Annotated in this window: 49 protein-coding genes and 4 pseudogenes (1 of these 53 only partly in view); 21 read left to right on the top strand and 32 right to left on the bottom strand. The window is 72.5% G+C overall.

Annotated elements, in window-relative coordinates; genetic code table 11:
* Window positions 1-157: 157 nt before the first annotated feature.
* Window positions 158-733, bottom strand: coding sequence for an SMI1/KNR4 family protein (locus tag AC067A_RS13435; protein ID WP_478618811.1), 576 nt, complete (start codon window positions 731-733; stop codon window positions 158-160).
* 129 nt (window positions 734-862) lie between these two features.
* The gene (locus tag AC067A_RS13440; RefSeq protein WP_478619602.1) at window positions 863-1084 is read right to left on the bottom strand and encodes a hypothetical protein; all 222 of its coding nucleotides are present in this window, start codon (window positions 1082-1084) and stop codon (window positions 863-865) included.
* Between the two features lie 97 nt (window positions 1085-1181).
* Here AC067A_RS13440 and AC067A_RS13445 point away from each other — a divergent pair.
* Window positions 1182-1914, top strand: a pseudogene (locus AC067A_RS13445) (transposase).
* 26 nt (window positions 1915-1940) lie between these two features.
* On the opposite strand, the gene AC067A_RS13450 reads toward AC067A_RS13445, so the two are convergent.
* Both AC067A_RS13450 and AC067A_RS13455 read right to left on the bottom strand, forming a co-directional pair.
* Entirely contained in the window at window positions 1941-2528 is a 588-nt protein-coding gene (locus AC067A_RS13450; protein ID WP_478618814.1) for an Imm21 family immunity protein, read from the bottom strand.
* Window positions 2529-2618: 90 nt separating this feature from the next.
* Window positions 2619-2885 (bottom strand): hypothetical protein, encoded by a 267-nt coding sequence (locus tag AC067A_RS13455; RefSeq protein ID WP_478618817.1) that lies wholly within the window; start codon window positions 2883-2885, stop codon window positions 2619-2621.
* Window positions 2886-3483: 598 nt separating this feature from the next.
* Between AC067A_RS13455 and AC067A_RS13460 the strand changes: the two genes are divergently transcribed.
* Window positions 3484-5880: a SpoIIE family protein phosphatase gene (locus AC067A_RS13460; protein WP_478619605.1), complete on the top strand. Its 2397-nt coding sequence runs from the start codon at window positions 3484-3486 to the stop codon at window positions 5878-5880.
* Between the two features lie 152 nt (window positions 5881-6032).
* Here the strand turns inward: AC067A_RS13460 and AC067A_RS13465 are convergent, their stop codons facing one another.
* Window positions 6033-7124 carry a PP2C family protein-serine/threonine phosphatase gene (locus AC067A_RS13465; RefSeq protein ID WP_478618819.1) on the bottom strand — a complete coding sequence of 364 codons (1092 nt, stop codon included), beginning with the start codon at window positions 7122-7124 and terminating at the stop codon, window positions 6033-6035.
* A gap of 526 nt (window positions 7125-7650) precedes the next feature.
* Here AC067A_RS13465 and AC067A_RS13470 point away from each other — a divergent pair.
* The 3 genes from AC067A_RS13470 (at window position 7651) to AC067A_RS13480 (ending at window position 9952) form a co-directional block, all read left to right on the top strand.
* On the top strand, window positions 7651-7812 hold the full coding sequence (locus AC067A_RS13470) for a hypothetical protein (protein WP_478618822.1): 162 nt from the start codon (window positions 7651-7653) through the stop codon (window positions 7810-7812).
* 144 nt (window positions 7813-7956) lie between these two features.
* Complete coding sequence (locus AC067A_RS13475) at window positions 7957-8622, top strand: DUF3800 domain-containing protein (RefSeq protein ID WP_478618825.1); 666 nt, start codon at window positions 7957-7959, stop codon at window positions 8620-8622.
* 514 nt (window positions 8623-9136) lie between these two features.
* The gene (locus tag AC067A_RS13480; protein ID WP_478618828.1) at window positions 9137-9952 is read left to right on the top strand and encodes a restriction endonuclease; all 816 of its coding nucleotides are present in this window, start codon (window positions 9137-9139) and stop codon (window positions 9950-9952) included.
* Window positions 9953-10352: 400 nt separating this feature from the next.
* Here the strand turns inward: AC067A_RS13480 and AC067A_RS13485 are convergent, their stop codons facing one another.
* The 6 genes and pseudogenes from AC067A_RS13485 to rhaI all read right to left on the bottom strand — a co-directional run bounded on the left by AC067A_RS13485 (window position 10353) and on the right by rhaI (window position 18152).
* A complete protein-coding gene (locus AC067A_RS13485; protein WP_478618831.1) occupies window positions 10353-10988 on the bottom strand; it encodes a LutC/YkgG family protein in 636 nt (211 codons plus the stop codon).
* The gene (locus AC067A_RS13490) at window positions 10985-12409 is read right to left on the bottom strand and encodes a LutB/LldF family L-lactate oxidation iron-sulfur protein (RefSeq protein ID WP_478618834.1); all 1425 of its coding nucleotides are present in this window, start codon (window positions 12407-12409) and stop codon (window positions 10985-10987) included. Before AC067A_RS13490 ends, AC067A_RS13485 begins: the two co-directional genes overlap by 4 nt.
* A complete protein-coding gene (locus tag AC067A_RS13495; protein WP_478618837.1) occupies window positions 12406-13161 on the bottom strand; it encodes a (Fe-S)-binding protein in 756 nt (251 codons plus the stop codon). The genes AC067A_RS13490 and AC067A_RS13495 overlap by 4 nt, the downstream gene beginning before the upstream one ends.
* Window positions 13161-14690: a rhamnulokinase gene (locus tag AC067A_RS13500; protein ID WP_478618839.1), complete on the bottom strand. Its 1530-nt coding sequence runs from the start codon at window positions 14688-14690 to the stop codon at window positions 13161-13163. Before AC067A_RS13500 ends, AC067A_RS13495 begins: the two co-directional genes overlap by 1 nt.
* Window positions 14691-14836: 146 nt before the next feature.
* A pseudogene (locus tag AC067A_RS13505) lies at window positions 14837-16891 on the bottom strand (bifunctional aldolase/short-chain dehydrogenase); the annotation flags it as partial.
* Between the two features lie 91 nt (window positions 16892-16982).
* Window positions 16983-18152, bottom strand: coding sequence for an L-rhamnose isomerase (gene rhaI, locus AC067A_RS13510; protein WP_478618842.1), 1170 nt, complete (start codon window positions 18150-18152; stop codon window positions 16983-16985).
* 190 nt (window positions 18153-18342) lie between these two features.
* Here rhaI and AC067A_RS13515 point away from each other — a divergent pair, with 190 nt between their 5' ends.
* The gene (locus AC067A_RS13515) at window positions 18343-18672 is read left to right on the top strand and encodes a substrate-binding domain-containing protein (RefSeq protein ID WP_478618844.1); all 330 of its coding nucleotides are present in this window, start codon (window positions 18343-18345) and stop codon (window positions 18670-18672) included.
* Window positions 18673-18901: 229 nt separating this feature from the next.
* On the opposite strand, the gene AC067A_RS13520 is transcribed toward AC067A_RS13515, so the two are convergent.
* Both AC067A_RS13520 and AC067A_RS13525 read right to left on the bottom strand, forming a co-directional pair.
* Window positions 18902-20491: an MFS transporter gene (locus tag AC067A_RS13520; protein WP_478618847.1), complete on the bottom strand. Its 1590-nt coding sequence runs from the start codon at window positions 20489-20491 to the stop codon at window positions 18902-18904.
* A gap of 152 nt (window positions 20492-20643) precedes the next feature.
* A pseudogene (locus AC067A_RS13525) lies at window positions 20644-20952 on the bottom strand (MarR family winged helix-turn-helix transcriptional regulator); the annotation flags it as partial.
* Between the two features lie 305 nt (window positions 20953-21257).
* On the opposite strand from AC067A_RS13525, the gene AC067A_RS13530 reads away from it, so the two are divergent.
* Window positions 21258-22142: an RNA repair domain-containing protein gene (locus tag AC067A_RS13530; RefSeq protein ID WP_478618849.1), complete on the top strand. Its 885-nt coding sequence runs from the start codon at window positions 21258-21260 to the stop codon at window positions 22140-22142.
* Between the two features lie 371 nt (window positions 22143-22513).
* On the opposite strand, the gene AC067A_RS13535 is transcribed toward AC067A_RS13530, so the two are convergent.
* The 5 genes and pseudogenes from AC067A_RS13535 to AC067A_RS13555 form a co-directional block, all read right to left on the bottom strand.
* Window positions 22514-23230 (bottom strand): flavodoxin family protein, encoded by a 717-nt coding sequence (locus tag AC067A_RS13535; RefSeq protein WP_478618850.1) that lies wholly within the window; start codon window positions 23228-23230, stop codon window positions 22514-22516.
* Between the two features lie 199 nt (window positions 23231-23429).
* A pseudogene (locus tag AC067A_RS13540) lies at window positions 23430-23738 on the bottom strand (flavodoxin family protein); the annotation flags it as partial.
* A 103-nt stretch (window positions 23739-23841) separates the two neighbouring features.
* Complete coding sequence (locus AC067A_RS13545) at window positions 23842-24105, bottom strand: DUF6296 family protein (RefSeq protein ID WP_478618851.1); 264 nt, start codon at window positions 24103-24105, stop codon at window positions 23842-23844.
* Between the two features lie 36 nt (window positions 24106-24141).
* Entirely contained in the window at window positions 24142-25539 is a 1398-nt protein-coding gene (locus tag AC067A_RS13550; RefSeq protein WP_478618853.1) for an eCIS core domain-containing protein, read from the bottom strand.
* A gap of 130 nt (window positions 25540-25669) precedes the next feature.
* The gene (locus AC067A_RS13555; protein ID WP_478618856.1) at window positions 25670-26461 is read right to left on the bottom strand and encodes an N-formylglutamate amidohydrolase; all 792 of its coding nucleotides are present in this window, start codon (window positions 26459-26461) and stop codon (window positions 25670-25672) included.
* A gap of 218 nt (window positions 26462-26679) precedes the next feature.
* Between AC067A_RS13555 and AC067A_RS13560 the strand changes: the two genes are divergently transcribed.
* Complete coding sequence (locus AC067A_RS13560) at window positions 26680-27249, top strand: HPP family protein (protein ID WP_478618857.1); 570 nt, start codon at window positions 26680-26682, stop codon at window positions 27247-27249.
* A gap of 254 nt (window positions 27250-27503) precedes the next feature.
* Entirely contained in the window at window positions 27504-28964 is a 1461-nt protein-coding gene (locus AC067A_RS13565) for a SulP family inorganic anion transporter (protein ID WP_478618860.1), read from the top strand.
* 114 nt (window positions 28965-29078) lie between these two features.
* On the opposite strand, the gene thpD is transcribed toward AC067A_RS13565, so the two are convergent.
* From thpD to AC067A_RS13595, 6 genes are all read right to left on the bottom strand, one after another.
* On the bottom strand, window positions 29079-29975 hold the full coding sequence (gene thpD / locus AC067A_RS13570) for an ectoine hydroxylase (RefSeq protein ID WP_478618862.1): 897 nt from the start codon (window positions 29973-29975) through the stop codon (window positions 29079-29081).
* Between the two features lie 54 nt (window positions 29976-30029).
* Window positions 30030-30434: an ectoine synthase gene (locus AC067A_RS13575; RefSeq protein WP_478618864.1), complete on the bottom strand. Its 405-nt coding sequence runs from the start codon at window positions 30432-30434 to the stop codon at window positions 30030-30032.
* A gap of 61 nt (window positions 30435-30495) precedes the next feature.
* A complete protein-coding gene (gene ectB / locus AC067A_RS13580; protein WP_478618866.1) occupies window positions 30496-31779 on the bottom strand; it encodes a diaminobutyrate--2-oxoglutarate transaminase in 1284 nt (427 codons plus the stop codon).
* A gap of 83 nt (window positions 31780-31862) precedes the next feature.
* The gene (gene ectA / locus AC067A_RS13585) at window positions 31863-32402 is read right to left on the bottom strand and encodes a diaminobutyrate acetyltransferase (RefSeq protein WP_478618869.1); all 540 of its coding nucleotides are present in this window, start codon (window positions 32400-32402) and stop codon (window positions 31863-31865) included.
* Between the two features lie 305 nt (window positions 32403-32707).
* Window positions 32708-33511, bottom strand: coding sequence for an endonuclease I family protein (locus AC067A_RS13590; protein WP_478618871.1), 804 nt, complete (start codon window positions 33509-33511; stop codon window positions 32708-32710).
* 187 nt (window positions 33512-33698) lie between these two features.
* The gene (locus AC067A_RS13595; protein ID WP_033211184.1) at window positions 33699-34163 is read right to left on the bottom strand and encodes an Lrp/AsnC family transcriptional regulator; all 465 of its coding nucleotides are present in this window, start codon (window positions 34161-34163) and stop codon (window positions 33699-33701) included.
* Window positions 34164-34282: 119 nt separating this feature from the next.
* On the opposite strand from AC067A_RS13595, the gene AC067A_RS13600 reads away from it, so the two are divergent.
* The 3 genes from AC067A_RS13600 to AC067A_RS13610 all read left to right on the top strand — a co-directional run bounded on the left by AC067A_RS13600 (window position 34283) and on the right by AC067A_RS13610 (window position 39162).
* Window positions 34283-35398, top strand: a complete 1116-nt coding sequence (locus AC067A_RS13600) for an asparaginase (RefSeq protein WP_478618874.1) — start codon at window positions 34283-34285, stop codon at window positions 35396-35398.
* Between the two features lie 439 nt (window positions 35399-35837).
* Window positions 35838-37271 carry an aspartate ammonia-lyase gene (locus AC067A_RS13605; RefSeq protein ID WP_478618876.1) on the top strand — a complete coding sequence of 478 codons (1434 nt, stop codon included), beginning with the start codon at window positions 35838-35840 and terminating at the stop codon, window positions 37269-37271.
* A gap of 241 nt (window positions 37272-37512) precedes the next feature.
* On the top strand, window positions 37513-39162 hold the full coding sequence (locus tag AC067A_RS13610; protein ID WP_478618879.1) for a GMC oxidoreductase: 1650 nt from the start codon (window positions 37513-37515) through the stop codon (window positions 39160-39162).
* 57 nt (window positions 39163-39219) lie between these two features.
* Here AC067A_RS13610 and AC067A_RS13615 read toward each other — a convergent pair whose 3' ends face one another.
* From AC067A_RS13615 to AC067A_RS13625, 3 genes are all read right to left on the bottom strand, one after another.
* Window positions 39220-39708, bottom strand: a complete 489-nt coding sequence (locus tag AC067A_RS13615) for a carboxymuconolactone decarboxylase family protein (protein WP_150273421.1) — start codon at window positions 39706-39708, stop codon at window positions 39220-39222.
* Window positions 39705-40784, bottom strand: coding sequence for an NAD(P)H-dependent amine dehydrogenase family protein (locus tag AC067A_RS13620; RefSeq protein ID WP_478618884.1), 1080 nt, complete (start codon window positions 40782-40784; stop codon window positions 39705-39707). Before AC067A_RS13620 ends, AC067A_RS13615 begins: the two co-directional genes overlap by 4 nt.
* Before the next feature lie 277 nt (window positions 40785-41061).
* Entirely contained in the window at window positions 41062-42474 is a 1413-nt protein-coding gene (locus tag AC067A_RS13625; RefSeq protein ID WP_478618887.1) for a pyridoxal phosphate-dependent decarboxylase family protein, read from the bottom strand.
* A gap of 232 nt (window positions 42475-42706) precedes the next feature.
* Between AC067A_RS13625 and AC067A_RS13630 the strand changes: the two genes are divergently transcribed.
* A complete protein-coding gene (locus AC067A_RS13630) occupies window positions 42707-43498 on the top strand; it encodes a hypothetical protein (protein ID WP_478618890.1) in 792 nt (263 codons plus the stop codon).
* Between the two features lie 24 nt (window positions 43499-43522).
* Here AC067A_RS13630 and AC067A_RS13635 read toward each other — a convergent pair whose 3' ends face one another.
* The 4 genes from AC067A_RS13635 to AC067A_RS13650 form a co-directional block, all read right to left on the bottom strand.
* Entirely contained in the window at window positions 43523-44902 is a 1380-nt protein-coding gene (locus AC067A_RS13635; protein WP_478618892.1) for an NAD(P)/FAD-dependent oxidoreductase, read from the bottom strand.
* 142 nt (window positions 44903-45044) lie between these two features.
* Complete coding sequence (locus tag AC067A_RS13640) at window positions 45045-46223, bottom strand: YncE family protein (RefSeq protein WP_478618894.1); 1179 nt, start codon at window positions 46221-46223, stop codon at window positions 45045-45047.
* 230 nt (window positions 46224-46453) lie between these two features.
* The gene (locus tag AC067A_RS13645) at window positions 46454-47035 is read right to left on the bottom strand and encodes a dienelactone hydrolase family protein (RefSeq protein WP_478618897.1); all 582 of its coding nucleotides are present in this window, start codon (window positions 47033-47035) and stop codon (window positions 46454-46456) included.
* A 205-nt stretch (window positions 47036-47240) separates the two neighbouring features.
* Window positions 47241-47633, bottom strand: a complete 393-nt coding sequence (locus tag AC067A_RS13650) for a hypothetical protein (protein WP_478618900.1) — start codon at window positions 47631-47633, stop codon at window positions 47241-47243.
* 202 nt (window positions 47634-47835) lie between these two features.
* On the opposite strand from AC067A_RS13650, the gene AC067A_RS13655 reads away from it, so the two are divergent.
* The 6 genes from AC067A_RS13655 (at window position 47836) to AC067A_RS13680 (ending at window position 54281) form a co-directional block, all read left to right on the top strand.
* Window positions 47836-49044: an RNA ligase gene (locus tag AC067A_RS13655; protein WP_478618903.1), complete on the top strand. Its 1209-nt coding sequence runs from the start codon at window positions 47836-47838 to the stop codon at window positions 49042-49044.
* Between the two features lie 2 nt (window positions 49045-49046).
* Window positions 49047-49964: a phosphatase domain-containing protein gene (locus AC067A_RS13660; RefSeq protein WP_478618906.1), complete on the top strand. Its 918-nt coding sequence runs from the start codon at window positions 49047-49049 to the stop codon at window positions 49962-49964.
* An 81-nt stretch (window positions 49965-50045) separates the two neighbouring features.
* On the top strand, window positions 50046-50768 hold the full coding sequence (locus AC067A_RS13665; RefSeq protein WP_478618909.1) for a ribonuclease H family protein: 723 nt from the start codon (window positions 50046-50048) through the stop codon (window positions 50766-50768).
* Window positions 50769-51056: 288 nt separating this feature from the next.
* Complete coding sequence (locus tag AC067A_RS13670) at window positions 51057-51740, top strand: GNAT family N-acetyltransferase (protein ID WP_478618911.1); 684 nt, start codon at window positions 51057-51059, stop codon at window positions 51738-51740.
* A gap of 526 nt (window positions 51741-52266) precedes the next feature.
* Window positions 52267-53361, top strand: coding sequence for an enoyl-CoA hydratase/isomerase family protein (locus AC067A_RS13675; RefSeq protein WP_478618914.1), 1095 nt, complete (start codon window positions 52267-52269; stop codon window positions 53359-53361).
* Window positions 53358-54281 (top strand): glutaminase, encoded by a 924-nt coding sequence (locus AC067A_RS13680; protein WP_478618916.1) that lies wholly within the window; start codon window positions 53358-53360, stop codon window positions 54279-54281. The genes AC067A_RS13675 and AC067A_RS13680 overlap by 4 nt, the downstream gene beginning before the upstream one ends.
* 42 nt (window positions 54282-54323) lie before the next feature.
* On the opposite strand, the gene AC067A_RS13685 is transcribed toward AC067A_RS13680, so the two are convergent.
* Window positions 54324-55007, bottom strand: coding sequence for a lysophospholipid acyltransferase family protein (locus AC067A_RS13685; RefSeq protein ID WP_478618919.1), 684 nt, complete (start codon window positions 55005-55007; stop codon window positions 54324-54326).
* Window positions 55008-55204: 197 nt separating this feature from the next.
* On the opposite strand from AC067A_RS13685, the gene AC067A_RS13690 reads away from it, so the two are divergent.
* Together AC067A_RS13690 and secD are read left to right on the top strand one after the other, a co-directional pair.
* Window positions 55205-55651 (top strand): hypothetical protein, encoded by a 447-nt coding sequence (locus AC067A_RS13690; protein WP_478618921.1) that lies wholly within the window; start codon window positions 55205-55207, stop codon window positions 55649-55651.
* Between the two features lie 143 nt (window positions 55652-55794).
* Window positions 55795-56745 carry the 5' end (the start) of a protein translocase subunit SecD gene (gene secD / locus AC067A_RS13695; RefSeq protein WP_478618924.1) on the top strand. It continues 1338 nt past the right edge of the window, so the window shows 951 of its 2289 coding nt (coding positions 1-951); it begins with the start codon at window positions 55795-55797; the stop codon falls past the right edge of the window.

Consider the following 56745-nt stretch of genomic DNA (forward strand, 5'->3'; position numbering starts at 1 on the left):
GCCTGGCGAGGCATCGCCACCCGCTACGACAAGGCGCCCGAAAGCTACCTCGCCGGCCTCCACCTCCGAGCCTCCATGATCTGGATCGACGATCTACTCAAGACCACCACGTGATCACGACATCACACAGGCCCTAGATCGGCCGGCCGAGCCGTGCTCAGCAGGGGGTGACTTCGGGATCGATCGGAGGCAATCCCCAGGGGTCCAGGGTGCCGTTGCAGTACTCGGCGAGGAACTGGACAGCGCCGCCGTCGTAGTGCCACCAGCCTCCGTTCCGGGAGGCGATGGTGACGAGCCACTGTTCGGGGTTGTCGCCCGTCGTGCTCCAAAGGAACTTGTCGCCTTCGTTCGACTCGGCCCATGGCAGGAGACCACCCGGTGCGGGATGCGGCCGCAAACCGATCGACATGTCCGCCTCCCAGTAGTGCTGGAGGACTCCTTCCAGATCATCACGGATACCGCGAAGGCGGTGATGCTCCTCGCCTGGGTCAGGGAGGCCCACGAGCAGAAAGTCCCCGATGGCGAAGGCCTCGTACCTCTCCGCGAGGCGTTTGAAATCGGCAGGCAGCGCAGTGCCCAGGTCGTCTTCGAGCACGGCCCACTTGATAACGGCACGCTCCGGCCGACGGTGATCAGTCAGCCCTGGAACCGCGCGCTCCAGTGCCTCGATCGCCTGCTCCGGATCCGTGATGCGCTGCACTGGTGTCTGCGTGCCGATCAGATCGTCAGTCATGGCAGCAGCGTGCCAGACCTGACGGGAGCCACGGCCGTGTCCCCCTTTGCCTCAGATGGGCCGCACGCCTGTGCCAGGCCCTCCGGGGTATCTCTGGCCCCCGGCGGGTGGGCCTGGATCGCCTCCCCTTCACTCGGGGATGACCAGACCTCGGTCACGCAGCTGCGGCATGCAAATCTCCAGGCATGCCTCCACCGAGGCCGCATCAGTACGCACGAGCAGGCCCTCATGGATGGGGGCACCGCTTGCGACGAAGGTCCACGGCCTGACTCCGTCACGCAGGCGTTCCGCATCTACCTTGAACAGCACCGTGACGCCCTGCTCGGCCAGCGCCTCCATCACGCGCATCACGTCGACCAACGTTCCACCCCGCCCGTTCGAATAGGCAGGTCACGCTACATGGGCTGAGGGCCCTCGACTTGACGGCATAGCAACGTGAGGTGTCTGGATAACCCCGTTCACTGGCGTGGCTCCGCGCCAGTTCGACCGGGCGGTACGTGCGCTGCGGCGCGGAGGAGCCGACACCGCTCGGCGAGGCCGGTCGTGGGGGATTCCGCTGGAAGACCGGTTGCTCCTGATAACTGCTTATTGGCGCACCAAACTGACACTGCGTCAGCTCGCTCTGCTCTCGGTGTCTCGAAGTCCGCAGTCGGCCGCATCATCAACCACCTCGGTCCCCTGCTCGAGCTCAAGCCCTACAGGTGGTTCCGCAAGGACGCCGTGCTCATCGTGGATGGCACTCTGGTCCCCACCCGCGACCACACGGTGGCGGAGCGGTCCAAGAACTACCGATACTCGACGAATCATCAGGTCGTCATCCACGCGGACACTCGACTGGTGGTCGTGGTCGGCCGACCGTTGCCGGGCAACCACGACGACTGCAAGGCATGGGAGCCATCCGGCGCCAAGGCCGCCGTCGGGAACACCGCAGTGATCGCCGAGGGAGGCTGTCGAGGCACCGGGCTCCTCATCCCGCACCGCCGCGACCCTGGGCAGAGCGAACTGCTGCCTGGAAGGAAGAGCACAACGCCTCTCACCGCTCGATCCGCGCTCGGATCGAGCATGCCTTCGCCCGGATGGAGACCTGGAAGATCCTGCGCGACTGCCGCCTCAAGGGCGATGGCGTGCACCACGCGATGCTCGGCATCGCCCATCTGCACAACCCCGCGCGCCGCGACTGACCGCACTTGACCGAACCGCTGACCGTTCAGGATGCGGCGGGCAGGAGCTGGACCAGGCCGACCCAGGTCTCCTCGTCCACCTTGGTGTGCGTGGCGCGGACCCTCCAGCGGCCGGCGGGCAGTGGGACCGATGCCTTGGCGGGCATCCCGCCGCCGGGGTACTCGATGCCCAAGTCGGAACCCGCTTCGGCGGAGTCCATGAGCACCGCCGGACCGTCCGAGACCCAGGTGCCGCACTCCTCCCACACCGTGGCCGGGTCTGCGAGGACAGTGTCCGCCGCGGCACTCAGTCCGGACTCGGAGCCGGCGGCGAGCCACCGCAGGAACGCTCGGCGCTCCGGCAGATAGCAACTGGTGGCCGGCTCGTCCGCCAGCACCAGTGCCTGCGCACCGTTCTCGCCCACAGGGATCACACCGGCCGGATCATCCACCGCACAGGCCCGGTCGTAGTCGTCTGGAGCGGTGGCGTCTCCCGCCATGACACCACTCTCCGTGCACCCGCCCCAGGCGGCCAGGGCGGAGGCGGGGACGACGATCAGAGGGCCACCCATCGACTCCACCCAGACAGGGGAGGGGCCGGAGGCATCGCCTGCGGTGGACGAGGAGGTGATCATGCAGTCAGTGTGCCCTCGCCCACTGACAACGGCCCCGCGCTCATTGCAACCCAGCACAGGGAAAGCCTCAGCGCCTGCGGCGAGCAGCAGTTACGGGACGACCTTCAGCGCGAGGATGGCTGCGGCCGTGACTTTCGAGTAGATGACCGGCCGCTCGTCGGTCTCCCACCCGTGCTCCGTCATGTCCGGCCAGACACCGGTCGCGATGTCGAGGTCCACCGCCCTGAGCACGTCGACCTGCACGCCCTGGCGCTCCATGATCCCGGTGCCGAGGTCGATCAGGCCCTGCGTGTGGCTCCGCTCCGGCGACCGCGATTGACCTGTGGAAACGGCCTTGTCCGAGGCTGCTCGGAGCATGCTGGTCCGAGCACGGTCCGGATCTGGTGCGCGCGGTGTTCGGGTCCGGCGGGGATCGGGTGAGTGGGCGCGGCCCAGCCCCGGCGATCGCCGGACCCGACTCGTACGCGGCGCCGGCGGCCCGACGCGTCCAGCGCGCAGTCATAGGGGAACCACGTCCAGCGCGCAGTCATAGGGGAACCACGTCCAGCGCGCAGCCATAGGGGAACCAGTCGAGCCAGGCCGTTCACGCAATGTCTCATTCCGCGGTCCCAGCCCTTGAGGACCCTGCCACCGCCCAGGGCGAACGTGCCCCGTCCCCGACGACCAGGGCCCGGCTGCCACCGAGAATGCCGATTTCCGGAGCACCTGATCCAGTGGTGCACGGCGCTCGGCCGGTATTTCACAGCGTGGCAGGCACGAGGGGGTTTCTCGATTAGGCCCATCCGCTCCGGTTCGGGCCCCGATTTCACGGCACACGACTTCCCGGTGTCGGGACTTCGACGAGATCCCTCGGTGGAGAACCCCGCAGGCCGCGCACCCGCCCGCGCTGTGCGGTGGCCGTCTGGGCCGGATCGAGCGCACTGCGGTCGTGACCGCTCGGAAGGATGATGGGGGCATGGAAGGGCTACCGTTCATTCCTCCCTCCGGGGCGGACGAAGGCGGGCACCTCAGCCCGCCCCCGGCCGCCTTCGCCCTGCTCGCCGCAGATGGAGTGCTCGTCGGGTGGAGCCGGGAAGCCGAGGCCCTCCTGGGATATCCGGCTTCGCAGGTACTGGGACGCCGGGCGGTGGACCTGATCGCGACCCCGCACGCCGATCGCGACAGATCGGAAGAGCCGCGGTCGGATCAGCGGCTGCGGCTCGGTGGGACGCGCAGTGCCGTCGTGGACGTGCGCCACCGTAGCGGAGACACCGTACGTGTGGCAGTGACCCTGCACCCCCTGACCCCCACCTCCGACGGGGTCTCCTCCGGCCGGGCCCCCTCCGCCGTCCTCATGGCGGCCGAGCTGGAGGGGCTTCGCTGGTGGGAGACCCGGCAGGCGATGCTGCAGGGGCTCGTCACCCAGTCGCCGGTGACACTGACCATCTACGGTCCCGGCGCGCGCCTCTTGTGGGCCAACGCATCCAGTGTCCGGGAGCTCGGCGGCGACCTCACGGCATTGCTCGGCCGCTCCATGACCGAACTCTTTCCCGGTGATGTCCTCACCACCGAGCATCTGGCGCCGCCGGAGGACTTCGTCCAACAGATCCTCGAGACCGGTGAGCCGGTCATCGACGTGCATTTCCGGGGGCGCTCCCCGGCCGACCCACGACGTGAGCACGTCTGGTCCTCGTCCTATTTCCGACTGCTGGACGGCCGGGGAGAGCCGGTGGGCGTGTGCGAACAGTCCATCGACGTCACCGACCACTACCGTGCGCAGCAGCGCCTCGCGCTCCTCGCGGAGGCCGGCGCGCGGATCGGGTCGACGCTGGACCCGTCCGGAACGGCAGCGGAGCTCGTCGAGATCGCCGTGCCGCAGTACGCCGACGCCTTGTTCGTCGACGTGATGGCAGAAGTGCTCGGGGGAGAGGAACCGAAGCCCGTCACGGCATGGGACCTGGTACGCGTGGCCGGTTCCGACGAAGACCCCTCACGGGTGGGCGAGCGGGTCGCGTACGCTGCCGGATCGTCGCAGGCCGAGAGCCTGGCCGGGGGCCGGTCGACCACGGACGCCGGGGTGGCGCCGACACGGCTGTACGTCCCGCTGATCGTGCGGGAGACGCCATTGGGCCTGGTCACCTTCGTACGGGGCGACGACTCGGAACCCTTCGACCACGGCGATCGGGCAGTGGCCGAGGAGCTGGCGTCGCGGACCGCCGTATGCATCGACAACGCCCGGCGGTACCGCCGGGAGCGCACCGCCGCGTTCATGCTCCAGCGCAGCCTGCTGCCACGATCGCTGCCCGAGCTGAGCGCGGTCGAGGCGGCGAGTCGCTACCTGCCGGCCGACAGCCACCTCGGCGTCGGCGGAGACTGGTTCGACGTCATTCCGCTTTCCGGGGCACGTGTCGGACTCGTCGTGGGGGACGTGGTCGGCCACGGACTCGGGGCCGCTGCCACCATGGGGCGCTTGCGCGCGATGGTGCGCACCCTGGCCGAGCTGGACCTCGCGCCCGACGAACTCCTGGCCCGGCTGAACGACCAAGTCGGCAAGGACGCGTCGGACCAGGACGGGAAAGACGAGGACGGCGGTGGCGCCGTCGGAGCGACGTGCGTCTACGGGATCTACGATCCGGCTTCCCGGACGAGCACCTGGGCGGCGGCGGGACACCCGCCGCCGGCTGTGGTGCAGCCGCACGGCCCCGTCAGCTTCCTTCGTCTGCCGCCGGGACCTCCTTTGGGTGTGGGACGGCTTCCCTACGAGGGCGCGGAGGTGGAGCTCGCCGAGGGAAGTCTGGTCGTCCTGTTCACCGACGGCCTCGTGGGGGCCCGGGGGAAGGGCATCGACGGGGGGTTGGACCGGTTGGCGGCGGTACTCGGCGAGCAGCGGGGATCGTCGTCCGACCGACTGTGCGCCCAGATCGTCGCGGACCTGGCATCGGACCAGGTGCAGGACGACGCGACGCTCCTCGTCGTGCGCACCCGTGCGCTGGGGAGACGCCAGGTGGCGACCTGGGAGCTGCCCTCGGACCCCGCGCTCGTCGCACGCGCACGTGCGATGGCCGCGGAACAGCTCGGGCGGTGGGGACTGGACGATCTGGTCTTCACCACGGAACTGGTGGTCAGTGAACTGGTCACCAACGCGATCCGTCACGCCTCCGGCCCGATCGGTCTGCGCTTGATCCGGGACCGTTCTCTCATATGCGAGGTCTCCGACTCGCAGCACACCTCACCGCATGCCCGTTACGCCGGCAGCGACGAGGAGGGAGGACGCGGACTGTTCATGGTCGCCCAGCTCACCGAGCACTGGGGGACGCGCTACGTGCCGGCAGGGAAAACGATCTGGGCGGAACAGGCCTTGCCCGTGGCTTGACGGCCGCGAACCATCCCCCCTCGTGGGTGGCTCGGATCCCGGTGCCGCTCCCATCGGCCGACCGCGCCTGCCCGGACCCGGGGCGGTTCCGCATCGAGCGCCTGCTCCAGGCTGGGCGGCGTGGGAGCTCAGGGCCTTTCCGTGCGCATGGCTCATGGCGTGCGCACGCGTACGGCCAAGGCGGCGATGTCATCGTCGAGGTTTCCTCTGCTGTGACGGAGGAGGTCGTGGTGCAGGGCCGTGAGCAGATCACGGGGAGGGGTGGGGGGCTGTCGACGCATCCATTCTGTCAACGGGAAGAACTCACCGTCCCGTGCGCGGGTTTCGGCGATCCCGTCCGTGTAGAGGAGGAGAAGCTCGCCGGGAGCGAGGTCGAAGGCGTCCGCACGGTACTGGTCGCCGATCAACTCCGCGAGGCTGAGCAGGGGCGACGGGGCGGAGGGTTCGAGGACGCGCACGTTCTTCAGGCTGTGGATCAATGGTGGGGGGTGTCCGCAGTTGACGATGGTGATGCGGCTGCCTTGATGCGGGATCTCGACGAGCAGCGCGGTGGCGAAGCGTTCCATCGGTGCCTCGGGTGGATGGGCGGCGTTGTGCCGGGCGCAGCTGGCGTCGAGCCTGCGGGCGATGTCGGTCATGGAGGCCTCGCCGTGTGCCGCCTCCCGGAAGGCGTTGACGATCGCCGCGGCCGCCCCCACTGCCGGCAGGCCTTTGCCCCGCACGTCGCCGATGAGCAGCCGTACCCCGTACGGCGTATCGGCCACCTCGTAGAAGTCTCCGCCGATGCGGGCTTCCGCGGCGGCCGCGAGGTACAGCGATTCGATCTCGACGTTCCGGAAACGGTGCGGCAAAGGCCGCAGCACCACCTGCTGGGCCGCGTCGGCGACGAGTCGTACCTGGAAGAGGGTGCGCTCCCGCTGAAGCCGGACATGGCTTCCGTATGCCGCGGCCACGGTGACCGCGACGATCCCCCCGCACGTCCACCACGTCCCCAGATCGGGGAAGACGAGGCTGAGGCCGATCATCAGAAAGAGGCAGACGGTCCCGAGCAGGACGGTCGGGAGGACCGGCCACATGGCGGCGGCCAGAGCCGGCGCCGCGGGCAGGAGGCGGCTGAAGGCCATCTCCGGCGGGGTGGCGTAGGCCAGGCCGGCGATCACGACGGTCAGAATCACCGGCGACAGCCGCACGAGCCTGCCGTAGCCGTAGCTCCGACGGAGCCGCGGCCGTCCGGACTCGATCATGAATCCCAGAGTATCCGCGAGGGGCGCGCTCAGCGACGTGACGAGCGGGTTCCGCGTGGGGCAGAGCACGCCCGCCGGCTCGCGAGAGCGCGACCGCGTGATGCGCCAGTGGCGCCGTAGGGCCCGGGGAACGTCACGGATGGTGAAAAACGGATACCAAGAGTATCTCTTTCGTCGCATCAGACTCATGGACGGACGACGTGGTGCTCAGCTCGGCCCTCTCGGGCCTCGCGCCGGGAAGCGTTCGCTCGCCCGCAGGGAGCAGCCGGGGCGCATGGGCGCTCCCAGGGCGAGGTGCACGGGCACAGCCGCAGCACCCGGGCCAGGGATTCGGGCGGCGGTCTGACGGGTGCGGCGGGAGCCCGCAGGATGGCGAGTTCCCCGGGCGGCCGTGGCGTCAGAGGTCATCGCCCCGTGCGACGGTCCCGGCGGGGACGACGGGGCCGTCGCCTCGCACACGACGTGCGCCTGGAAGGGCGCGTGTGACCGCCCGCCGCCCGTCTGGTCCGGAGCCGGTGATACGGGCATGTGCGAGCAGATCATCGGGCTCGCCAAGCAGGTGGAACAGCAGGCTCGGGACGGACGGTGGGGCCTGTCTCCCGAGGACACCGAACTGGTCCGCGCGACCGCGGATCGCGGCGGGTCCTGGTGCCGCCCCCTACAGGAAGGATTCCGGCAGTCGTTCTGACCCCGGTACTTTCGTTGGCGCGGCTGGGAGACCAGAGGGGGGCGCTGGTCGCCCGGGGCGGCGCCGAGTACGCCGGAATCGAACTGTTCGGCGCCTGGTCGGACGCCGCTCTCCGCCTGCGTCAGGCTGGTACGCCGGTTCGCAGTGCGTGACGACAGCCGGTTCTCGCTCGGTTGGGAGCACGCGGTCCGTGACTCCCGTGGGCAGTTCCGGTTCCTTCACGACGAGTCCAAGGTGAGCAACCGCAACGCTGCGCTGTTGCGCATGTCGTTCCTGTTCCCGGACCCGGCCCGACCGGGACGCTTCCTTGAGCGACTTCCCGCCGACCGGATCGACTTCGTCGACAGAAAGGATCACCCGCGACTCCAGCTCGCCGACTGGGCGGCGGGCGCGGTGTGGCAGTGGGCAGCCCAGCCGGCGGTAGGTGGCGGCGATCAGTTCTCCCGGGATCGCGAGACCGTCGTGCAGCCATGGGGCGTCGGATGTATCTGGCCGCCCGGGGAACCGCGCCGAGACTGCCGGTTGAGCTCTACAGGTCCCGCTCCTCCAGCGGTTCGTCGTCCTGCATGCGGGCATCGTGGCCGAGGGGCAGTCCGGGCCGCCACCCCATCGCTCGTCCGGGTGACGAGGCCCTGCACAGTGCTCAGGGGTGGTCGGGGTCGGCGCGCCCTGCAGGTTCGCGGGGTGGGCCTTGCGCAGGCCCGCGCTGCCGGCTCCGCCGACCCGCTCGGACAAGGTGCTCAGCCCCGGCGCGTTCAGACCTCGCTGGATGCCTTGTGGAGTTGCCGTGCCTGCCAATCATGCCCGTAAGGGTTCCGTACGCCGCCGTCAGGCGACTACCGGGAGTCGTACACCAACGCGCTGCCGAAGCCCTGTGCCTCTCGTATGGCCGCGCCGTCCGGGGCCCGGGGGCAGCTCCCCGATGTGAGGTCGACGACCCGATCCCGGGACACGACCCGTGGTTCTCGGGCCCGTGCCCGAGGGGGTGCCCGACGCGGGAGCGCGCACGTGTGAGGCGTCGATCGCGGTGTCGTCCATGTCGAGCAGGCCGGCCTTACCGAAGCTCGGCCGGAAGGATCTCGTGCAGGCGGGGCCAGACGCCGGCCTCGGTCCAGTCCCGCGGACGCCGCCAGGCCGATCTGGGGCGGCGAGCGTGAGTTGTTCAGGTGACCGGCGTCTGTCCCGTGCCTGCAGTGCCATGCGTGTGGAGCGCTCCCGGTGGCGCCGACCTCGGGGGTTTCGGCGGCCTGGACGGGGTGAGGTGAGTTCTCGTCAGGGGAGGCCGGGCCGGCGGAGAGCGGGTCCGGACGAAGGAGGGGGCCGGATGGCAGTGGTCGGCGACGACGGCAGGGGCGTGACGCGACGGGAAAGCCGGGCGCGCCCGCTGCGGGACCTCGTGCTCGTCGTCGGGCTCGTGGGGGTACTGGCCGGGGGCGCCGCGCTCATGGTCAGGACGGCCCGCGCGACCGGCTCGTACCTCCCCGTCGTCCTCGGGGCCCTCGCCCTGGTGCTCGGCGTGGGGTCGCTGCTGGCCCGGTGGGGCAGGACCCGCCCCGCGCCGTACGCCCCGGGTGCGTACGGCGGCGTCGGCGGCACGGAGCCGACGGTCCCGATACCGGCCGCCGAGACCGTCCTCGACACCTCCGCCGCCGCCCGGGACATGGCTCCGCCCGCGGCCGAGCCCGCCCCCGTCCCGCCGGCCGTCGATTCCGCGGCGCTGGACCACCTGGCCGTCGACCCGGACGGCTTCGAGCACACGGTCGCCGCACTGTGCGCACGGGACGGCTGTTCCTCCGTCGAGGTGGTCGGCGGCGCCGGTGACCTCGGCGCGGACGTGATAGCGACGGCCCCCGACGGCACGCGCGTGGTCCTGCAGTGCAAGCAGTACGCGGAGGACCACCGGGTCGGCTCCCCGGACCTCCAGCGCTTCGGGGGCACCTGCTATGCCGTGCACGAGGCCGACGTGGCCGTCCTGGTCACCACCAGCTCGTTCACGGACCCGGCGCTCGCGTACGCCGCCTCCTGCGGGATCGTCTGCGTCGACGGTACGGAACTGGCGGCCTGGACGGCGTCGACGGCACCGCCTCCCTGGGCCGCTCAGCCCGCTGTGCCGACGCCGGCAGAGCCCCCGGCGTCCTGAGGAGGGCCGGCGCCACGGCGCCGGGGCGCCGTTCAGGAGGGGCACCCCGCGTGGCGACGCAGGCGGACGTCCTCGTTCGGGGTCAGGGGTGAGGGGCACGCGCCGTCCGGCTGTTCTTCTGCCGCACACTGAGGCACCCGGCCAGGCAACTGGCTGCTCATCGGCGGGAGATCGGCACGCGATGGCGACGTATGCTCCTCAGCCGTCAGCCGTCAGCCGTCAGCCGTCAGCCGTGCACCAACCGGATCACCGACCTCGTGAAAGCCGTTGTCGTCCTTCACCACACCTCAACGTGAGGTTGGAGAACGCTCAGTGACGACTGGGTCCGGCGCCGGCCCCTCGGCGAGGCCTGGGGAACGCACGAGGAAGACGCGAGCGGTGTGGGCATGCCCCCTCGTTCTCAGGGGCTGACGATCACTACGTCGAGCTGTCTCGGGCCGTGCACGCCCTCGACGCGGTCGAGTTCGATGTCGCTGGTGGCGGAGGGGCCCGAGATCCATGTCTGAGGTCGCGCCGGATCGAGGCGAGGGAGAGCCTGCGGTACGGAGGCGACGGCCTGGTCGGCGGACACGATGCAGATGTGCAGGTCGGGGACGAGGGTGAGGGCGCGGCGGCCCTGGCCGGGGCCGCCGTCCAGGACGATCGTGCCGGTCTCGGCGATGGCCAGGGCGCAGCCGGTGACCACCGCGTCCGTGGTGTCCAGGTCGAGCGGGGTGAGCGAGGCGCCCTCGTCGTGACGTTGTCTCGCCGTCGTCGCGGAGAGCCAGGCGGCGGGCAGCCCGGGAGGCACGGCCACCGTACGGGCCCCGTGCCCCTCGAGCAGTTTCGCCACCAGGGCGGGGAGCTCAGCCTCGGTAGCGCGGTGGACGATCGCCCGGTAGTCGACGAGGTTCCCGTGGAGGAGATCGAGGATCGTGGCGGTGTCGTCCGGGGTGTGGGTGGCGAGGTAGTCGCGGGTGGGCTCAGGGACGGGGGGTGAGTCGGTCAGTACTCGGCGGATGCGGTCCAGGACGAGTTCGCGGGAGTTCTGGTTCACGTGCGGTTCTTCTTCCACCAGTCGCGGAACGGTTCGGCGGGCATCTCGGGCAGGTCGCGGCTCTCCGTCCACGGGCCGGCGCCGGGGCCGGGCAGCCTCTTCGGATGCAGGGCGCGGGTCTTGGAGGCGATGCGCTCGCCCGCCGCGAGGACGCCGGGGTGGTCGAGGACCCACCCGGCCGCCCGCATCGCCGCCTTCTCCAGGCGGTGGCCCTTCCCGCCCTGTTCGGCGACCTTCTCCCGCAGGTGGACCAGGACCTCGGGGATGTCGATGGCGACCGGGCAGACGTCGTAGCAGGCGCCGCAGAGCGAGGAGGCGTACGGCAGGGAGGCGTCGATCTCGCTCGTGGTGCCCCGCAGCTGGGGGGTGAGGACGGCGCCGATGGGGCCGGGGTAGACCGAGCCGTACGCGTGGCCGCCGGCCCGCTCGTAGACCGGGCAGACGTTGAGGCAGGCCGAGCAGCGGATGCAGCGCAGCGCCTGCCGGCCGACCTCGTCGGCGAGGGCGTCGGTGCGGCCGTTGTCGAGGAGGACGAGGTGGAAGGCCCGCGGGCCGTCGTCGTCGGTGGTGCCGGTCCACGTGCTGGTGTACGGGTTCATCCGCTCGGCGGTGGAGGAGCGGGGGAGGGTCTGGAGGAAGACCTCCAGGTCCCGCCAGGCGGGCACCACCTTCTCGATGCCGACGACGGAGATGAGGGTCTCGGGCAGGGTCAGGCACATCCGGCCGTTGCCCTCGGACTCCACGACCACCAGGGTGCCGGTCTCGGCGACCATGAAGTTCGCCCCGGAGATCCCGACCTTGGCGCGCAGGAACTTCTCGCGCAGGTGCAGTCGGGCCGCCTCCGCGAGTTCGGCGGGGGAGTCGGACAGTCCGTCCGGGGCCGGACGGCCCCAACTCGCCATCTTGTCGCGGAAGATGTCGCGGATCTCGCCCCGGTTGAGGTGGATGGCCGGGACGAGAATGTGCGAGGGGCGGTCGTCGCCGAGCTGCACGATGAGTTCGGCTAGATCGGTCTCGTACGCGGTGACGCCCTCGGCCTCCAGGTGCTCGTTGAGCCCGATCTCCTGGGTGGCCATCGACTTGACCTTGACGACCTCGGTCTCGCCGGTCGCCTTGACCAGGTCCGTGACGATCCGGTTGGCCTCGGCCGCGTCCGCCGCCCAGTGCACCGTGCCGCCGGCCGCCGTCACCGCCTCCTCCAACCGGAGGAGATACGTGTCGAGGTGACGCAGCGTCCGGTCCTTGATCTGCTTTCCGGCTTCGCGGAGCGCCGCCCAGTCGTCCAGCTCGGCCACCGCCCGCGCCCGCTTGTCCCGGATCGTGTGGGTGGCGTGCCGGAGGTTGGCCCGCAGCGTGTCGTTGCGTACCGCGTCGTGCGCGGCCTTCGGGAAGGACGGCATGCCGACGAAGGTCCCGCTCATACGAAGGGCTCCTCTTCCGTGCTCGCGAGGATCTCGACGAGGTGCAGGGCGCGCTGCGGGACGTCCTGGCGGCGCAGCATCCCGCCGAGGTGCAGCAGGCAGGAGTTGTCGGCGCCGCACAGGACTTCGGCGCCGGTGGACAGAGAGTTGCGGATCTTGTCGGCGCCCATGGCGGCCGAGACGTCCGGGTTCTTCACGGCGAAGGTGCCGCCGAAGCCGCAGCACTCCTCCGCGCCCGGCAGCTCCACCAGCTCCAGCCCCTTCACCGCCTCCAGGAGCCGGCGCGGCCGCTCCCCGAGGCCGAGCATCCGCAGGCCGTGGCAGGACGGGTGGTACGTGACCTTGTGCGGGAAGTACGCGCCCACGTCCGTCACGTCGAGGACGTCGACCAGGAACTCGGTGAGTTCGTACGTCCGTGGGACGAGGGAGTCGGAGGCCTCCGCCAGTGTGCCGCCGCGTCCCTCGGCCTGTGCCTTGCGGCCGATCCTCGGGTAGTTGTCGCGGACCATGGCGACGCAGGAGCCGGACGGGGTGACCACGTGGTCGTAGCCCTCGAAGGCGCGGCTCATGCGGTGGACCAGGTGCTCGGTCTCGCGGCGGTATCCGGTGTTGTACTGCGGCTGCCCGCAGCAGGTCTGGGCCGCCGGGAAGTCCACGGTGACGCCGAGGCGTTCGAGGACCTTGACGGTGGCGACGGCCGTGGAGGGACAGACCGCGTCGTTGACGCAGGTGGCGAAGAGAGCGACGCGCATCAGGGGTTCCTCGGGGCGGAGTCGAGTCGGGCGGCGGCCGCGTCCCAGGCGGCGGTGTCCCCCTGGGGAGTGTAGTGCCGCAGGTGCTGGGTGGAGGCGACCAGCCGGCGCATGGCGGCGAGGTCGCCGACCAGGCCGGCGGTGCGGGCCTGGACGAGGATGTTGCCCAGCGCGGTCGCTTCGGTGGGGCCGGCGACGACCGGCAGGCCGGTGGCGTCGGCGGTGAGCCGGCAGAGCAGGTCGTTGCGCGAGCCGCCGCCCACGAGGTGGATCCGGCGGATGTCGCGGCCGGCGAGCTCGGCGGCCTGGCGCAGGGTGCGGCGGTGGGCGAGCGCCAGGCTCTCCAGGACGCAGCGGACGACCGCTCCCTGACCGTCGGGGACGGGCTGTCCGGTGCGGGCGCAGTGGTCCCGGATGCGGGCCGGCATGTCGCCGGGGGCGAGGAAGTCCGGAGCGTCCGGGTCGACGAGGCAGGCGAAGGGTTCGGCCCGGTCCGCGTCCGCGAGGAGCGTGGGCAGGTGAGTGGGAAGGTTCTCCTTCTCCCATGTGCGCCGGCACTCTTCGAGCAACCACATGCCCATGATGTTGCGCAGGTAGCGCACGGTGCCGTCGATGCCGCGCTCATTGGTGAAGTTCGCCGCCCGGGAGGCCTCGCTCAGGACCGGGGCGTCCAGTTCGAGTCCGGCCAGCGACCAGGTGCCGCAGGAGATGTAGGCGAAGCCGGGTTCGGTCGCGGGCACGGCGGCGACCGCGGAGGCGGTGTCGTGGGAGGCGACCGTCGTCACCGGAGTCCGGGGATCGAGCCCGGTGTACGCGGCGACGTGGGGGAGCAGGGTGCCGGCCGGGTCTCCGGGCCCGCGGAGCGGCGGGAAGAGGGCGGGGTGGAGGGAGAGCCGGTTCATGAGGTCCTTGGACCAGGTTCCGGTGCGGGCGTCGAAGAGGCCGGTGGTGGAGGCGTTGGTCTCCTCGGCGCCGATGGACCCGGTCAGCCAGTGGATCAGCAGGTCGGGGATGAGCAGCAGCGTGCGGGCTGAGTCCTGCTGGGCGGTTCCCTTGGCGGAGGCGAGCTGGAAGACCGTGTTGAACGGGAGGTGCTGGAGGCCCGTGATGCCGTACAGCTCCTCGGGGCCGACCTCGGCCCAGACACCGCCGGCGGCGCCGTCGGTCCGGCTGTCGCGGTAGTGGAAGGGGTGGCCGAGCAGGGCGCCGTCCGCGTCGAGGAGTCCGTAGTCCACGGCCCAGGTGTCGACGCCGACGGAAGCGACGCCGCCGGAACGGGCGGCCTCGCGCAGTCCGTCGAGGATGCCCTGGAACAGGGCGAGGACGTCCCAGCGCAGTCCGTCCGGCAGGCGCACGGGGTTGTTGGGGAAGCGGTGGACCTCGGTGAGGTCCAGGTTGTCCGGCCCCACCCGGCCGACGATCACCCGTCCGCTGGTGGCGCCGAGGTCGACCGCGGCGAACGCGGACGCGAAGGCGGAGGACGGGGGAGTGGTGGTCACGTGGATACCTCTTGCGCGGGGGCGGCTCATCGAGGGACGAAGAGGAGAAGGGGCGGACCGGCGGCGCCCGGCGGGCACGGTGTCAGGGCCGGTTCCCGTACGGCATCGCGCCGCCGGTCCGCAGGTGCGCCTGGGGCGGGTGCGTCAGTCACTCGCCCCAGGGCGTTCGAGGGCCCTCAGCGAAGGAAGGCCGCGGCGACACCGGCGTCGACGGGGATGTGCAGGCCGGTGGTGTGGGTGAGGTCGCCGCCGGTGAGGGCGAAGACGGCGTTCGCGACGTGCTCGGGGAGGACTTCGCGCTTGAGGAGGGTGCGTTGGGCGTAGAACTCGCCGAGCTTGTCCTCCTCGATGCCGTAGGTGGCGGCGCGCTGTGCGCCCCAGCCGGCGGCGAAGATGCCGGAGCCGCGGACGACGCCGTCGGGGTTGACGCCGTTGACGCGGATGCCGTGCTCACCGAGTTCGGCGGCGAGGAGGCGGACCTGGTGGGCCTGGTCGGCCTTGGTGGCGGAGTAGGCGATGTTGTCCGGTCCGGCGAAGACGGCGTTCTTGGAGGCGATGTAGACGATGTCGCCGCCGAGGCCCTGCTCGATCATGACGCGCGCGGCCTCGCGGGAGACGAGGAAGGAGCCGCGGGCCATGATGTCGTGCTGGAGGTCCCAGTCCTTCGCGGTGGTCTCCAGGAGCGGCTTGGAGATGGAGATGCCGGCGTTGTTGACGACGAGGTCGACGCCCCCGAAGGCGAGGACCGCTTCGCGGAACGCGGCGCTGATCTGCTCCTCGGAGGTCACGTCCACCGTCACCGCGACGGCCTTGTCGGGTCCGCCCAGCTCCTCGGCCACCGAGGCGGCGTTGTCGCCGTTCAGGTCGGCGACCACGACACAGGCGCCCTCGGCGACCAGCCGCTGCGCGATGGCCTTGCCGATGCCCGAGCCGGCTCCCGTCACCAGGGCGACACGGGTGGCGAGCGGCTTCGGCTTCGGCACGCGCCGCAGCTTGGCCTCCTCAAGGTCCCAGTACTCGATGCGGAACTTCTCCGCCTCCTCGATCGGCGCGTACGACGACACCGCCTCGGCACCGCGCATGACGTTGACGGCGTTGACGTAGAACTCGCCCGCCACCCGCGCCGTCTGCTTGTCGCGGCCGAAGGAGAACATGCCGACGCCAGGGACAAGGACGATCGCGGGGTCGGCGCCCCGCATCGCCGGCGAGTCCGGCAGGGCGTGCCGGCGGTAGTAGGAGGCGTACTCCTCGCGGTACTCCGCGTGCAGCTCCTTCAGCCGGGACACGGCCTCGTCCAGCGGGGCCGTGGACGGCAGGTCCAGGACGAGCGGGCGGACCTTGGTGCGCAGGAAGTGGTCCGGGCAGGAGGTGCCCAGGGCCGCGAGGCGCGGGTGCTGGTCGTGGGCGAGGAAGTCGAGGACGACGTCGGCGTCCGTGAAGTGACCGACCTGAGGGCGGTCCTGGGATGCCAGTGCGCGGATCACGGGTGCGAGGGCGGCGGCCCGTTCCCTGCGCTCCTGCTCGCCGAGCGGACCGTAGCCCGTCCGCGGCGCGCCGAACGGCCGCTCCTTGCCGCGCTCGGCGAGGAAGGTCTCCGCCGTGCGGATCATCCACAGGGCGTGCGTCTCGCACTCCTGGGCGCTCGCGCCCCACGCGGTGATGCCGTGCCCGCCGAGGACGACACCGACGGCGTCGGGGTTGGCCTCCTTGATCGCCGCCATGTCGAGACCCAGCTGGAAGCCGGGACGGCGCCACGGCACCCACGCCACCCTTCCGCCGAAGCACTCCGCCGTCAGCTTCTCGCCGTCGGCGGCACAGGCCAGGGCGATGCCGGAGTCGGGGTGGAGGTGGTCGACGTGCGCCGCGTCCACCAGGCCGTGCATGGCGGTGTCGATGGACGGCGCCGCGCCGCCCCTGCCGTACAGGCAGTGGTCGAAGGCCGCGACCATCTCGTCCTCGCGCGCGACGCCCGGGTAGACGTCCTTCAGCGCCCGCAGCCGGTCGAGCCGCAGGACCGCGAGCCCGTCCTCGGTGAGCGTGCCGAGGTCGCCGCCGGACCCCTTCACCCACATCAGCTCCGTGTCGGAGCCGGTGACCGGGTCGGTGACGGTGCCCTTGGCCGAGGCGTTGCCTCCGGCGTAGTTGGTGTTGCGGGGGTCGGAGCCCAGCCGGTGCGCGCGGCCGAGGAGGGCGGCGACTTCGGGGTGGGTGGCCATGTGTGATCGGTCCTTCGCAGTCGAAGTGTGCGGGGTGGGGAAGGAGTACGCCCCTGAGGGGGCGGGCGTCGTTCGGTCCTGCGGGCTGCCCTGGGAAGCCGCGTGGTCAGGCTCCCCAGCCGGCCTGCTCGCCGCCGACCCGCTCAGCGGCGATCCGCTCCTGCCACCCGGAAGCGGTGTACGCGGCGACGGGGTCCGGGGCGAGCCCCTGATCTTCGCGGACTTCGCACAACAGCGGGCGCACGTCGGTGTTGTAGGCGTCCATCAGCACCGCGTTCGCAGCAAGGACGTCGCCGTCGCGCTGGGCGGTGGCGAGAGCGTCGGAGTCGACGAGGAGCGCCTTGGCGGTGGCCTCCTGGACGTTCATCACGGAGCGGATGACAGCCGGGATCTTCGCCTCGATGTTGTGGCACTGGTCGAGCATGAAGGCGACGTTCGCGGTCGGGTCGAGGCCGCCGTTCCTCGCGACCTCGTGCATGATCCGGAACAGCTGGAAGGGATCGGACGAACCGACCATCAGGTCGTCGTCGGCGTAGAAGCGCGAGTTGAAGTCGAAGCCGCCGAGCTTCCCTTCGCGCAGGAGGAAGGCGACGATGAACTCGATGTTGGTGCCCGGCGCGTGGTGGCCGGTGTCCACGACCACCTGGGCCTCGGGCCCGAGCTTGAGGCAGTGGGCGTAGGACGTACCCCAGTCCGGGACGTCGGTGGTGTAGAAGGCGGGCTCGAAGAACTTGTACTCCAGGAGCAGGCGCTGCCCGTTCCCGAGCCGCTCGTACACCTCGGCGAGAGCGGCTGCGAGACGGTCCTGGCGAGCGGCGATGTCGTCCTGGCCGGGGTAGTTGGTGCCGTCGGCGAACCACAGCTTCAGGTCCGACGAGCCGGTCGCGTCCATGATGTCGACGCACTCCAGCAGGTGGTCGACGGCCTTGCGGCGCACCTTCGCGTCGGGGTGGCAGACGCTGCCGAGCCGGTAGGCGTCGTCCTGGAAGGTGTTGGAGTTGATCGCGCCCAGCTCCAGGCCGCGTTCCTCGGCGTACGAGGCGAGGGCCGCGTAGTCGTCGACGCGGTCCCAGGGGATGTGGAGGGAGACCTTCGGGGCGATGCCGGTGAACTCGTGCACCTTCGCGGCGTCGTCGAGCTTCTCCCACGGAGTCCTGGGTACGCCGGGCTGGGCGAACACCTTGAAGCGGGTGCCGGAGTTCCCGTAGCCCCAGGACGGGGTCTCGATGGTCTGGGCCTTGAGCGCGGCCTTCAGGGCGTCCCGCACGACAGTCATTGGGCAACCTCGGAACCAGGGCCGCGCTGTTCGCGTCGGCGTTGTGAATCGTTTCATCGCTACCGAAACATGTATTCGTCAAACGGTCAAGAGGGTTCCGCCCGGTCTGATGTGAAAGGATTCATGCAGATGAGGGTGGGGCACCCCAGGATGACGAGTGCGCGGATGCGAGGCGAACGGATGGTCGGCAGTGGTGGACGTCCAGGAGGTGGCGCGCCACGCGGCCGTCTTCCGCGCGAACGACCTCATGGCCCCGGGCGTCGTGCAGACGGCCTTCGACGCGGGCGTACACATCCCGGACGGTCTCGCCGTCGTCGGCCACGACGACATCGAGTTCGCGGAGGCGAGTCTCATCCCGCTGACCTCGGTGCGCCACGGCGCCGTCGAGATCGGCCGCTTGGTGGCCGAACTGCCGTTGCGGGAGCTCGAACACCCCGATCCGCAGCACGGTCATCGGCACACCGCCATCGTGCTCGAACCAGGGCTCGTGGCACGCCGATCCAGCATGTCGCGATCTTGACGGGCTTGGCCTTGCCCGCCGGGAGCGACTGGCGCGGCGCCGCTCCGTGAGAGGTGACGGCCGCGGCGGCGCGAAACGTCTCGCGCCCCGCCGGCGAGCTTCGGCGACGGGGTCGCATGCCTGGGCGGGGTGAGGCGGGACGACCGGGTGACCGCCGGGCGTCCCGCCTCGCCGGCGCGACCGGGTCAGGGCCCGTGGCGCGAGGCGGTCGGGCGGGTCCTCGGCCCGTTCAGCGCGGGTCGTTCTCCCGCGAGCGCCTCACACCCACGGCGGACAGGATCGCCCCGAGCGCGCAGAGCGTGCCGGCGACGAGCACCGAGGTGTGGACGCCGTTCATGAAGGCCTGGTGGCTGCCTTCGGTGACGGCGGCCCGCAGGCCGGCGGGCATGGCGTCCGAGACGGGCGAGATCCCCATGGCAACGGCGTCCTTCGCCTCCAGCAGGCCCTCGGCCACGGGGCCCGGCACCCCCGCGGTCGTGAGCTCCCCGGTGAGCGTGGTGCCGACCCTGCTGCTGATGAGGGAGACGAGGACGGACGTGCCGAGCGCGCCGCCGATCTGCAGGCCGGTCGCCTGGAGGCCGCCGGCCACGCCGGCGCCCTTGACGGGCGCGTTGCCGACGACGGCGTCGGAGGACGAGGCCATGACCATGCCGACGCCCAGGCCCAAGGCGACGAACGGCGGCCACAGGAGAGCGTAGGAGGAGTGGGTGTCCCAGCTGAGCATGGTGAAGCAGGCGACGCCCTGGAGTGCCATGCCGAGGGGCATGGTGAGGCGCGGGCCGAACCTGTCCGTGAGGGCGGCGCCCAACGGGGAGGCGACCACCGAGGCCAGACTCAGCGGGAGGGTGCGCACGCCGGCTTCGACGGGGGTGAAGCCACGGACGTTCTGCAGGTAGATCATGACGAAGAAGATCACGCCGAGCAGGACGAAGAAGTTCAGGGCGGTGATGGCGGTGCCGATGCTCAGCGCCGGGTTGCGGAACAGCCGCATCGGCAGCAGAGGCGAGGTGACGCGGGTCTGCCACCATCCGAAGACCGCGAGGAGCAGGAGGCCGGCGCCGATGGCACCGAGCGTGCCGCTGGAGGTCCAGCCCCAGGTCTCCCCCTTCACCACGCCGAAGACGAGCAGGAGCAGGCCCGCGGCGAGCAGGACGACGCCGAGGATGTCGAACTTCTCCCGCGCGGCTGCCTGGTTCTTGCTCTGCGGTAGGACGGCCGCGCCGAAGGCGAGGGCGGCGACGCCGAGGGGAGCGTTGACGTAGAAGACGGACTCCCCGTCGACGTGTTGGACGAGGAGGCCGCCGACGATGGGGCCGAGGGCGGTGGAGACCGAGGAGACCATGGCCCAGACACCGACGGCCATGCCGAACTTCCGCGGCGGGAAGACGGCGCGGAGCAGGCCGAGGGTGTTCGGCATCAGCAGGGCGCCGAAGAACCCCTGGGGGGCGCGGAAGGCGATGACGCCCTCGATGGAGCCCGCCAGGCCGATGGCGACGGAGGCGAGGGTGAAACCCGCGACGCCGACGAGGTAGAAGGTGCGGCGGCCGAAGCGGTCACCGAGCTTGCCGCCGAGGATGAGGGCCGCGGCGAGGGCGAGCAGGTAGGAGTTGGTGACCCACTGGAGGTCGGAGGTGGAGGCGTGGAGGTCGCGCCCGATCTCGGGGTTGGCGATGGCGACGACGGATCCGTCGAGGCCGACCATGAAGAGGCCGAAGGCCACGGCGATCAGGGTGAGCCACGGGTTGGAGCGGCGGCCGGGGACGGAGGTTCCGGCGGACGGGCGGTGGGACGGTTCGGCGAGGGTGCCGACGGAAGGCATGGCGGTGTCGGGTCTTTCGTCTCAAGGCATGCCGGCATCGCGGCTGCGGGCAGGAGCCGGGGCCGCACGGGGCATGCGCGAATGCGGGAAGAAGCGGGGGCGCCGCCACGGCACCCGGTGCGGCGTGCCGCCGGACCGGGTGGGGGGTGGATTCAGTGCGCGGCGTGCAGGCGCCGGTCGAGGCTGTTCAGTGCCCCCAGCGCGAAGCCGAGTGCATCGAGTTCGCCGTCGGTCATCGTGCGCAGGACGCGTACGACACGGGCGCTCATGATCTGCGCGACCTCGCCGAGCCGCCGCTGGGCGACCGGAGTGAGGTGGAGGTGCGCCACGCGCTTGTCCGCGGGGTCCTGGCGACGTTCCAGCAGGCCCTGCTCGGTGAGCTGGGGGACGAGCGCGCTGACATTGCTCGGCTTCATGAGCAGCGCTTCGGCAGCGACCTCACCCTCTGGAACTCCGGCGCCTGGACACTCGTCCCCGGCCTCTACACATGCGCCACCGCCCGCAACTCCCGGACCATGACCGCACAGAGGGCAGTCACCATCGACTGACCGAGGAAGGAAGAGAGGTCAAGCCGTAGGGCGAGTCCCTCTCGCCCTGTGAACGGTGCGGCAAGCCCGACGAGCTGACCTCGATCGTTCGGGTACGACGTCAGCCCGCGGTCCGCGGTACCGGGCGAACACGGTTCCAGGGCCGACAGTCGGGTGAGCGCTGAATTGCGGGGCCGACCGGGCGCGCGTCATCCTGATAGTCGAGGGCAGGTGCTGACGTGCACACCAGCGACGAGATCTACCACCGGGTGCTCTGGGACCCGCGCTTCGACCCCGAGCGGTTCGTGATGGGGATCGCCGAGCGAGGGGCCCCGCCGAAGCGGGTCCTGCTCGGCGACTTCGTACCGGGCGGGGAGATCCCCTGGCACAGGGTGGTGTTCTTCGAGGCGGACGGCCAGGTCGTCTGGGACCGCGCCTCCGGCGTCGACCGGCTCGACGAGACCCTCGTCGGGCAGGTCGGCCCCGTGCCGGCCCCGGCACCCGGCGACGTCCTCGCCGTCCCGCCGACGAACCGCACCGCCGTCGCCTGGCTGCCGCCGGCCGAGCTGTGGCCGCCGATCCAGCACATTCGCCGCGAACACGACCGGCAGATCCGCCGCTGGCCGCCGCACGTCAACGTGCTCTTCGGTTTCGTCCCCGAGGCCGAGTTCCCCCGGGCCCTGCCGCTGGTCGCCGCGGCGCTCGCCGAGACACCGCCGTTCACCGCCCGTCTGGCGGGCGTCCACTGGTTCGGACACCGCGAGGACGCCACCGTCTGGCTCGACCCGGCCGCCGCCGACCACGAGCCCTGGGCACGGTTGCGGGAGTCCCTGGAGCTCCGCTTCCCGCTCTGCGGATCGCACTCGCACGGCTTCACCCCCCATCTCTCCCTCGGCCGTACCCCGGACCCGCACCCCCTCGTCCGCAAGGCTGAGGCCCTCCTCGGCCCCATGACGGCCCGGGTCGACGAGCTGGTCCTGCTCTCCCGGCGCGGCGACGAGCCGATGCGGGTCCGGTCCCGCGTCCTGCTCGGCAGCGGCGACGTGCGTCACCCGCAGAATCCGACCTCACCGGGCGGCCTCCCGTCGTCACCGCCTGTCCAGTCAGACGCTGCACGGGCGTAGATGAGCCCCGCCGGGAGGGGGCGAACCCGGCGCCTGGTGGACCTGTGCCGCGCCGTCGGCGCCGCACCGGTAGGCGCGCCGACGCCTACCGGCGCGGCACCGACGGGGCCGAGGTATGTCGAGCAGCAGGTGTTCGCGGATGCAGGGATCGACCTTCGCCTGCCCCCCCGTGCCGGCCACCGGGGTAGGGGCGGGTGCGCGGATCTTCAGCGCCGTGCGCTCCCTGAGGGTGCACGGGACGGAAGCTGTTCGGTGCGGCCCCGAGGCGGGACGTCAGGCTGTGGCCGTTGTCGTCGCGGGTACTGACGCGCGCCGGACCTGGATGATCCGGAGCTGACTTCCACCGGACCTCCGACCGTTTAGGCCCGCACTCAACGGTGCTCGGGGTTCTCGAAGTCGAACCGGCAGCCGGCGTCCCACTCGGAGCGCTGGTTTCCGTGGGCGGGGATGCCACCGGCGTCCTTGAGCATGCGGGCCAGGTGGAGCTGGTTCCAGGTCATGAAGGTCGTGTTGCGGTTCGTGAAGTCGTTGTCCGGACCGCCGGAGCCGGGGTCGAGGTAGGACGGGCCCGGGCCGGCCGGGCCGACCCAGCCCGCGTCGGCCTGCGGCGGGATGACGTATCCGAGGTGCTGGAGGCTGTAGAGGACGTTCATCGCGCAGTGCTTGGCGCCGTCCTCGTTGCCGGTGATCAGGCAGCCGCCCACACGGCCGTAGTAGGCGTACTGGCCGCGCTCGTTGAGGATCGACGAGCAGGCGTACAGACGCTCGATCACCTTCTTCATGACCGAGGAGTTGTCTCCCAGCCACACCGGCCCCGCTAGGGTCAGGATGTCGGCGGCCATCACCTGCGAGTAGATGACGGGCCACTCGTCCGTCTCCCACCCGTGCTCCGTCATGTCCGGCCAGACGCCGGTCGCGATGTCGATGTCCACCGCCCTGAGCACCTCGACCTGCACGCCCTGGCGCTCCATGATCCCGGTGCTGATGTCGATCAGGCCCTGCGTGTGGCTCCGCTCCGGTGAACGCTTGAGCGTGCAATTGATCACCAGGGCGCGGAGACCACGGTAGGACGTGCCGGTGTCGGTCATGGATGTGTTCCCCTGCGGGCGAGTGGGCGGGTCGGGCGGCGAAACACGCGCGGCTGCCGACGTCGATAGGGCTCCGGGTAGGGCCGGCCGGAGATCCCGCCTACTCTCTCGCCTCGTGGGACGGAATCACCGAACGCCACGCCAGTGCTGACGAAGGCGGCCACCCCCTCACCCGCGTGGCCTCACAGCCATGACATGTGTCGCCGACCCGGATCGGCCCGTACAGCACCAGGATGTCGGCCGCCATCACCCGCTCGTACAGCTCGGACGAGGCGTCCGACTCCCACCCGTGCTCGGTCATGTCCGGCCACACGCCCGTGGCGAGGTCCAGGTCGACCGCCCGCACCAGCGAGGTCGTCACGCCCTGTGCCTCCATGACCGACCGGCTGCGCTCGACGAGCCCCTCGGTGGTGCTGACCCCGGGCGAGCGCTTGAGCGTGCGGTTGAGGAAGAACGCGCTGAGATCGTCGTACCGGTACTCGGCGGAATCGGACGCGGTCGTCGACGGGCTCCTCGCTCCTGGGGGCGGCCCCTCCCGGGACCGCCCCCAGCCTGCGTGCCCCGCCGCCCCCGGGCCACCCGAACGCACGAGGCGGCCGCCGCGGACGGCGTCAGGCGGCGGAGCCGGCGGAATGCTCCGGACCGGCGTCGGGCAGTGGGCGGGCCGCCACGGCGTGGGCCGGTTCCTGATGGCCGCCGGAGGCGATGACGCGGACCTCGTCACGATCGCTGATCTCCGCGCGGATGATGCCGGTCACGTCGGCGTAGACGGGATGGCCTCCGGACCCCTTGAACTCCGTGCGCTCCACGACCACGACGTCCTGGGTGGCCCCCGTGGCGTCGGAGAACACCAGCTCGTATCTGAGTGGGCTCATCTGTCTGATTTTACGCCGATCGGTCGATGCGGCCGCTCAGGCACCGCCTTCTTGCGGGGCGTCACCGGTCGGCTGCGGCTGGTTCTGCGCCGGGGCGTTCTGCTCGCGCAGGAAGTCGATGGCCGCGCGGGTGGCGGTCAGCGCCGTGACGATGGCGGTGAAGAGCGCGGCGTAACGCCGTTGGGCTTCCTCACGCCACGTGTTGAAGGCCGTCTTGCCGGCCTTCGTCGTCATCCGCTTGTCGTGCACCTTCTTCGCCGCGTCCGCGTCGTAGATCTTCGACGCGAGGTAGGACGACCAGGAGGGCGGTGTCGGCGCGGCGCTCACCATCTCCTGCGGGACGGCCCAGTTCCCCGCGCCGCAGGTGGTGGCCAGCGTGACGAGGCCGCTGCTGAAATCGCCGTAGGTGGTGGAGTTCGCGTCGGCTCCGACGGTCGAATCCTCCGGCAGGGTGGCGATGAAGGAGCTGAAGGGGGACCCCTTGTCAGGGTGTCCGTATTCGTGGGCGGCACCCGCGGCGTTCCTCAGGGCTTCCACGGCGGCCGCTTGCGCCGCCCTGAGCTCGAGCCATCGAGCCCGCAGAGCGGGGGACCGGCCGATGGCACGGGTGGTGTCGGTGTCGAGACCCTGATGGAAGGCGGTCAGCGCGGCCGCGAGCTGCGTGATGATCGTGTCGGCGGCGGAGTCGAGGGAGTTGAAGACGTGGTCTCCCTGGACCTTTCCGCCCGACGCGCCTCCCTTCGAGGACCCTTCCCCGTTGTTCTTCTTGCCGCGCTGCACCCACACCCCGCCCCCCGGCTTCCCGGTCGCGGCCCGCTGGAGGGGTGCCTCGGCGGGAGGGGAGCTCATGACGCGGCGGGCGTTGGCCTCGGCTTCGCGTTCGAACCGGTCGGAGGGGTCGGAGACCTTGAGGCCGGCGCCGTTGTCGGTGCCGGCGACGGGGCCCTGGCGCTGCTGGACGACGTGGGTGAGCTCGTGGGCCAGGGTGTGCTTGTCGGCGCCGCCGTCACCGATGACGACATGGCTGCCGGAGGTGTAGGCGCGGGCCCCGACCTCGGCGGCGGATGCCCGGGCGGCGGCGTCGTCGTGGATGCGGACGTCGGAGAAGTCCGCGCCGAGTCGGGCCTCCATGTCGGTGCGGGTCACCTCGTCCAGGGCACGGCCGCCGGAACGCAGCACGTCGTGGACGGCGGAGCGCTGCACGGCGGGCTCCTCGACGGTCCCGTGTCCGCAGCCCGCGCCGTGCCGGTGCTCCTCCTGGGCCCAGGCGTGCCCGCTCTCCTTGAGCAGCTGGACCACGGCGGCGTTCCCCGCGAGCCGCTGGATCTCGGCGAGATCGGGCCGCTCCACCGGGCTCGGAGCCTGGCCCGGAGGCCTCGGCCGCTCCGGCCTCCTGACGGAGGACGCCGGGTCGGGCGCGTGGTCGTGACGCATGGAGTGCCTTTCGTCGGGTGCCGGACGGCATCGACTCCACCGGAGTGCGGGTGGCGGGGGAAGGGCCCCGGGTGCAGCTCCGTGGGCAGGCATCGCTGCCCGAAGGGCCGTCCGGCACGCGGCGGACCCCCTACCGGACCACCGCGTCGACCAGCGCGGCGAGGGCCGCGCCGAGGGCCTCGACCCCACGGTTCGCCGGGCCGCCCGGCTCGTCCATGTACAGATCGCGGCGGATCTCGACCATCAGCGCCGAGACCCGCGGGTCATGGCCGTAGTACCGCAGGGGCACGTACGTCCCGGCGAACGGCGTGTCCGTCGCCACGCCCCCGAACCCGCCGAACGCCTCCCGCGCCGCGGCGAGCAGCGCGGGAGGCGTGTGGAACGCGTCCGTGCCCAGGCAGACCGGCGGCCGGGGCCCGTCGCCGTGGAGCTCGTACGGCAGCGGCTCCGTCGGGTACGAGTGGACGTCCACGATCACCGCCCGGCCCGTTCTCGCCAGCCGGTCGGCCACGGCCGCGGTCATGCCCTCGGCGTACGGCGTGAAGTACCGGTCGAGCAGCGGCTCCGGGTCGAACCCGGCGGGCCGCAGCTCGGCGCGGTGCGTGGTGCGCGTGTACACCGCGCCCATCCCGACGGCGAGCATCTCCTCGCGCTCGTCGGGGAACCTCTCCGGGTCCACGACCAGCCGGGACAGCCGGTTGACGAACCGCCAGGGCGTCGTCCCGGCCGCCCCGGCCGCGACGGCCGCGATCGCCTCCGTGTGGGAGTCGGTGATGTGGGCCAGCTCGGCGGCCAGCTCCTCGTCGCCGAGGAGAATGCCGTCGCGCACGTCCGGGGGCACCACGGGCGAGGAGTGCGGCACATGGAGGAGGACGGGGGAGTCCGGGGCGCCGGCGAGAAGAGCGAAGGAGTCCGGGGTCATCGCCTCACCCTTCCACAGGGCGGCCGCCGACGGGGCCGTTCGGGGTCCCCCCGGCCCGTTCCGGCGCAAAGCCGCTGGTTAGAGTGGTGCGAGGTCGCGCCGCCGTACCAGGACCGGGCGCGAGACCGGGCCGACTGTCGATCACAGGGTCCCGTACGACCACCCCGACCCCGTCTCGTCCCGGCCCCCGGCCGCCTGCCCCGGAAACACCGCATCACATGAGCACCGACACCGCCCCGACCGACACCGTCCCGCGCTCCGACACCGGCGCCACCGCCCCCGCGGTTCCCCGCCGGCCGAGGATCACCGGCCGGGCCCCGGCCCGCCCGGCACCCGTCGCGGCCTTCCACAGCGTCAGCGCGGCGACCGCGGCCCTGCTGGGACTCGTCGCGATCGGCGCACTGATCCACGAGCCGGTCCTGATACCGCCGCTGGCCGCCAGCGCGGCCCTGGTGCACTGCGCCCCCGCGCTGCCCCTCGCCCAGCCCCGCAGCGTGATCGTCGGTCACCTCCTCGGGGCCGCCGCCGGATACTCGGTGGCGGCGGCCGCCGGCGGCAGCGCGTGGGCCGCGGCCGTCGCCGCCGGTGTGACCCTCGCACTCACCACGCTCGCCAGGACCCCGCACTCACCGGCCTGCGCGACCTCGGTCGTCATCGTGCTCCAGGCGCCCGCCCCGGCCCGTTTCGTCCCGCTCCTCTTCGGGTCGACGGTCCTCCTCGTCCTGACCGCGTACTGCGCGTCCCGCATCCGCCGCCGGGCACCGAGGTACCCCGCCTACTGGTGGTGACCCGGGCCCTGCGCCCCACGTGAGCGCCGTACGCCCTCCGCGGCGCGCCGTGAGCCGGGCGCCTGCGGCCGGTGCGCCCCGGAGCGGTGCACGCCCGGGCGCCGTTCCCGTGGGTGATCGGGTCAGGTTGCGGCCCCTTCCGGTCGGAAACCCCGGTCAGGCCCAGGATCGTCCCCTGCCGGGACCGCCAGGGGCGTATTCCCTTTCTTGCGATGCCCGCACGTGCATCGGCGCACCGAAGGGGAGAGAACCGCATGCCGTCCTCCTTGCCCCACCTCCGGCAGGACTTCGCCGCGTCCCTCGTCGTCTTCCTCGTGGCGCTCCCGCTCTGCATCGGGGTGGCAGTAGCCTCGGGCGTCCCCGCCGAACTCGGCCTGGTCACCGGCATCGTCGGAGGCGTGGTCACCGGCCTGATGCGGGGGAGCAGCCTCCAGGTCTCCGGTCCGGCCGCGGGACTCACCGTCCTCGTCTTCGAGGCGGTCCGCAGCTTCGGACTGCCCGCGCTCGGCGTCGCCGTACTCCTCGCCGGACTGCTCCAGATCGTGATGGGCCTGCTCAAGTGGGGCCGCTGGTTCCGTGCCATCTCCGTCTCGGTCGTCGAGGGCATGCTCGCCGGCATCGGCCTCGTCATCGTGGCCGGGCAGCTCTACGCGGCGGCCGGCATCAGCGCCCCGGTCTCGGGCCTGGAGCGGCTCGCCGGACTGCCCGCCGCCCTCTGGGACGCCCTGACCGGCGCCGTCGGCCTGGCGCCGCTCGCCGTCGCGGCCTTCACCGTCCTCGTGATCGTGGGATGGCGGCGTGTCCCGAAGCGGCTGCGGGCCGTTCCCGGCGCGCTCGTCGCGGTCCTGCTGACGGCCCTCGCGACGGCCCTGTTCGAGCTGCCGGTGGCCACCGTGCGGGTGAGCGGGGTCCTTGACTCGGTACGGCTGCCCGGAACGGACGTCTTCGCCGCGCTGACCGACGTCGCCCTGCTCGGCACGGTCCTCGCCTTCGCGTTGATCGCCTCCGCCGAGTCGCTCTTCGGCGCCGCGGCCGTGGACCGGCTGCACGACGGGCCCCGTACCGACTACGACAAGGAACTGCTCGCCCAGGGGTTCGGCAACACCGTCTGCGGTCTGCTCGGCGCACTGCCGATGACCGCCGTGATCGTGCGCAGCTCCGCCAACGTCCAGGCCGGGGCCAGGACGAAGGCGTCCCGGGTCCTCCACGGCGTGTGGCTGCTGCTCTTCGCGGCCCTGCTGCCCGCCACCCTCACCCACGTGCCGCTCGCGGCGCTCGCCGGCATCCTCGTCCACGCCGGCTGGAAACTGATCCCCTTCCGGGGCGTCGTCGCGCTGTGGCGCGGCCACCGGGGCGAGGCCTTCGTCCTCGTCGCGACGGCCGTCGCCATCGTCACCGTCAGCATGCTCGAAGGCGTCCTGATCGGCCTCGTCCTCTCCGTCGCCAAGGCGGCTTGGGACGTCTCCCACCTCAGGGTGGAGCACACCGACGACGGCCACGGCCCCGTGCGGGTACGGCTGTCCGGCAACGCCAACTTCCTGCGCCTGCCGAAGATCCTCGACACGCTCGACTCCCTGCCCGGCGACCGGCCCGTCGAACTGGACCTCGCCGGCGTCCAGCACCTCGACCACGCCTGCCGTGCGGCCCTCGAAGCGTGGGCCGAGCGCCACCGCACGGCCGGCACCGCCTCCGTGCTCCTGCACGGGCACCCGTGACCCCCTCCCTCCACGAGCAACCGTGACTTCCTCGGTGCGGTGCGCCGAGGAAGTCACGGGCGCGTTCGTCGGGGCGGGGAGGTCACGGGCGCGTTCGTCGGGGCGGGGAACCCGTCACGGACGGTCCCCCGGGCGGGCGGCGACGAACGAGGGGCGCCGGACCGGGGCGGCGAACGGCAGCTCGGGGAGGTTCTCGACGCTGTTGAAGACGAGGAACACGTTGCTCCGCGGGTACGGGGTGATGTTGTCGCCCGACCCGTGCAGGGCGTTGCAGTCGAACCAGGTGGCGGAGCCCGCCGGGCCCGTGAAGTGGCGGATCCCGCAGGCGTCCGCGAAGGTCGTCAGCGCCTCGTGGGAGGGCGTCCCGGCGTCCTGCATCTGCAGGGACCGCTTGTAGTTGTCGCGGGGCGTCTCGCCCGCGCAGCCCAGGAAGGTGCGGTGCGAGCCCGGCATGATCATCAGGCTGCCGTTGGTCGTGTGGTTCGGCGTCAGCGCGATCGACACCGACACCGTCCGCATCTGCGGCAGGCCGTCCTCGGCGTGCCAGGTCTCGAAGTCGGAGTGCCAGTAGAAGCCGCTGGCGCCGAATCCGGGCTTGACGTTGATCCGCGACTGGTGGACGTAGACGTCGGAGCCCAGGATCTGGCGGGCGCGGCCCACGATCCGCGGGTCCTCCGCGAGCCGGGCGAAGACCTCGCTGATCCGGTGGACCTCGAAGACGGAGCGGATCTCCTGGGAGCGGGGCTCGACGATCGCCCGCTCGTCCGACCGCAGGCCGGGGTCGGTGACGAGCCGGTCCAGTTCGGCGCGGAGTTCGTCGACCTCGGCGGGGGTGACGAGTTCGTCCACCGTGACGAACCCGTCGCGGTCGTAGTCGGCCAGTTCACGGGCCCAGAAGGGGCCCGGGGTGCCGGGCTCGGACCACACGACGGGGTCCTTGCGTCCGATGAGCACCTCCTCGGCGCCGCGGGTGGGGTAGAGGTCGACGGGGCGTGCGGGGGCGGAGGTCATGGGGCGGGGGGCCTTCCTTTCGGGTACGGACCGGTCTGCGGGCGCGTCGTCGCCTCAGGCCGGGTCGGGCTCGGTGAGGAGGGGGTAGACGCCGTTCGCGTCGTGGTCCTCGCGGCCGGTGACGGGCGGGTTGAAGACGCACAGGCAGCGGAAGTCACGCTTGACCTTGAGGGTGTGGCGCTCGTGCCGGTCGAGCAGGTACATCGTTCCGGGCACGATGGTGTGCGTCAGGCCCGTCTCGTGGTCGGTGAGCTCGGCCTCGCCTGCGGTGCAGACGACGGCTTCGACGTGGTGCGCGTACCACATGGAGGTCTCGGTTCCGGCGTACAGGACCGTCTCGTGGAGGGAGAAGCCGACACGCTCGCGGGCCAGCACGATGCGCTTGCTCTCCCAGGTCCCGGACGCGGCCCTCACGTGCCGCTCGGTGTTCTCCAGCTCGTCGAAGGAACGGACGATCATGGGCGGTGGCCTTTCCGTGGCGGGGTGGGCGGGTGAGCCGATCGGGGCTCGGGGCGGGTGCTCAGGCGGCGAGACGGCCGGCGGTGTGGCGCACGGAGCGGGCCAGGATGCCGAGGCCCTCGTCGAGTTCGTCGTCCGTGGCGGTCAGCGGGGGCAGCAGTTTGACGACCTCGCCGCGCGGCCCCGACGTCTCCAGGAGCAGCCCGAGTTCGAAGGCCCGCCGGCACACGGCCTCGGCGCGCTCCCCGTCGGCGAACTCCAGGCCCCACACCAGGCCGCGCCCGCGGACGGCGCGGCCCGCGCGTCCGTCGGCGTCGCACAGGTCGAGGAGGGCGCTCTCCACCCGGTCCGCCCGGCCGAGCGTGCGCTCGCGCAGGGCGCTGTCCCGCCAGTACGCGTCCAGGGCGGCGGTGGCGGTCACGAAGGCGGGGTTGTTGCCGCGGAAGGTGCCGTTGTGCTCGCCCGGCTCCCACACGTCGAGTTCCGGCCGGAACAGGCAGAGGGCCAGGGGGAGGCCGTAGCCGCTGATGGACTTGGAGAGGGTGACGATGTCGGGCGTGATGCCCGACTCCTCGAAGGAGAAGAAGTCGCCGGTGCGGCCGCAGCCCATCTGGACGTCGTCCACGACGAGGAGCATGTCGTGCCGGCGGCAGAGCTCGGAGAGCCCGCGGAGCCATGCGGCGCGGGCGACGTTGACGCCGCCCTCGCCCTGCACCGTCTCGACGATGACGGCGGCGGGGTGGTCGAGGCCGGAGCCGGGGTCGTCGAGGAGCCGCTCGAACCAGAGGAAGTCCGGGACCAGGTCGCCGAGGTAGTGGTCGAAGGGCATCCGGGTGGCGTGGTGGAGGGACACGCCGGCCCCGGCGCGTTTGGCGGCGTTGCCGGTGACGGCGAGCGAGCCGAGCGACATCCCGTGGAAGGCGTTGGTGAAGGAGACGACCGTTTCCCTGCCGGTGACCTTGCGGGCGAGCTTGAGGGCGGCCTCGACCGCGTTGGTGCCCGTCGGGCCGGGGAACATCACCTTGTACGGCAGGGCCCGGGGCTCCAGGACGGTCGCGCGGAAGGCCTCCAGGAAGTCGCGTTTGGCCGTGGTCGACATGTCGAGGCCGTGGGTGACGCCGTCGTCGGCGAGGTAGTCGAGGAGGGCGCGCTTGAGCACCGGGTTGTTGTGGCCGTAGTTCAGCGAGCCCGCGCCGGCGAAGAAGTCGAGGTACGGCCGCCCCTGTTCGTCGTACAGCCGGCTGCCGGTGGCGCGCTCGAAGACGACCGGCCAGGCGCGGCAGTAGCTGCGGACCTCCGACTCGACGGTCTCGAAGACGGAGGGGGCGATGTCGGTGAGGGTCACGGAGGGTCTTCTCCAGGGTGTCGTTCGGCGTGTGTGCGTGTGTGCGTGTGTGCGTGCGGGTGCGGGTGCGGGTGCGGGACGGCTCAGGCTTCGGGGGAGCCGAGGGGACCGATGCGGTACAGCACCTCGGACTCGTGCCCCGCCGTGGGGAAGGCGGCGGCGGGGAAGAGGACCTCCTGGGTGAGGTCCGTCCCGTGCCGGCGGGCGTAGGACCGGAAGAGCCGGTCGGACGCCAGGTTCCCCGGCGTGACGGTCGCCTCGATCCGGTGCAGGCCGTGTTCGGCGGCCACGCGGTCGGACAGGGCGTCCAGCAGGGCCCCGGCTACCCCGGTTCCGCGGTGCGAACCCTCCACGGCGACCTGCCAGACGAACAGCGTTCCCGGTGCGTCGGGGCGCAGATAGCCGGTGACGAAGCCGACGGGGCGGCCGGAGGCGTCCCGGGCGACGGCGGTGGTGTCGGCGAAGTCACGGCACCACAGCAGGTAGCTGTACGGAGAGTTGAGGTCGAGCTCGCCGGAGCCGCGGGCGATCCGCCAGAGGTCGGCGCCGTCCGCGACGTGGGCCGGTCCGATGGTGACGCCGTCGACAGGGGAGGTCAGAGGGGCAGTGGGCGCAGTGGTCATGGGCGCCGAAGCTACCGAGCGACCGTCTGAACTTCCTCGGGCCAAGGGGTTGTTCGAGAGGTCGTGGGCGTGATAGATGCGCCGGGCGCTCCGGTGGGCGGAATCGACCTTGCGGTGCACGGCGACACGCACGAAATGCGGACAGAATGCCCGTTTGTAACGGATGGATAACGTCCCACGAAGTGGGCGTCCGGCTCTTCGGCAACATGAGAAAATCCGGCGCTTCGCGTTTGAAGGCGTCCGGAGTGGTCATGCGTAGGGGTCGGCCCGGGCACCCGTGAGGTGCCCGGGCCGGTCGGCCGGGTCTACCAGATCGCCTCGATCCACTCCGGGTGGTCGATGAACGGGTTCCGGTTGTGCTGGTAGGTGTTGAAGATGATGTCGTTGCGGCGCTCTTCGAACGCGCTCGGCGGGTCCTGCTCGTTCCACTGCTTCAGGACCGAGAGGCGGCCGTGGAAGGGGACGCTGCCGTTGGTGGTCGAGTCGTTGGGCTCCAGGTCCGCCCAGGCGTCGTCGCCCTCGTAGCGGACGGCCATGTAGAGGATCATGCGGGCCACGTCGCCCTTGTCGGCGTCGCGCGGCTCGAAGGAGTTGCTGTCCGTGTAGCTGCCGGGCGCGCCGCTGACCGCGCTGCCGCCGTTGTCGAAGTCCTTGTTGCCGCGGATGCCGTTGACCTGGACGTCCGCCGCGCGCAGGTGGTGGAGGTCGGTGCCGGGGCCGGCGGAGGTGCCGAAGTTGCCGTGGGACTGGGCCCAGGTGTGCTCGCGGTTCCAGTCGCCCACGTCGCCGCCGTTGAGGGACTTGCTGCGGGAGGTGCCGCTGTAGAGCAGGAGCACGTTGGCGGTGTTGTTCGGGTCCTGGTCGGTGTTCTTCAGGGCGTTCCAGACCGCGTCGTACGAGATCCTGCTCTGGCTGCCGATGATCGTGTGCAGCGAGGACTTCAGGCTGGTCCCGGTCTTGCCGATCGCGTTCTTGTAGTACGTGCTGTCGTACGCCGTGGTGGTGGCGCTCGCGGGGGTCGCGGTGACCGTCGGGAGGGTGAGGGAGACGAGGACGGCGGCTATGGATGCCGCCCAGGCCTTCCGGCGGCCTGTCTGTGCAACGGACATGGGGGGTGCCCTTTCCCGGGTGCGTCACGCGCCGGGACGCGGACCGGCTCAAGGGTTCCGCGTTCTACGCGTGTTGACTTCGTGTCAGCCGGGAGCGTGGCACAAGACAGGTACCTGTCATGTAACGGGGAGGAGGCTGTTGCGTGACGTTCTCGCATCTCGGGCAACCGAACCACCACAAGGGTGCTCAGACGCCCCGGACGTCCACCGGCATCCCCTTCGGCTCCTTGATCCGCTTCATGATGATCTGCGAGTTGACCTCCGTGACCCCCGCCAGGGTCGTCAGCCGCTCGATCCACAGCCGCTCGTACGCCGCGAGGTCGGCCACCGCGATCCGCAGCAGGCAGCCGGGGCTGCCGAACAGGCGGTAGGCCTCGATCACGTCCGGGACGTCCTGGAGCGCCTCCTCGAAGGCCTCCACCGTCTCCCGGTCCCGCCGCACCTCCACCGAGACGAGCACCTCGAAGCCCCGCCCCACCGCCTCCGGGTCGATGATCGCCCGGTAGCCCTGGATCACCCCGTCCTGCTCCAGCTGGCGCACCCGGCGCAGGCAGGGGGAGGCGCTGAGCCCCACCCGTTGGGCCAGCTCCTGGTTGCTCAGCCGGCCGTCGTTCTGGAGCTCGCGCAAGATGTGGAGATCGATTCGGTCCATGGCGCAATTATCCACCACGGTGAAACGTTCAGGCGGAGGATTTCGCAATCGTCTTGCGCGCCTCCTGTCCTATCGTTGCGACAGCAGGGAGATATGGGTACGGAGTGAGGACGGCAGGCATGAAGCGGACGAACGACGGGGGAGCGCGCCGGATCGTCGTCATCAGCACGGGCGGCACGATCGCCAGCCGCTGGCAGGGCACCGGGTACGCGGCGGACGCCTCGGGCGACGACGTCCTGGCCACCGCGCCCCTCCCCGAGGGCGTCACCGTCGAGGTCGTCGACCTCTTCAACGTCAACAGCTCCCGCATGACCGCCGCACACCAGCTCGCCCTGCTCCGGACCGTCCACGAGACGTTCGCCGACCCCGGCGTCGACGGCGTCGTGGTCACCCACGGCACCGACACGCTGGAAGAGACGGCCTTCCTCCTCGACCTCCACCACGTCGACGCCCGCCCGGTCGTCCTCACCGGCGCCCAGCGCCCCTTCGGCACCGGCGACGGCGACGGCCCCGGCAACCTGTACGACGCGCTCCAGGTCGCCGCGAGCGTCCGCGAACTCGGCGTCCTGGTCGTCTTCGACGGCCGCGTCCACGCGGCACGCGGCACCGTCAAGACCCAGACGCTCGCCGCCGACGCCTTCTCCGACCCCTCCGCCGAGCGCCTCGGCCGCGTCGGCTTCTCCCGCGTCGACATCGAGCGCCAGCCGGAGCGCCCGGCGCCGCTGCCGCTCCCCGCCGCCGCGGGGACCGCGACACCCGGCGCCACCGGCCCCGACGCCACCCCGCTGCCGCGCGTCGACATCGTCACCCACCACTCCGACGGCGACCCGTTCCTCCTGAACGCGGCCGTCGCCGCCGGCGCCCGGGGCATCGTCCTGGAGGCGACCGGCGCGGGCAACGCCACCCCGGAGATCGTCGCCGCCGTCGCGGACGCGGTCGCCCAGGGCGTCCTCGTCGCCGTCAGCACCCGGGTGCCCGCCGGGCCGCTCGCCGAGATCTACACGGGCGGCGGCGCGGTCGACCTCGTCGCCGCCGGCGCCGTGCTGACCGGCACGCTCCGGTCCGCCCAGGCCCGGATCGCCCTCCTCGCCACGCTTCTCGCCGACGGCGGCAGCGGCGACCCCGCCCGCAGCACCGCCCTGCTGCGCCGCCTCCTGCAGGGCCCGGTCCGCGCCGAGCCCGCCCTCGCCACCGGCGGCTCCCGGTCCGCCACGGCCGTCGCGGGCCGCGCCTGACCGGCGCACCCCCCAGAACCCCGGCTCGCGGGCGGTGCATCCCCCCGCCCGCCCGCGAGCCGGAGCCCAACCCCACCGCGCGGACGCCCTCCGGCGCCGTACGCGCCGCCGCGCTCCCGCCTCGCACCGCGCGCGTGCCCCCGGCCCGCGCGCCGACGAGCGCCCGCCGTTCACCGGCGCGGATGCCCCGTCGTGCGCGCCGGCGAGTGCCCGCTCTTCACCGGCGCGAGCGTCCCGTGGTGCGCGTCGGCGAGTGCCCGCCCCTCTCCGCGCGGGTGTCCCGTCGCCGCAGGCGACGAGCATCCGTCTCTCACCGCGCGGGTGTCCCCGTCGCCGTACGCGGCGGCGAGCATCCGCCTCCCACCGCGGGTGCCCCGGCGCCGTACAGGTCGGCGGCCCCGCTCCTTCGCACGCCCCGCACTCCTCAAGGACGGCATCCATGGTTCCCGCACCGGCTCCGCACGACGCACCGGTCCGCACCGAGCACGACCTGCTCGGCGACCGGGAGGTCCCGGCCGACGCCTACTGGGGCGTCCACACGCTGCGCGCCACCGAGAACTTCGCCATCACCGGCACCCCGATCTCCGCCTACCCCCTCCTGATCGACGCGCTGGCCGCCGTCAAGGAGGCCGCGGCCCGCGCCAACGAGGAGCTCGGCCTGCTCCCCGCCGACAAGGCCGCCGCCATCGCCGGCGCCTGCCGGGAGATCCGTACGGGACGGCTCCACGACCAGTTCGTCGTGGACGTCGTCCAGGGCGGCGCCGGCACGTCCACCAACATGAACGCCAACGAGGTCGTCGCCAACCGGGCCCTGGAGCTGCTCGGCCGCCCCAAGGGCGACTACGCGCGACTGCACCCCAACGAGGACGTCAACCTCGGCCAGTCGACCAACGACGTCTACCCGACGGCGATCCGCATCGCCGCCATCGGCGCCGCCCGGGAACTCCTGAAGGCCATGGCGGTCCTCCAGGACGCCTTCGCCGCCAAGGCCCTGGAGTTCCGCGACGTCGTGAAGATGGGCCGCACCCAGCTCCAGGACGCGGTGCCCATGACGCTGGGCCAGGAGTTCTCCACGTACGCGGTGATGCTGGAGGAGGACCGCGGCCGGCTCGCCGAGGCGATCGAGCTCATCCACGAGATCAACCTCGGTGCCACCGCCATCGGGACCGGCCTCAACGCCGCCCCGGGGTACGCCGAGACCGCCCGCCGGCACCTCGCCGAGCTGACCGGGCTGCCGCTCGTCACCTCCGCCAACCTCATCGAGGCCACCCAGGACTGCGGCGCCTTCGTCCAGCTCTCCGGCGTCCTCAAGCGCATCGCGGTCAAGCTCTCCAAGACCTGCAACGACCTGCGGCTGCTCTCCTCCGGCCCGCGGGCCGGCCTCAACGAGATCAACCTGCCGCCGGTCCAGGCCGGTTCCAGCATCATGCCCGGCAAGGTCAACCCGGTGATCCCCGAGGTCGTCAACCAGGTCGCCTTCGAGGTCATCGGCAACGACATCACCATCACGATGGCCGCCGAGGGGGGACAGCTCCAGCTCAACGCCTTCGAACCGGTCATCTTCCACGCCCTGTCGAAGAGCCTGCTCTCGCTGCGCGCCGCCTGTCTGACCCTCGCCGAGCGCTGCGTCACCGGCATCACCGCCAACACCGAGGCGCTGCGGGCCGCTGTGGAGAACTCCATCGGCCTCGCCACCGCCCTCAACCCGCACCTCGGCTACACCGCCGCCACCGCCATCGCCCAGGAGGCGCTCGCCACCGGCCGCGGAGTCGTCGAGCTCACCCTGGAGAAGGGCCTGCTGCCCGCCCAGCGCCTCGCCGAACTCCTCACCCCCGAGCGCCTGACCGGCGCCCCGGGCACGTCGCTCGCCTGAGCACCCGCTCCACCGGCTCCCGACACGGTGGCGGGCCCTCTGCGGCCTGTCATCGTGCCGGGAGCCGCCGCGTGCGGGGGTCGGGCGGAGCCGCCGCCCGCGGCGCGGGCCCATGCCACGTCCATAGCAGAGGCGATCAAGAGGGCGTGTCCGGCCGGAAGTTACCCGGCAGTTTCTCGTGACTTCCTCGGCGGCCAGTCGTAGAACGTGTTCCCATTCACTCGCGAGTGAGGAAGATCACATGAGTGAACACCCCCTGTCCGCCCAGGGAAACCACCGCGTAAGCCGCCGCAGTTTTCTCGCGGGAACAGGTTCTGTTCTCGGCGCCGCAGCCCTCGCCGGCACGATCACGACCCCCGCCCGCGCCGAGGTCCCCGGCCTGAACTGCACCCCCATCACCGACGGGTCCCAGGTGCGCGCCCTCGTCATCGGCACCGGCTACGGCGGCTCCGTCGCCGCCCTGCGGCTCGCCCGCGCGGGCGTGGACGTCCACATGATCGAGATGGGCATGGCCTGGGACGCCCCCGGCCCCGACGGCAAGATCTTCGCGAACACCACCACCCCGGACTACCGCTCCTTCTGGCTGCGCACCCGAACCAAGCAGCCCCTGAGCCAGTTCCTCGGCTTCCCCCTGGACAAGGACGTTCCCGTCCACACCGGCATCCTCGACGCCGAGGACTTCGCCGGGATCACCGTCTACCAGGGGCGCGGCGTCGGCGGAGGCTCCCTCGTCAACGGCGGCATGGCCGTCACACCCCTCCGGGAGCGCTTCCCGGAGATCCTCCCGACCGTCGACCCGGCCGAGATGTACGCCACCTACTACCCGCGCGCCAACGCGGGCCTGGGCGTCACCTCGGTGGACGTGAACTGGTGGGAGAACGCGGACTGTTACCAGTACGCCCGCGTCGGCCGCAAACACGCCCAGCGCTCCGGCTTCCCCTTCGTGTTCGTGCCCAACGTCTACGACTGGGACTACATGAAGCAGGAGGCCGCCGGGTCCGTCCAGAAGTCCGCCCTGGCGGGCGAGGTCATCTACGGCAACAACGCCGGCAAGAAGAGCCTCCAGAAGACGTACCTCGCCCAGGCCGCCGCCACCGGCCGGGTGAGCGTCTCCCCGCTGCACCGGGTGACCTCCGTCAGTCCGGCCGCCGCCGGCGGCTACACCGTCGTCATCGACCAGATCGACACCACCGGCGCGACCCTCGTCACCAAGACCGTCCGCGCGGACCGGGTCTTCTTCGCCGCGGGCAGCGTCGGCACCAGCAAGCTCCTCACCCGCCTCAAGGCGACCGGCGCCCTGCCGTCGCTCAACGAGCACATCGGCAAGGGCTGGGGCGACAACGGCAACGTCATGTGCGGCCGGGCCAACCACATGTGGGACCCGACCGGAAAGCTCCAGTCCTCCATGCCCACCGCGGGCATCGACAACTGGAACGCCGGCGGAGCCTTCGCCGAGGTCGCCCCGCTGCCCACCGGCATCGAGACCTACGCCTCCTTCTACCTCTCGATCACGCGCACGCCGCGCCGTGCCGAGTTCTCCTGGAACCCCTCCACCGGCAGGGTCGACCTGAGCTGGGACCGGGCCTGGAAGCAGACGTCCATCGACATGGCCAAGTCCATCTTCGACAAGATCAACAGCAAGGAGGGCACGATCTACCGCACCGACCTCTTCGGCGCGTACAAGATCTGGGGCGACCACCTCACGTACCACCCGCTCGGCGGCGCGGTCCTGGGCAGGGCGACCGACAACTACGGCCGGCTCCACGGCCACCCCGGCCTCTACGCCATCGACGGATCCCTGATCCCCGGCAACACCAGCGTCAACCCCTTCGTCACCATCACGGCCCTCGCCGAACGCAACATCGAACGGATCGTCGCCGAGGACTTCTGACCTCGTGAACGGCACGAGGGGCCGGCCGGAACACCGGCCGGCCCCTCTTCGCGCTCCTCAGTGCGTCGGCAGCACGCACACCGTGTCGAGCCCGAGCACCCGGTTCAGCCGCCCGAACGCCAGCCACGAGCCCAGGCTCATCGTCAGCTCCACGATCTCGGCCTGGCTGTACCGGGCCGTCATCCGCGCCCAGAACTCCTCGTCGAGGCCGTGGTGGTCCAGCGCGTACCGCTCCGCGTACTCGGCCGCGAGCCTCGTCCGCTCGTCGAAGCTCTCCGAGACCTCCGTCTCCCGCCAGGCCGCGACCACCTCGTCGAAGCCGTCCTCGACCTTCTCGCCGTCCCGGTCGGTACGCCAGTCCAGGCAGAACCCGCAGCCGTTGATCTGCGCGATCCGCAGCCGGGCCGCCTCGAACTCGCGCAGCCCCAGGGTCGTGTGGGCGTACACCGACAGCGAGAAGTTCGCCGCCGCCGTCCCGATCTCCGGCACCATGTCGCCCCACACGTACCCGATGGGCTCCTGGCCCTCGGGAATGTCGATGATCACCGTGTTCTCCTTCCCAGCTTCCCGACCGCGGGCCGCAGCGGTACGTCCAGCGCGTCGTACAGTCCCGGTTCCGCCGCCACCAGCCAGTCGATCGCCCCGACGAGCCGGCCCACCGCCGTGGCGTTCCCACCCGCCGACCGGTTCTCGCCCTCGTCGGTCGCCGCCACCGTCACCTCGATCCGGGGACTTCCCTCGACGATCACCCGGTGCGCCCCCGCCCCGTCCGGCGGCACCGGCCAGTCCGGCGCGCACGAGGGATGGATCCGGGTGACGTGCTCGATGACGATGCGGGGCTCCCCGCCGACGATGCCCTGCACCTCGAAGCGGATCGCACCCTGCGTACCGGCCTCGAAGACGCCCATCGTCCGTGTCTTCACGGTGGACTCCAGCGGGCGGCGCTCCATCGTCTCGCGGATCTCGTCGAGTTCGGCGCCGAGGGCGCGGGCCATCAGCCGTATCTGCCCGCCCCAGATCATGGTGGGAACCGAGGGCCACAGCATCGGCGGCTCGTAGTCCATCGGCCGGCCCATTCCCACCAGCTCCCGGACCGACTCCTCCTGCTCGTACGTGGAGTAGTCGAAGATCTCCTGGCAGCGGACCACGTCCACGGTGGCGGCGAGACCGCTCACCAGCAGCGGCAGCACGTCGTTGCCCCAGCCCGGGTCCACGCCGGACACGAACAGCGAGCCGCCGCCCTCGGCGACCGCCGCGAGCACCGGGTCCCGGAACTCCGGCGGCGCGTTGCGCTGGTCGTACAGCGGGTAGAGGGCGGGCGTCACCACCACCGCGCCCGCCGCCACCGCCCGTGCCACGTCGGCGAGCGCCCCGTCGGGCCGGGTGTCGCCGGAAGCCGCGTACACCACAGCCCCCGGCCGCCCGTCGAGCACGGCCCCGACGTCGTCGTCGGCCGCCACCCCGAGGTCGTACCCGAGCCCCGCGAGCCGGCCCGCGTCCCGCCCGACCTTCGCCGGGTCGGACACCAGCACCGCCGCGAGTTCCAGGCCTGGATGGGCGTCCACGGCGCGAATGGCCGCGCGCCCGACATTTCCGGTACCCCACACCACCGTCCGAATCATGCGCGGAGGGTAGCGCCGGGCGCCGAAGGTTCCCAGACCCGTGACACAAAGATCTGACGGATCGTCAGTTGGCGGTGCGGGGACGGCCCGTCAGCCCAGCCGCAGCGCGACGAACGGAATCGTGTCGCCCGGCAGGAGACAGCGCTCCGCCTCCGTGAAACCGCGCCCCCGTGGCCGGGTCAACCGCTTTCGGTCCGGCCACCGCCGGTCACCCGTCCCCCGCCGGTCACCCGTCCCCCGCCGGTCACCCGTCCCCCGCCGGTCCGGGCGTCGGCGGTCACCCGTCCACCGCCGCGCGAAGCCCCCGGACCGCCCGCGCGAGCGCCTCCCGGACGCGGTCCGTGTCCGCCTCCGTCGTACGCCAGTTGCTGAACGCGGCGCGCAGGGCGGGCGTCCCGTGCAGGACCGTGGGGGTGAGGAACGCCTCGCCCGAGTCCGCCACCGCCCCCGCCAGGGCCTCCAGCCGCTCCGCCGTCGGGTCGTCGGCGAGGGTGAAGCAGACGACGTTCAGGTGCACCGGCGCGAGGAGTCGCAGCCCGGGGACGGCGGAGATCCCCTCGCCGAGCCGCCGGGCCAGTGCCACGCACCGCTCCACGATCTCGGCGTGGCCCTCGCGCCCGTACGCGGTCAGCGAGAACCAGGTCGCCAGGGCCCGCAGCCGCCGCGAGTTCTCCGGCGTCAGATGGAGGAACGCGGGGGTGCCGGCGGGCATGCCCAGATACGGCGACTCGTTGTGGAAGACCCGCACCTGGAGGTCCTGACGGCGGGTGAACTGGACGGCCGCGTCGTACGGGACGTTCAGCCACTTGTGCAGGTCCACACAGATCGAGTCGGCGGCGTCGAGCCCGTCGACCAGCGGCGCGTGCGCCGGGGAGAGCGCGGCGAACGCGCCGAACGCGGCGTCCACGTGCAGCCAGAAGTCGTACCGCTCCTTCAACGCGCCGATCGCCCGCAGATCGTCGAAGTCGACCGTGTTCACCGTCCCGGCGTTGGCGACCACCACGGCGGGCTCCCCGGCCAGCGCCTCCAGCGCCTCCGCGAGGCGCCCCACGTCCACGGCCTCGCGCGCCCCTCCGAGCAGCGGCACCGGCCGCAGCCGGTCGCGGCCGACCCCCAGGAAGGACAGCGCCTTCGTGACGCTGGAGTGCGGGCTCCCGGACAGCACGTGCACAGGACCGAGCGCGGCCACCCCCTCCCGGGACACCGACACCCCCCGGCGCTCGCCCAGCCACTCCCGGGCCACGGCGAGACCCACGGTGTTGGACATCGTGGCACCGCTCACGAACGCGCCCCGGTGCGCCTCGCCCAGACCGAACAACTCGCGCAGCCAGCCCAGCGTCTCGCGCTCCAGGGCGTCGGCGGTCGAACCGCCCCCACTCGAACCGTTCTGGTCGTACGCGCCGGTGAGCCAGTCGCCGGTGAGGGCGGCGGGCGTGGCGCCGCCGGTCACGAAGCCGAGGTAGCGCGGCCCCGCCGAGCCGGAGAACCCCGGCTCCCAGCGCTCGGCGAACCGCTCCAGCGCGCCCTGCGCGCCGACCCCCGCCACCGGGAGCGGACCGGCGTCGGGCGCCTTCGCCGCGGTGGCCACCGGCCTCTCCCCGAGCCCGGAGAGCTCACGGGCCGCGAAGTCGCGGGCGGACTGCAGGAGTTCGGGAAGCCGGTCGAGGTCGGCGGCGAGCGTGGGGTGCATGGCCTCAGCGTAGACAGCCCGCCAGCGCTCGCGCGGGGGCCAATCCGCGGAAGGTGGCCTGGTACGAAGCCCCGTCGGCATCCGGTGGACCGGACCGCGGTCTGCCACGAACGACGTCCCTCCGCCACCGCGGAAGCGGCCGTACGGGTGAGGCCGCGGGCACGGCGTGACGCGCGGACCACCGAACGGGTACGGATCGCTGCATTGCCCCCGGCCAGGAGGATGCCGTCCCATGTCCGTACGCAAGGGCGCCCCCGCGCTGCTCGGCGCCGGCACACTGTGCGCGGCCCTGCTGCTCACCGGCTGCGCGAGCACCGCGCCACCCGCCCCCGCGCACAGTCCCACGAGCGCGCCCGCGGCGGGCGACGCCCGCCCCGAGGGGACCCGGCCCGACACCGCCGCGAACAGCCTCGCGTCCGCGCCGGCCCCCGCGGCCCGCATCCCCGGCATCGGCCCCGCCACCCACGCCTTCGTGCCCGACGGCACCTCCCAGGCGCTCGTCGTCACCGGCACGGGGCCGGACGACAACACGGCCACCGCGACGCTGTACGCACGGGGCCCGGCCGGCCGCTGGACCGAGTCCGCCGGCCCCTGGCCCGCGCACAACGCGCTGCGCGGCTGGACCCCGGAGCACTTCGCGGGGGACCTGCGCACCCCGATCGGCGTCTTCCGGCTCGGCGACGCGGGAGGCCGCCTGCCGGACCCCGGGGCCCGCCTCCCCTACGACCAGGACGCCGAGTTCGCGATCAGCGGCACGGGCTTCTCCGGCGAGCCCCTCGAAGGCTCCTTCGACCACGTCGTCGCCATCGACTACAACCGGGTCCCCGGCCGGACCCCGCTCGACAAGGAACGCCCCCTCGGCGCCGGGAGAGGCGGCGGCGTCTGGATCCACGTCGACCACGGCGGGCCCACCCAGGCCTGCGTGACGCTGGAACGCGAAGCACTCCGCGAACTCCTCCGCGCCCTCGACCCGGCCGGGGAGCCCGTCGTCGTCATGGGCCCGGCCGCCGATCTGGCGCGCTGACGGGGCCGGCCGGCCGGGGCCGGGTCAGTCGCCGCCGGCCCCGACCGCCCCGCGGAACGAGGCGGTGTGGCTGCGTACCTGCTCCGGCGTCAGATAGGCGTCCGTGTACTCGAAGTCCCGCAGCGTCCCCGACTTCGACGCCAGGAACCCGGTGCGCACGTAGTCGTCGCCCGCGGCGGCGTTGAGCAGCCAGTTCGTCATCACGCGGGTCTTGGCCACGTTGGTCCGCAGTGCCCCCCAGTGGTACGCCCGGGCCACGGCCTGCGCCGGCATGCCGTGCAGCTCCACGCCGAGCGGCTTCGAGACGCCGTCCCTGCCGCCGAGGTCCACCACGAGACCGAGGTCCTTGTGCGTGTACGGATGCGTCGGCTCGCCGCGCAGCGTGGCGACCAGATTGTCCGCGACCGCCTTGCCCTGCCGCATGGCGTGCTGCGCGGTCGGCGGGCAGATCGCCCCCTCCTCGCCCTTGGCGAGGTCGGGCACCGCGGCCGCGTCCCCGAGGGCCCACACGCCTTCGAGTCCCGGCACGTCCATCTCCGCGGAGACGACGAGCCGTCCGCGGAGGGTCTGCGCGCCGAGCGTGCCGATGAGCGGACTCGCGGCCACGCCGGCGGTCCAGATCAGTGTCCGGCTGGGCAGCGTCCGCCCGTCGGTGAGCGTGACCGTCTTCTCGTCGACCGAGGCGACCGAGACGCCCAGCGAGACCTCGATGCCGCGCTTGGTCAGGATGTCCGTCGCGGCGGAGCCGAGCTTCTCGCCGAGTTCCGGCATCAGCTTCGGCGCGATGTCGACCAGGTGCCACTTGATGAGGCTCGGGTCGAGCCGCGGGTAGCGCTTGACCGCGTTGTGGGTGAGCAGCTGGAGACAGGCCGCCGTCTCCGTGCCCGCGTAACCGCCGCCGACCACCACGAACCGCAGGCGGGCGGCCCGCTCCTCCTCGTCGTTGCTCGCGTCGGCCAGGTCCAGTTGGGCGATGACGTGGTCGCGGATGTACACGGCCTCCGCCAGCGTCTTCATGCCCCGCGCGTGCTCGGCGAGCCCCGGGATGTCGAAACTGCGGGTCACACTGCCGGGCGCGAGGACCAGGTGGTCGTACGGCTCCGTCACGTACTCGCCGGAGATCGTGCGCACCACGCAGACCTTGGCCGCCGTGTCGATCCCCACCACGCCGCCCGGGACGATCCGCGTGCGGTGCCGCTGACTGCGCCGCAGCGACAGGGCCACCGACTGCGGGGTCAGCACCCCCGCCGCCACCTGGGGGAGCAGCGGCAGGTACAGCTGGTACGAGAACGGCGACAGGAGCGTGATCAACGCCTCCCGCTCCGCGAGGCGCCGTTCGAGCCTCCGCACACAGCCCACTCCGGCGAATCCCGCGCCCACCACGAGAATCCTCGGTCGAGTCACGCTGTCCGCCCTTCCGTAGGAGCGTGCATCACGCCATTGCCCCGGGCCAGGTGAGCCCACGGGGCTGTCTTCATCCGACTATCCGCGTTTCACCCTTTCTATCCTCATTGGCTCGGTACCGCTCTTCGGCGAGGCCCGCGCGTCAGAGGACGACGACGCCCAGGGGCCGCGATCCCGCGGCGAGGCGCCGGGTGTCGCCCGAGGCGAGGTCGACGACGCTCAGCCCGTCCCAGTACCCGTCCCGGGTGAACCCACCCGTCACATAGGCGGTGCGGCCGTCCCGGGACACGGCCACGCTCTCGTGCGGCCCCTCCAGCGGGTACACCCGCTCGGCCCCGGCTGGCGTACGGACGGTCAGGGACGGGCCGCGGTCCGCGTCGGGGTCGATCGGTCCCGTGCCCACGGTGAACAGGGTGCCGTCGGCGGTCACGGTCACGCCGTGCTGGTGGGTGTTCGCGGTCATCGGCTCGATCGCCGTGCGGCCGGTCCGCGGGTCGACCACCGCGAGGCGCTCGCCCTCGAAGGGCAGCAGCAGCTTGCCGTCCGACGGACGCACGGCCGTGTAGTGCGGCTTGAGCCACGAGCCGAGCCCGCCCTCCGTGCCGTACGGGGCGACCTCCACCCGGCGCGTCCGCAGGGCGTCCGCGGCGACGACGGTGACGTCGAAGGAGTCGTGGTTCGTCGCGTACACCTCGGCGCCGTCCCGCGACACGTCCACGTCGAACGGGCGTCGGCCCACCTCCACCGCGTCCACGACCCGCAGCGCCGTCGTGTCGACGACCTCCAGTGCGCCGTTCCCGCCGGGCACGTTGACCCCCACGTACGCCCGGCGCCCGTCCGGCGAGAGCGCGATGCCCATGCCCCCGCCCCGGTACTCGCCGGTCGTCACCGGGCCGGTGTCCGTGCGGTACGGCACGAGCGCGAGACGCCGGCGGGTCGCCGTGTCCACGACCGCCACCCCTTCGGCGGTCGCCACCCACGCGCGCCCGTCCTCGCCGACCACCAGCCCGTACGGAGCGGTGCCGACCTCCACGGAGCCGGTCGCACCGCGCGCGGGGTCCACGAAGGTGACCGTGTCGGAGCCGAAGTCGGTGACGAGCAGGGTGCCCGGCGAGCCCGCGCCCGTCCCGGCCGGCGCGGGCGTCACGGTGACGGACGAACCGGGCCCGGTCGCCCCGGAGGAGACCGGGGCACGCGGCGTCGGGTCCGCGGCGGAGGCCGCCCCTCCGGCCCCCTGCGCGCACCCCGCGAGCAGGGCCACGGCCACCGCCGCGGGCACCGGCACACGGGCGGAACGGGACGAACGGCGGAACGCTGCCATGACGGACTCCTCGGTACGGGGGACCGGGCGGCCGGCCCCGCCGGAGACGGGTCCACGCCCTGCCCCGATCCTCCGCCCGCACCCCGACCCGGCCGCTCCACCGCCCGGCCCCGCGCCGACGGCGGAACGGACGACCCGGGGGTCCACCGATCGGCTGACCCCGGACCCGGGCGCGCGGGGCGACCGGCTCTCGGCGCCGTCCTTGCCGTCCCGCGCGTGGGGCCGGTGCTTCAGCGCTTGAGGCCGCTGAGGAAGCAGAGCACCCGCTCCACGCACAGGACGGCCGCCTCCGGCACGTAGGACGGCGCACCGCGCTCCGCGAACAGGTGCGAGGTCCCGGGGTAGAGGAAGAGCCGCCGGTCGGCGGCGCCCGCCACGAGAGCGCGCGCGGCCTCGACGTCCCCCTCGTCGGCGAAGCAGGGGTCGGCGTCCATGCCGTGGACCTGCGCGGGCACACCGTCCGGCCAGGCCGTGCCGAAGGTGTCCGCCGGCACGCACGCGCTCAACAGCACGGCGCCGAGCGCCCCGGGCCGGGTCTGCGCCAGCTTCTGCGCGGGGAGCACGCCGAGCGAGAACCCGGCGTACACGATCTCCTCGGGCAGCTCCCTGGCGGCTCGCACGCCACGCTCCAGGAGCGTGTCGAAGCCGACCTCTTCCGCGTACCCCGCGCCGGCTTCCAGGTCCGTGAACGTGCGGCCGTCGTACAGGTCGGGCGTGTGCACCGTGTGCCCGGACCGCCGCAGCTCGCCGGCGAACGCGGCGACCCCCTCGGTCAGCCCGAGCGCGTGATGGAAGAGCAGAACCTCGGCCATGTCGTCATCCCCTGATCACCGAACGCGGCCCGCCCCCGTGGTGGCACAGGCCGTTGCGGAGCCAGCATCGCGCACGGCACCGACAACGGGATCCCGTCCTGCCCGGCGGACCATGGCGAGGTCCTGGTCCGACGGAGCCCGGCACGACGACGCGGCGGTCGCGCGTGCGAGGCGCCGCGAGCCGGACGGGACTTCCGGACAGGTCCTAGAGCTGCGGGCGGTGCGGCATGACGGAGGCGCCGGGCTGCGGGTGGGCCATCATCGCGGCGCCCTGACCCATGCCGTTCGGTCCCATGCCGCCCTGACCCATGCCGCCCTGACCCATGCCGCCCTGACCCATGCCGTTCGGTCCCATGCCACCCGGTCCCATGCCGTTCGGCCTCATGCCGCCCTGGGGGCCGCCGACGGCGAGCTGCGCGCCGACACCGGCGTGGGCGACCGGCGCCTGCGGCGCGGGAACACCCTGCGGCGGCAACTGGATGACCCGGCTCAGGTCCCGCAGAACCTCCTCGGCGACCTGGCGGACGTCACCCGGAACATCCCCCCGCTCCCGTATGAGCTCGGCGTAGATCGGTGCCGTGCCGTCCGCGTGGTTCATGGGGCTCGCTTCCTTCGACTGCGCCGGTTCCGTCACCGACGGGGCGACGCGAGTCTACGGGGCACCACCGACACGCCCGGGATCGGGAGCCCGCCGTCCGGGCCCGAAAGGGGCCCCCGACCGCTCCGCGCGCCGGATATTCGCTGTCCTCCCGACCCGGACCCGACCGAGAATGGATCACCGAACACCCGGGAGGGACCCCATGAGCCAGGCGACCCTGACTCTGCACGACCTGATGCCGTCCGACGAGCTGGCCGACGCGCTCGACGAGGGGCACATCACACGCAAGCGCCACCCCGAGCTGCCGCTGTCGATCTACACGTACACGCGCGCGTGCCAGTACGCCCAGCACTGGAACGAGGCCACCACCCGCTGCCGCGGCCTCGTGGCCGACGACGCCACCGGACGGATCGTCGCCCTCCCCCTCCCCAAATTCTTCAACCTGTCCGAACACGCCACCGGCCGCCCCTACGCGCCGCCGCTGCCCGACGAACCCTTCGAGGTGTACGACAAGGTCGACGGCAGCCTCGGCGTGGTGTTCCACTACGAGGACCGCTGGCACGCCGCCTCCAAGGGCTCCTTCACCAGTGCCCAGGCCGGCTGGGCCCAGCGCCGTCTGGACGGCGCCGACACCTCGGGCCTGGTGCCGGGCGTCACCTACCTCGCCGAGATCCTCCACCCGCACAACCGGATCGTCGTGAACTACGGCGACCGGCGGGACCTGGTCCTGCTCGCCGCCTTCGACCGGGACGGCACGGAGCTCGCGCTCGCCGAGGCGGCCGCCTCCTGGCGGCCCATCGGCTCGGTCGTCCGCACCTGGCCCGCCATGAGCGTCGCCGAACTCACCGAGCTGACCGAGTCCAACACCCTCCCCGGCGGCGTCCCGGCCACCGGCACCGACGCAGAGGGTTTCGTGCTGCGCTTCGCCTCCGGCCTGCGCGCCAAGGCCAAGCTCACCGAGTACGTGCGCCTCCACAAGGTGCTCACCGGCGTCACCGCACGGGACATCTGGCGCGGCCACGGCATCCAGCGCTTCGCCGGCGTGCCCGCGGCCCGGCTGGCCACCGGCATCGGCTGCGCCGTCGCCGACGTCGAGGCCTCCGGCGGCAAGCCCCTCGACGCCCTCCTCGAACAGGTCCCGGACGAGTTCGACGCCTGGGTGCGCGAGGTCGTCGCGCGTCTGGAGGAGGAGGCCGGCCGTCGCGAGCGGGCCGTCGACGAGGCCTACACTCGCCTGGCGCACCTCGCCGGGGACCGGGCCGCCTTCGCCCGCGCCGCCGCGGGCGTGTCCGACCGGGGGCTGCGGGCAGCCCTCTTCCTGCGCCTCGACGGGCGCCCCACGGACCTCCTCGTGTGGCGTCAGATACGCCCCGACGCAACCGACCCCTTCACCCACGACGAGGAGAACTGACCGTGCCTGTCGTCCACGTCATGACCGGCCTCCCGGCCTCCGGGAAGACGACGGCCGCCCGCGCCCTCCAGGCCGCCGCCGAGGGGCGCGTCCGCCGCGTCAACCTCGACGACCTGCGCTCCATGCTCGACCTCCCGGCGGCCGACCGCGGGCGCTCCCGCACGCACGAGCAGACCGTGCTGGGCATCCAGGACGCCGCCGTCCGCGCGGCCGTGGACGACGGCTTCGACGTGGTCGTCGACAACACCCACCTGACCCCCCACATCCCCAAGCGGCTCAAGGCCGCTCTCACCGGCCGGCCGGCCACCTTCGTCGTCCACGACTTCACCGACGTGCCCGTCGACGAGTGCGTCCGCCGCGACGCCGCCCGCGACCGGCCCGTCGGCGAGGAGATCATCCGCCTCCTCGCGGACAAGCACGCCAAGGCCACCCGCGGCGGCTGGCGCCTCACCGCGGACTGGCTCAACGACCGGCCCGCCGGCGTGCCCTACGTCGCCGACCCGGCGCTCCCGTCGGCCGTCATGTGCGACATCGACGGCACCCTCGCCCTGCGCGGCAACCGGGGCCCGTACGACTTCACACGCTGTGACGAGGACCTGCTCAACCCGTCCGTGCGGGACGCCCTGCGCGCCTTCCGGCACGCCGAGCGCGACCGGATCGTCCTGCTGTCCGGCCGGAGCGAGGACCACCGCATCCTCACCGAGGCCTGGCTGGCCCGGCACGAGGTCCCGTACGACGAGCTGTGGATGCGGGCCTCCGGCGACGGCCGCGGCGACGACGTCGTGAAGGCGGAGCTCTTCGACGCCCATGTCCGCCACCGCTACGCCGTCCGCGTCTCCCTCGACGACCGCGACCGCGTCGTCGCCCTGTGGCGCCGCATGGGCCTGCCCACCTGGCAGGTCAACTACGGCACCTTCTGACCGGAGGCCGGCCGGAACGTTCCGGTCGGCCGGTCACGGGGGTGGGGCCGCCCACCCCCGTGACCATGTCAGGATCGTGGGATGGTGGAAAAGATCATCGCGGCGTGCGACGGCGCGTCGAAGGGAAACCCCGGCCCCGCGGCCTGGGCATGGGTCATCGGCGGCTCCGACGGCGGCATCGACCGCTGGGAGGCGGGCCCGCTCGGCCGGGCGACCAACAACGTGGCCGAACTCACGGCCCTGGAACGGCTCCTCGAGGCCCTCGATCCCGGCGTGCCGGCCGAGGTCCGGATGGACTCGCAGTACGCCATGAAGGCCGTCACGACCTGGCTGCCCGGCTGGCGACGCAAGGGCTGGAAGACCTCCTCGGGCAGCCCCGTCGCCAACAAGGAGCTCGTCGTCCGCATCGACGAACTGCTCACCGGCCGGGACGTGGCCTTCGTCTACGTCCCCGCCCACCAGGTGGACGGCGACCCCCTCAACGACGCCGCCGACCGCGCGGCCAGCCACACCGCCCGCACCCAGGAGCCCACGGGCTCCGCCACCGGCGCACCGCTGCCCCCGCCGGAAGCGCCCACGCGCGCCTTCGCGCCCCGGGCGCGCACCTCCGCTTCCGCCCGCTCCTCCTCGAGGCCGGCTTCGTCACCGTCCTCTTCCTCGGCCTCCACGGCCCGCCGGGGTCGCCCGTCCGGCGGCACCCTCAAGGCGAAGTTTCCCGGCCGCTGCCGCTGCGGCAAGGCCTACGACAAGGGCGAGACGATCGCCAAGAATCCCGACGGCTGGGGCCATCCCACCTGCGTCTGAAGGAAGGGGCCGTCCGACTGGCGGGCGGCCCCGTCCGGCCCGTGAGACCGCCGAAACGGGGTGCGCGGCAGGCTTCACCCACGTGTGGGCGCGGGTTCTTCCGGGGTTCTGTTCTCGGAGCGGTTGTGGCTGCATACTGTTCCTCCTCGCACCTGGTGACGAACCGTTTTACCTGCTCTTTTGTCGCTCTCACGACGTGATCGGCACCCGGCGAGAACCTCCCTCCTGCTGCTGCCGCGGCCCCTCCGTGGCGGGAGCTCTCCCTGCCCGTGAAAGACCCGAGGTTCCGTGCCAGTACCTGTTCTCCTGACCGGGCGCTCCGTGCGCCTGGAGCCGCTGGCGATGCGGCACGCCGAAGCCCTCGCGCGGGCCGGCGGGGCGGACCGATCGGCCTACGCCTTCACCCCCGTACCCGACGGCCTCGAATCGGCCCTCGACTACATCGCCCGAGCCCTCTCCGATCAGGCGGCAGGCCGGTGCCTGCCCTTCGCCCTGGTCAGTACGGCCGACGAACAAGTCATCGGTTCGACCCGTTTCCTCGAACTCGACTACTGGCGGGGGCCGCTGGTCTGGCCCCCCGTCCCCGGCATGCCCCACGGCGATCCGCTGACGTCCGTCCCGGACGCCGCCGAGATCGGGAACACGTGGATCTCCGGTGCCGCCCGGGGGACCGGCATCAACACCGAGGCCAAGTACCTCATGCTCCGGCACGCCTTCGAAGCCTGGGGCGTCCGCCGCATCACCCTGCGCGCCGACGCCCGCAACACCCGCTCCCGAGTCGCGATCGAACGGCTCGGAGCCACCTGCGAAGGCGTCCGCCGGGCCCACTCGCGGGGACTCGACGGAGCCGTCCGCGACACGGCCTTCTACTCGATCCTCGACGACGAGTGGCCCACCGTCCGCGACATCATCGAGCTCCGCATGGCCACCCCCCGCCAGGTGCGGATCCCCCAGGACCTGCTCCCGGCCTGAGCCCCCGACGGTCCCCGTCCCCCCGCCCCGGCAGCCCGGCGTACCTCCGCCGCGCGGCCGGGGCGGACCCGGTTCCGAGGGGCCCGGGCGGGCGCTAGCGCGCCCGTCGCGCGGGTGGTTCCATGGAGGTGACGGGAAGGACTCGCGTGAGGATGCGGAGTAGCGGTAGCAACCGGGCCGCGCACCGTGCAATCAGGATCCGCGAGAAGCGGATGAGTCCTTCCCGCCCCTGACATGCCGGTCGGGCGAGCCCGCTCCCCGCCCCGACGCACCCGCCGGCCGGTCCCTGGAGCCCGGACCCACGCCCCGCCCCGCGCCGGTGCGTTCCCCGGCCCCCTCGGACCCGCTCCCCGGCTTCCACGGCCCCCTGGTCCCTGGAATCCCTCGTCTTCCGGGCCGCCCCTGGTCTCCCCGGTCTCCCGGCCCGCCCTGGTCTCCCCGGTGCCACCCGGCTCCGCCCGGTCCGGGCCCGGGCCCGCCCGGTACGGTGACCGGGACAGCGAGCAGCACCACCCGAAAGGACCGAGTGATCGTGCCGACCGGAACCCCCGACGTACTCCTCCGGACGGAGGGCCGTGCCGGGTTCGTCACCCTGAACCGGCCCCGCGCCATCAACGCGCTCACCCACGCCATGGTCCTCGCCGTCGACGGCGCGCTCACGGAGTGGGAGCACGACCCCGGGATCAGCACGGTCGTGATCGAGGGAGCGGGCGAGCGGGGCCTGTGCGCGGGCGGCGACATCCGGGCGATCCACGAGGACGCGCGCGCCGGGGGCTCCGCCTCCGCGGCCTTCTGGCGGGACGAGTACCGGCTCAACGCGCGGATCGCCCGCTACCCCAAGCCGTACGTCGCCCTCATGGACGGCATCGTCATGGGCGGCGGCGTGGGCGTCTCCGCGCACGGCTCCGTCCGCGTCGTCACCGAGCGCTCCCGGGTGGCCATGCCGGAGACCGGCATCGGCTTCGTCCCCGACGTCGGCGGTACGTACCTCCTCGGGCGCGCCCCCGGCGAACTCGGCACCCACCTCGCCCTCACCGGCGCAGTGGTCGGCGCGGCCGACGCCCTCCTCACCGGCCTCGCCGACCACTTCGTCCCGTCCGCCGAACTGCCCGTCCTGGCCCGGGACCTGACGCTCCTGCCGGCCGCGGAGGCCGTCGCCCGCCACACGGCGCCGCCGCCGCCCGGCGTCCTCGCCGGACAGCGGGAGTGGATCGACGCCTGCTACCGCGCCGAGGACGTGGAGACCGTCGTCGAGCGGCTCTTCGACATCGGCGACCCCGCCGCCAAGGAGGCCGCCACGACCCTCCTGGCGAAGTCCCCGACGGCCCTCAAGGCCACCCTCGCGGCCGTCCGCCGCGCCCGCCTGCTCGGCACCCTGGAGGAGGTCCTGGACCTGGAGTTCCGGGCCTCCTGCGCCGCGCTGACCACGCCCGACCTCGTCGAGGGCATCCGCGCCCAGGTCGTCGACAAGGACCGCGACCCGCGCTGGACCCCGCCCACCCTCGCCGAGGTCACCGCGGGGGACGTCGCCCGCTACTCCACCGCACCGGCCGGCGGCGACCTCGGCCTCGCGGCCACCGTGCCGGCGGTCGCGGACCGGGACGCCCGAGACCACGCATGACCACGGACACCTCCTTCCGGCCCGTCCTCGACCGCATCGCCGAGGAGATCGCGGAACTCGCCGACCGGGGCACCCCCGCCGACTACATCCCGGCCCTCGCCGCGGGCGATCCGTACCGCTTCGGCATGGCCGTGGCCGAACTCGACGGCACGGTCTACGGGGTGGGGGACTGGCAGCACCCGTTCTCCACCCAGTCCGTCACCAAGGTCTTCACCCTCGCGCTCGCGCTCGCCGGGGAGGGCGACGACCTCTGGGCCCACGTGGGCAGGGAGCCCTCCGGCGACCCGTTCAACTCCCTCGTGCAGCTGGAGTACGAACACGGCATCCCGCGCAACCCGTTCATCAACGCCGGCGCCCTCGTCGTCACCGACCGGCTGCACCGCCTCACCGGCGACGCCTCCGGCAGCCTGCTCGCCTTCCTCCGCGCGGAGAGCGGCAACCCCGGCCTCGGCTTCGACCCCGGCGTCGCCGCGTCGGAGGCCGCGCACGGCGACCGCAACGCGGCCCTCGCCCACTTCATGGCCTCCTACGGCAACATCACGGGACCCGTCCCCGACCTGCTGCGCGAGTACTTCCGGCAGTGCTCCCTCGAAGCCTCCTGCGCCGACCTCGCCCTCGCCACCGGCTTCCTCGCCCGGCACGGCCTGCGCGCCGACGGCACCCGCCTGCTGACCCGCAGCCAGGCCAAGCAGGTCAACGCCGTCATGCTCACCTGCGGCACCTACGACGCCGCCGGCGACTTCGCCTACCGCGTCGGCCTCCCCGGCAAGAGCGGCGTCGGCGGGGCCGTCGTCGCCGTCGTCCCCGGGCGCTGCACCCTGTGCGTCTGGAGCCCCGGCCTCGACGCCCGCGGCAACTCGGTCGCCGGCGTGACCGCTCTCGACCGCTTCACGACCATCACGGGTCTCTCCGTCTTCTGACCCCTCCGCGGGAACCGTGACGGGAGCCCGCCGTTCACACGCCTATGCGGCCAGTCCCTCGGCGTCCCCGAACGCCGCGGGCTCGCCCAGCGCGGCGGCCGCCGTCCGCCAGGCCTCGGTGACGGCGCCGTGGGCGACCAGCGTCGCGGCGGCGACGTCGTCGGGGAGGCGGAGCGGGGAGCCGATGTGGACGTGGAGGTCCGGTCTGCGGACGGGAGCCGTGAGAAGTCCGGCGATCTGCTTCGCGCGGCTCCCCGAGGTGATCCGCCGGGCACCCGCCTGGCCGATCGGCACGACCTGCGCGCCGGTCGCGCGGGCGAGCCGGGCGAGCCCGGTACGGAACATCTCGGGCGGGTTCTCGCCGGCGTCCCCGCGAGGCGGGATGCGCCCCTCGGCGTACAGCATCACGTGCCTGCCCGAGGCGAGCGCGACGGCCGCGGCGTCGAGGGCGGCGGCGGCCCGCGCCGAGTTCCGGTGCACCGGCACGTGTCCTTCACGGGTCAGGACCCGTCCGAGCACCGGGACGCGCCACAGCCCCGCCGTGGCGAGCACGACGGGCTCGACGGCCGCTCCCCTGCGGAGCGCGGCCAGGACGAGTGCGGGGTCGGCCGTCGACGTGTGGTTCGCGACCAGGATGCTGCCGGGCTCGATGCGGGCCCCCGCGTCGGCGGTGACGGTCAGCCGGCCGAACAACGGCACGACGCGAGCGGCGATTCGACTGAGCACGGACTGCCCCTTGCCACGGGAGGATGCGCTGACCCGACCATCGTCGCCGCGCCGTGCGTCCCGGGGATGAGCACGCGTACTCACTCGCGTACCCGATCTCCCTGTGTACGGGACCGGGTGACCGGCCCGGGACACCCCCGGTCTACGCTGAGCCGGACGGACGGGGCACGACGGACCAGCGGGGGAGGCGCGGCGCGGTGAAGCGTTCTCCTCGACGGCTCGCGGCCCTCCTGCCCGCGCTCCTCTGGGCCGTCTGGTCCCTCGTTCTGCTCTCCCCGTCCGCCCCGTCCGCCCCGTCCGCCGCGACGGCCGTGCGTACGACGGCCGAGAGCCCCACGACCATGAGCCCCACGGTCGCGAGCGCGGCCGTGAGCACTCCGGCCGTCGCGAAGGCGTCGGCCTCCCACCGGCTCACGCCGCCGGAGCCGCACGCCGGGGACACCGCCGTCGTACGGCTGTCGGCGGCCGTCGAGAACCCGGTGAGGTTCCCGCCGGCCCCCGTGACGCCGGCCGCGGCGCCCGTCGACGTTCCCCTGCCCCCGCGCGGAGTCCTGGTGGGGGACCCGCGCCGTGAGCGGGCACCGCCCGGCGGTTCCCGTGGACCGCGGGATCCGCGCGGACCTCCCTCCATCCGGCACGACTGACGTTCTCCCGCGTCGCCGTCCGGGGCATCGGCATGCCCTCGGACACAGGTCGCGACGCGCATCCGACCGTACGTCCGGCACGGACGGCGCCGGCTCCCCCGACGGGGCGCCCGCCGGATCCGTGCGCTGCCTGTGGAGTACCCATGACCGCTCGTTCCGCGTTCCGGCGCGCGCTCCTCGCGCTCGCCGTCGTCGCGCTCTCCCTCTGGGTCGCCCTGACCACCACGCCCCGCCTCGGACTCGACCTCAGGGGCGGGACCCGCATCGTCCTCCAGACCGAGGACGGGCCCACCACCCGCGCCGACGCCGCGGCCACCGACCGCGCCCTGGAGGTGCTGCGCAAGCGCGTCGACGGCCTGGGCGTCGCGGAGCCCTCCCTCGCCCGGGCGGGGGAGCGGCGCATCGTCGTCGAACTGCCCGGCCTCCGCGACCCGCGCGCGGCGGCCGAGGTGATCGGCCGTACCGCGCAGCTCACCTTCCACGCCGTCACCGGAGAGGCCGCGGGCCCGGCCGGGCCCGCCGGCGCGGACGGCAGGCGCGTCCTGTCCGACCCCGACGCTCCGGGCCGCTTCCTCGCCCTCGCCGCGCCCGCGCTCACCGGCGACGGCGTCGAGAACGCCGAAGCCGTGCTCGACACGACGAACGGCCGTGGCTGGACGGTCGACCTGTCCTTCCGCGACCGGGCGGCGGACGGCTGGGCGCGGCTGACCGGTGACGCCGCCTGCGCCGCGCCGGCCGACCCGGCGCGCAGGGTCGCGATCGTGCTCGACGACCGGATCGTCTCCGCCCCCGGCATGCAGGCCGGAGTTCCCTGCGGGGCGGGCATCGGAGGCGGCTCCGCACAGATCACCGGCGGGTTCTCGGCAAGCGAGGCGCGTGACCTCGCGGCCCTCGTCCAGGGCGGCGCGCTGCCCGTGCCGGTGACCACGGTCGAGCAGAGCACCGTGGGCCCGACGCTCGGTGCCGAGGCGATCCGGGCCGGCACGCTGGCGGCGGTGATCGGCCTGGCCTGCACCGGGCTCTTCGTCATCGCGGTCTACCGCCTCCTCGGCGTGCTCGCCACCGCAGCCCTCCTGCTGTACGGGCTGATCTCG

It is taken from the genome of Streptomyces sp. NPDC043176 (assembly GCF_056436715.1).

Bases quoted from the DNA above. Each gene is read 5' to 3' on its own strand.
- AC067A_RS13680 (WP_478618916.1), top strand. From the start codon at position 53,358: ATGACCACGGACACCTCCTTCCGGCCCGTCCTCGACCGCATCGCCGAG.
- AC067A_RS13620 (WP_478618884.1), bottom strand. From the start codon at position 40,784: ATGATTCGGACGGTGGTGTGGGGTACCGGAAATGTCGGGCGCGCGGCC.
- AC067A_RS13600 (WP_478618874.1), top strand. From the start codon at position 34,283: ATGAAGCGGACGAACGACGGGGGAGCGCGCCGGATCGTCGTCATCAGC.
- AC067A_RS13460 (WP_478619605.1), top strand. From the start codon at position 3,484: ATGGAAGGGCTACCGTTCATTCCTCCCTCCGGGGCGGACGAAGGCGGG.
- AC067A_RS13565 (WP_478618860.1), top strand. From the start codon at position 27,504: ATGCCGTCCTCCTTGCCCCACCTCCGGCAGGACTTCGCCGCGTCCCTC.
- AC067A_RS13490 (WP_478618834.1), bottom strand. From the start codon at position 12,409: ATGAGCGGGACCTTCGTCGGCATGCCGTCCTTCCCGAAGGCCGCGCAC.
- AC067A_RS13435 (WP_478618811.1), bottom strand. From the start codon at position 733: ATGACTGACGATCTGATCGGCACGCAGACACCAGTGCAGCGCATCACG.
- AC067A_RS13665 (WP_478618909.1), top strand. From the start codon at position 50,046: ATGGTGGAAAAGATCATCGCGGCGTGCGACGGCGCGTCGAAGGGAAAC.
- AC067A_RS13535 (WP_478618850.1), bottom strand. From the start codon at position 23,230: ATGACCGACACCGGCACGTCCTACCGTGGTCTCCGCGCCCTGGTGATC.
- rhaI (WP_478618842.1), bottom strand. From the start codon at position 18,152: ATGACTGTCGTGCGGGACGCCCTGAAGGCCGCGCTCAAGGCCCAGACC.
- AC067A_RS13465 (WP_478618819.1), bottom strand. From the start codon at position 7,124: ATGATCGAGTCCGGACGGCCGCGGCTCCGTCGGAGCTACGGCTACGGC.
- AC067A_RS13655 (WP_478618903.1), top strand. From the start codon at position 47,836: ATGAGCCAGGCGACCCTGACTCTGCACGACCTGATGCCGTCCGACGAG.
- AC067A_RS13455 (WP_478618817.1), bottom strand. From the start codon at position 2,885: ATGCTCCGAGCAGCCTCGGACAAGGCCGTTTCCACAGGTCAATCGCGG.
- AC067A_RS13495 (WP_478618837.1), bottom strand. From the start codon at position 13,161: ATGCGCGTCGCTCTCTTCGCCACCTGCGTCAACGACGCGGTCTGTCCC.
- AC067A_RS13480 (WP_478618828.1), top strand. From the start codon at position 9,137: ATGGCAGTGGTCGGCGACGACGGCAGGGGCGTGACGCGACGGGAAAGC.
- AC067A_RS13605 (WP_478618876.1), top strand. From the start codon at position 35,838: ATGGTTCCCGCACCGGCTCCGCACGACGCACCGGTCCGCACCGAGCAC.
- AC067A_RS13625 (WP_478618887.1), bottom strand. From the start codon at position 42,474: ATGCACCCCACGCTCGCCGCCGACCTCGACCGGCTTCCCGAACTCCTG.
- AC067A_RS13545 (WP_478618851.1), bottom strand. From the start codon at position 24,105: ATGAGCCCACTCAGATACGAGCTGGTGTTCTCCGACGCCACGGGGGCC.
- thpD (WP_478618862.1), bottom strand. From the start codon at position 29,975: ATGACCTCCGCCCCCGCACGCCCCGTCGACCTCTACCCCACCCGCGGC.
- AC067A_RS13470 (WP_478618822.1), top strand. From the start codon at position 7,651: ATGTGCGAGCAGATCATCGGGCTCGCCAAGCAGGTGGAACAGCAGGCT.
- AC067A_RS13450 (WP_478618814.1), bottom strand. From the start codon at position 2,528: ATGATCACCTCCTCGTCCACCGCAGGCGATGCCTCCGGCCCCTCCCCT.
- AC067A_RS13630 (WP_478618890.1), top strand. From the start codon at position 42,707: ATGTCCGTACGCAAGGGCGCCCCCGCGCTGCTCGGCGCCGGCACACTG.
- AC067A_RS13645 (WP_478618897.1), bottom strand. From the start codon at position 47,035: ATGGCCGAGGTTCTGCTCTTCCATCACGCGCTCGGGCTGACCGAGGGG.
- AC067A_RS13650 (WP_478618900.1), bottom strand. From the start codon at position 47,633: ATGAACCACGCGGACGGCACGGCACCGATCTACGCCGAGCTCATACGG.
- AC067A_RS13555 (WP_478618856.1), bottom strand. From the start codon at position 26,461: ATGACCCCGGACTCCTTCGCTCTTCTCGCCGGCGCCCCGGACTCCCCC.
- AC067A_RS13575 (WP_478618864.1), bottom strand. From the start codon at position 30,434: ATGATCGTCCGTTCCTTCGACGAGCTGGAGAACACCGAGCGGCACGTG.
- AC067A_RS13590 (WP_478618871.1), bottom strand. From the start codon at position 33,511: ATGTCCGTTGCACAGACAGGCCGCCGGAAGGCCTGGGCGGCATCCATA.
- AC067A_RS13560 (WP_478618857.1), top strand. From the start codon at position 26,680: ATGAGCACCGACACCGCCCCGACCGACACCGTCCCGCGCTCCGACACC.
- AC067A_RS13550 (WP_478618853.1), bottom strand. From the start codon at position 25,539: ATGCGTCACGACCACGCGCCCGACCCGGCGTCCTCCGTCAGGAGGCCG.
- AC067A_RS13610 (WP_478618879.1), top strand. From the start codon at position 37,513: ATGAGTGAACACCCCCTGTCCGCCCAGGGAAACCACCGCGTAAGCCGC.
- AC067A_RS13520 (WP_478618847.1), bottom strand. From the start codon at position 20,491: ATGCCTTCCGTCGGCACCCTCGCCGAACCGTCCCACCGCCCGTCCGCC.
- AC067A_RS13500 (WP_478618839.1), bottom strand. From the start codon at position 14,690: ATGAGCCGCCCCCGCGCAAGAGGTATCCACGTGACCACCACTCCCCCG.
- ectA (WP_478618869.1), bottom strand. From the start codon at position 32,402: ATGACCACTGCGCCCACTGCCCCTCTGACCTCCCCTGTCGACGGCGTC.
- AC067A_RS13595 (WP_033211184.1), bottom strand. From the start codon at position 34,163: ATGGACCGAATCGATCTCCACATCTTGCGCGAGCTCCAGAACGACGGC.
- AC067A_RS13640 (WP_478618894.1), bottom strand. From the start codon at position 46,223: ATGGCAGCGTTCCGCCGTTCGTCCCGTTCCGCCCGTGTGCCGGTGCCC.